The organism is Saccharomonospora sp. NB11 (assembly GCF_015910535.1).
GTDB lineage: Bacteria > Actinomycetota > Actinomycetes > Mycobacteriales > Pseudonocardiaceae > Saccharomonospora.
The window spans coordinates 112,549-155,554 of sequence record NZ_JACBJG010000011.1; the positions used below are offsets into that span (position 1 = coordinate 112,549).

At 69.2% G+C, this 43,006-nt stretch carries 39 protein-coding genes and 2 tRNA genes (1 of these 41 cut by a window edge); 22 read left to right on the top strand and 19 right to left on the bottom strand.

All coding sequences use genetic code 11. The features are described from left to right. On the bottom strand, positions 1-123 hold the 5' end (the start) of the coding sequence (locus JAV51_RS16850) for a long-chain fatty acid--CoA ligase (protein ID WP_197321694.1). It extends 1,704 nt beyond the left edge of the window; only the first 123 of its 1,827 coding nucleotides appear in the window; the start codon lies at positions 121-123; its stop codon lies off the left edge, out of view. Positions 124-233: 110 nt separating this feature from the next. Here JAV51_RS16850 and JAV51_RS16855 point away from each other — a divergent pair, with 110 nt between their 5' ends. Together JAV51_RS16855 and JAV51_RS16860 are read left to right on the top strand one after the other, a co-directional pair. After that, positions 234-881: an endonuclease gene (locus tag JAV51_RS16855; protein ID WP_197321695.1), complete on the top strand. Its 648-nt coding sequence runs from the start codon at positions 234-236 to the stop codon at positions 879-881. A gap of 193 nt (positions 882-1,074) precedes the next feature. Then, positions 1,075-2,382, top strand: a complete 1,308-nt coding sequence (locus tag JAV51_RS16860; RefSeq protein WP_197321696.1) for a serine/threonine-protein kinase — start codon at positions 1,075-1,077, stop codon at positions 2,380-2,382. Here JAV51_RS16860 and JAV51_RS16865 read toward each other — a convergent pair. Further along, on the bottom strand, positions 2,316-2,996 hold the full coding sequence (locus JAV51_RS16865) for a TetR/AcrR family transcriptional regulator (RefSeq protein ID WP_197321697.1): 681 nt from the start codon (positions 2,994-2,996) through the stop codon (positions 2,316-2,318). The two genes, JAV51_RS16860 and JAV51_RS16865, sit on opposite strands and share 67 nt — an antisense overlap. 63 nt (positions 2,997-3,059) lie before the next feature. Here JAV51_RS16865 and JAV51_RS16870 point away from each other — a divergent pair, with 63 nt between their 5' ends. Genes JAV51_RS16870 through JAV51_RS16880 form a run of 3 tightly spaced genes read left to right on the top strand, consistent with a single transcriptional unit; the run spans position 3,060 to position 6,162 of the window. After that, positions 3,060-4,424 carry an MFS transporter gene (locus JAV51_RS16870; protein WP_197321698.1) on the top strand — a complete coding sequence of 455 codons (1,365 nt, stop codon included), beginning with the start codon at positions 3,060-3,062 and terminating at the stop codon, positions 4,422-4,424. Between the two features lie 9 nt (positions 4,425-4,433). Further along, a complete protein-coding gene (locus JAV51_RS16875) occupies positions 4,434-5,609 on the top strand; it encodes a hypothetical protein (protein WP_197321699.1) in 1,176 nt (391 codons plus the stop codon). Further along, positions 5,599-6,162, top strand: coding sequence for a cyclopropane-fatty-acyl-phospholipid synthase family protein (locus JAV51_RS16880; protein ID WP_197321700.1), 564 nt, complete (start codon positions 5,599-5,601; stop codon positions 6,160-6,162). Before JAV51_RS16875 ends, JAV51_RS16880 begins: the two co-directional genes overlap by 11 nt. Here the strand turns inward: JAV51_RS16880 and JAV51_RS16885 are convergent. After that, positions 6,155-6,940 carry an SDR family oxidoreductase gene (locus JAV51_RS16885; RefSeq protein ID WP_307845911.1) on the bottom strand — a complete coding sequence of 262 codons (786 nt, stop codon included), beginning with the start codon at positions 6,938-6,940 and terminating at the stop codon, positions 6,155-6,157. The two genes, JAV51_RS16880 and JAV51_RS16885, sit on opposite strands and share 8 nt — an antisense overlap. Positions 6,941-7,065: 125 nt before the next feature. On the opposite strand from JAV51_RS16885, the gene JAV51_RS16890 reads away from it, so the two are divergent. Then, positions 7,066-7,254 carry a PspC domain-containing protein gene (locus JAV51_RS16890; RefSeq protein ID WP_197321702.1) on the top strand — a complete coding sequence of 63 codons (189 nt, stop codon included), beginning with the start codon at positions 7,066-7,068 and terminating at the stop codon, positions 7,252-7,254. Positions 7,255-7,258: 4 nt separating this feature from the next. Here the strand turns inward: JAV51_RS16890 and JAV51_RS16895 are convergent, their stop codons facing one another. Together JAV51_RS16895 and JAV51_RS16900 are read right to left on the bottom strand one after the other, a co-directional pair. Continuing rightward, a complete protein-coding gene (locus JAV51_RS16895) occupies positions 7,259-8,077 on the bottom strand; it encodes a pentapeptide repeat-containing protein (RefSeq protein ID WP_197321703.1) in 819 nt (272 codons plus the stop codon). A gap of 66 nt (positions 8,078-8,143) precedes the next feature. Next, positions 8,144-8,971, bottom strand: coding sequence for a hypothetical protein (locus JAV51_RS16900; RefSeq protein WP_197321704.1), 828 nt, complete (start codon positions 8,969-8,971; stop codon positions 8,144-8,146). Between the two features lie 199 nt (positions 8,972-9,170). Between JAV51_RS16900 and JAV51_RS16905 the strand changes: the two genes are divergently transcribed. Further along, the gene (locus JAV51_RS16905) at positions 9,171-10,145 is read left to right on the top strand and encodes a nitronate monooxygenase family protein (RefSeq protein ID WP_197321705.1); all 975 of its coding nucleotides are present in this window, start codon (positions 9,171-9,173) and stop codon (positions 10,143-10,145) included. 336 nt (positions 10,146-10,481) lie between these two features. Here the strand turns inward: JAV51_RS16905 and JAV51_RS16910 are convergent. After that, positions 10,482-10,554: transfer RNA gene (locus JAV51_RS16910), tRNA-Lys, on the bottom strand. Positions 10,555-10,761: 207 nt separating this feature from the next. Between JAV51_RS16910 and JAV51_RS16915 the strand changes: the two genes are divergently transcribed. After that, positions 10,762-11,949 (top strand): Ig-like domain-containing protein, encoded by a 1,188-nt coding sequence (locus JAV51_RS16915; RefSeq protein ID WP_197321706.1) that lies wholly within the window; start codon positions 10,762-10,764, stop codon positions 11,947-11,949. A 131-nt stretch (positions 11,950-12,080) separates the two neighbouring features. Here the strand turns inward: JAV51_RS16915 and JAV51_RS16920 are convergent, their stop codons facing one another. The 6 genes from JAV51_RS16920 to orn all read right to left on the bottom strand — a co-directional run bounded on the left by JAV51_RS16920 (position 12,081) and on the right by orn (position 16,760). Continuing rightward, positions 12,081-13,226 (bottom strand): acyl-CoA dehydrogenase family protein, encoded by a 1,146-nt coding sequence (locus JAV51_RS16920; protein WP_197321707.1) that lies wholly within the window; start codon positions 13,224-13,226, stop codon positions 12,081-12,083. A gap of 1 nt (position 13,227) precedes the next feature. Continuing rightward, positions 13,228-14,094, bottom strand: coding sequence for a 3-hydroxybutyryl-CoA dehydrogenase (locus JAV51_RS16925; protein WP_197321708.1), 867 nt, complete (start codon positions 14,092-14,094; stop codon positions 13,228-13,230). A gap of 262 nt (positions 14,095-14,356) precedes the next feature. After that, positions 14,357-15,487: a methyltransferase domain-containing protein gene (locus JAV51_RS16930; RefSeq protein ID WP_197321709.1), complete on the bottom strand. Its 1,131-nt coding sequence runs from the start codon at positions 15,485-15,487 to the stop codon at positions 14,357-14,359. Further along, positions 15,484-15,810 carry a hypothetical protein gene (locus JAV51_RS16935; RefSeq protein WP_197321710.1) on the bottom strand — a complete coding sequence of 109 codons (327 nt, stop codon included), beginning with the start codon at positions 15,808-15,810 and terminating at the stop codon, positions 15,484-15,486. The genes JAV51_RS16930 and JAV51_RS16935 overlap by 4 nt, the downstream gene beginning before the upstream one ends. A 198-nt stretch (positions 15,811-16,008) precedes the next feature. Beyond that, positions 16,009-16,084, bottom strand: a tRNA-His gene (locus tag JAV51_RS16940). Positions 16,085-16,151: 67 nt separating this feature from the next. Further along, positions 16,152-16,760: an oligoribonuclease gene (gene orn / locus JAV51_RS16945; RefSeq protein WP_197321711.1), complete on the bottom strand. Its 609-nt coding sequence runs from the start codon at positions 16,758-16,760 to the stop codon at positions 16,152-16,154. A gap of 370 nt (positions 16,761-17,130) precedes the next feature. Here orn and JAV51_RS16950 point away from each other — a divergent pair, with 370 nt between their 5' ends. From JAV51_RS16950 to JAV51_RS16960, 3 genes are all read left to right on the top strand, one after another. After that, the gene (locus JAV51_RS16950; protein ID WP_197321712.1) at positions 17,131-18,036 is read left to right on the top strand and encodes a DNA-3-methyladenine glycosylase; all 906 of its coding nucleotides are present in this window, start codon (positions 17,131-17,133) and stop codon (positions 18,034-18,036) included. Between the two features lie 70 nt (positions 18,037-18,106). Then, on the top strand, positions 18,107-18,871 hold the full coding sequence (locus tag JAV51_RS16955; RefSeq protein ID WP_307845912.1) for a M50 family metallopeptidase: 765 nt from the start codon (positions 18,107-18,109) through the stop codon (positions 18,869-18,871). 105 nt (positions 18,872-18,976) lie between these two features. Then, on the top strand, positions 18,977-20,218 hold the full coding sequence (locus tag JAV51_RS16960) for an aldehyde dehydrogenase family protein (RefSeq protein WP_197321713.1): 1,242 nt from the start codon (positions 18,977-18,979) through the stop codon (positions 20,216-20,218). Between the two features lie 57 nt (positions 20,219-20,275). Here JAV51_RS16960 and JAV51_RS16965 read toward each other — a convergent pair whose 3' ends face one another. After that, complete coding sequence (locus tag JAV51_RS16965) at positions 20,276-20,431, bottom strand: hypothetical protein (RefSeq protein WP_197321714.1); 156 nt, start codon at positions 20,429-20,431, stop codon at positions 20,276-20,278. Between JAV51_RS16965 and JAV51_RS16970 the strand changes: the two genes are divergently transcribed. Next, on the top strand, positions 20,418-22,145 hold the full coding sequence (locus JAV51_RS16970; RefSeq protein WP_197321715.1) for a DEAD/DEAH box helicase: 1,728 nt from the start codon (positions 20,418-20,420) through the stop codon (positions 22,143-22,145). The two genes, JAV51_RS16965 and JAV51_RS16970, sit on opposite strands and share 14 nt — an antisense overlap. Here the strand turns inward: JAV51_RS16970 and JAV51_RS16975 are convergent. The 4 genes from JAV51_RS16975 to mce form a co-directional block, all read right to left on the bottom strand. Beyond that, positions 22,130-23,113: an adenylate/guanylate cyclase domain-containing protein gene (locus JAV51_RS16975; RefSeq protein ID WP_197321716.1), complete on the bottom strand. Its 984-nt coding sequence runs from the start codon at positions 23,111-23,113 to the stop codon at positions 22,130-22,132. The genes JAV51_RS16970 and JAV51_RS16975 overlap by 16 nt on opposite strands. Next, on the bottom strand, positions 23,110-23,559 hold the full coding sequence (locus JAV51_RS16980; protein WP_197321717.1) for a universal stress protein: 450 nt from the start codon (positions 23,557-23,559) through the stop codon (positions 23,110-23,112). Before JAV51_RS16980 ends, JAV51_RS16975 begins: the two co-directional genes overlap by 4 nt. A gap of 77 nt (positions 23,560-23,636) precedes the next feature. Continuing rightward, a complete protein-coding gene (locus tag JAV51_RS16985; protein WP_197321718.1) occupies positions 23,637-24,797 on the bottom strand; it encodes a DivIVA domain-containing protein in 1,161 nt (386 codons plus the stop codon). 171 nt (positions 24,798-24,968) lie between these two features. After that, positions 24,969-25,451: a methylmalonyl-CoA epimerase gene (gene mce, locus JAV51_RS16990; RefSeq protein WP_197321719.1), complete on the bottom strand. Its 483-nt coding sequence runs from the start codon at positions 25,449-25,451 to the stop codon at positions 24,969-24,971. A 157-nt stretch (positions 25,452-25,608) separates the two neighbouring features. Between mce and JAV51_RS16995 the strand changes: the two genes are divergently transcribed. Further along, a complete protein-coding gene (locus tag JAV51_RS16995) occupies positions 25,609-26,787 on the top strand; it encodes an acetyl-CoA C-acetyltransferase (RefSeq protein WP_197321720.1) in 1,179 nt (392 codons plus the stop codon). Positions 26,788-26,881: 94 nt separating this feature from the next. Continuing rightward, positions 26,882-27,175, top strand: coding sequence for a YrhK family protein (locus JAV51_RS17000; protein WP_197321721.1), 294 nt, complete (start codon positions 26,882-26,884; stop codon positions 27,173-27,175). Positions 27,176-27,195: 20 nt separating this feature from the next. Here JAV51_RS17000 and JAV51_RS17005 read toward each other — a convergent pair whose 3' ends face one another. Beyond that, entirely contained in the window at positions 27,196-28,221 is a 1,026-nt protein-coding gene (locus tag JAV51_RS17005) for a class I mannose-6-phosphate isomerase (protein WP_197321722.1), read from the bottom strand. An 85-nt stretch (positions 28,222-28,306) separates the two neighbouring features. On the opposite strand from JAV51_RS17005, the gene JAV51_RS17010 reads away from it, so the two are divergent. The 3 genes from JAV51_RS17010 to JAV51_RS17020 all read left to right on the top strand — a co-directional run bounded on the left by JAV51_RS17010 (position 28,307) and on the right by JAV51_RS17020 (position 30,856). After that, the gene (locus JAV51_RS17010) at positions 28,307-29,230 is read left to right on the top strand and encodes an ABC transporter ATP-binding protein (protein ID WP_197321723.1); all 924 of its coding nucleotides are present in this window, start codon (positions 28,307-28,309) and stop codon (positions 29,228-29,230) included. Continuing rightward, positions 29,227-30,321 carry an ABC transporter permease gene (locus JAV51_RS17015; protein WP_197321724.1) on the top strand — a complete coding sequence of 365 codons (1,095 nt, stop codon included), beginning with the start codon at positions 29,227-29,229 and terminating at the stop codon, positions 30,319-30,321. The genes JAV51_RS17010 and JAV51_RS17015 overlap by 4 nt, the downstream gene beginning before the upstream one ends. A 163-nt stretch (positions 30,322-30,484) precedes the next feature. Then, the gene (locus JAV51_RS17020) at positions 30,485-30,856 is read left to right on the top strand and encodes a DUF3817 domain-containing protein (RefSeq protein WP_197321725.1); all 372 of its coding nucleotides are present in this window, start codon (positions 30,485-30,487) and stop codon (positions 30,854-30,856) included. A gap of 49 nt (positions 30,857-30,905) precedes the next feature. On the opposite strand, the gene JAV51_RS17025 is transcribed toward JAV51_RS17020, so the two are convergent. Then, positions 30,906-31,406 carry a MarR family winged helix-turn-helix transcriptional regulator gene (locus tag JAV51_RS17025; RefSeq protein ID WP_197321726.1) on the bottom strand — a complete coding sequence of 167 codons (501 nt, stop codon included), beginning with the start codon at positions 31,404-31,406 and terminating at the stop codon, positions 30,906-30,908. 119 nt (positions 31,407-31,525) lie between these two features. Here JAV51_RS17025 and JAV51_RS17030 point away from each other — a divergent pair, with 119 nt between their 5' ends. From JAV51_RS17030 to JAV51_RS17050, 5 genes are all read left to right on the top strand, one after another. Next, positions 31,526-31,828 (top strand): MTH1187 family thiamine-binding protein, encoded by a 303-nt coding sequence (locus tag JAV51_RS17030; RefSeq protein ID WP_197321727.1) that lies wholly within the window; start codon positions 31,526-31,528, stop codon positions 31,826-31,828. Positions 31,829-31,915: 87 nt separating this feature from the next. Continuing rightward, positions 31,916-32,872 carry a tetratricopeptide repeat protein gene (locus JAV51_RS17035; protein ID WP_197321728.1) on the top strand — a complete coding sequence of 319 codons (957 nt, stop codon included), beginning with the start codon at positions 31,916-31,918 and terminating at the stop codon, positions 32,870-32,872. 119 nt (positions 32,873-32,991) lie between these two features. After that, entirely contained in the window at positions 32,992-33,375 is a 384-nt protein-coding gene (locus tag JAV51_RS17040) for a hypothetical protein (protein ID WP_231642457.1), read from the top strand. Positions 33,376-34,387: 1,012 nt separating this feature from the next. Next, positions 34,388-38,572, top strand: coding sequence for a LamG-like jellyroll fold domain-containing protein (locus tag JAV51_RS17045; protein ID WP_307845913.1), 4,185 nt, complete (start codon positions 34,388-34,390; stop codon positions 38,570-38,572). A gap of 378 nt (positions 38,573-38,950) precedes the next feature. Beyond that, positions 38,951-43,006 (top strand): SpvB/TcaC N-terminal domain-containing protein (locus JAV51_RS17050; protein ID WP_307845914.1); only part of this gene is annotated, 4,056 nt, incomplete at its 3' end.

Sequence of the window (43,006 nt, forward strand, 5' to 3'; positions counted from 1 at the left end):
GGCATCGGGGTCGTCCAGGGACGTCAACGCCGGGAGGTCACCGAACTCGGTGGCGTTGCGGCGAAGGAATCTGGCGATGGTCTGGCCTTCGACCTGGGCTGCGACGGATTGCTGAGTGGTCAACGCTGTCCTCCTCATTCTCCGTGAACGAACCAGCTTATGTAATGCGCGTCACTTTTCGGGAGGGGCGTATTCGGCTGAATCGTGTCGCGGTCGACGGGTACAGCTCGACGGTGGGCACGGACGGACGGAAGGCCGACACGGTGCAGCGGTTGCTCCGGGTGGCCGGACGCACCTATGCCGACGAGGCCGGGATCGGACTGCGCGACACGCCGTCGCCGCTGTACCGGCTGCTGGTGCTGTCGGTGCTGCTGTCGGCTCGGATCAAGGCCGACATCGCCGTCGCGGCGGCGCGGGAGCTCTTCGCCGCGGGCTGTCGAACCCCGCGCGGGACGCTCGACACGTCCTGGCAGGACCGTGTCGACGCGTTGGGGCGCGGCCATTACGTGCGCTACGACGAGAGCACGGCCACCACGCTCGGCAGGGGTGCGGAACTGATCGTCGACGAGTACGGCTCCGACCTGCGCCGGATGGCCGCTCGGGCGGAGGGCGACGTGTCGACGCTGCGGAGGCTGCTGCGTGAGGTGCCCGGTATCGGAGCAGTGGGCGCCGACATCTTCTGCCGTGAGGTGCAGGCCGTGTGGCCGTGGGTCCGGCCGTATCTCGACGCGAAGGCGAGGAAGGGGGCCGAGCGGATCGGTCTGCCCGGCGACGTCGCGTCGTTGGCCGTGCTCGTCGACGATGGCGATCTCGCGCGGTTCTCCGCGGCTCTCGTGCGGGTGAGTCTGGATGCGCGGCTTGCGAAGGAGGTCACCGGCTGACCGGTGGGTCCGTCGTCGGCGGTCGATCGCCGATCACGTCGCTGTCGAAGATCTGTTGTGGACGGTCGCTGCGCTGGGGCGGAGAGTGATCCTCGTCGCCGGGTCGGGCTGTCGTCGGCGCGCTGAACAGTGTGATCCAGATTACGATGACGGGTCGAGTCGTTCGAAGTGGGAGTCGGCGGGAGGGGGCGTCGTGGGCGGCGAGGATGTCCTGGTCGCGGGGCGGTACCGCCTGCTGGAGCGCGTCGGCCGTGGGGGCATGGGCATCGTGTGGCGGGCCCACGACGAGCACCTCGATCGGGTGGTCGCGGTCAAGCGGTTGCGTTCCGACGGTGTGGGTGACGAGGACTTCGAGGCTGTTCTCGACCGCACGATGCGCGAGGCGCGGGTCGCGGCACGGATCGCCCATCCGCATGCGATCACCGTGCACGACGTGGTCGTCGACCAGGGTGCCGCTTTCCTCGTGATGGAGTTCCTCCCGTGTCGGAGCCTCTCGGCGCTGGTGGCCGAGACGGGCCCGTTGTCTCCGGTCGAGGCTGCCGCCATCGGAGCCCAGGTGGCGTCCGCTCTCGCGGCGGCGCACGCGGAGGGCATCGTCCACTGCGACGTCAAACCCGGCAACGTGCTCGTCACCGACGACGGCATCGCCAAGATCGCCGACTTCGGCATTTCCCGCGCCGAGGGGTTGGGCCCGGTGTTCGATCGAGGACTCGTCGCCGGAACGCCCGCGTACCTCGCGCCCGAAGTGGCCGAGGGCGGCCGGGGTGGTGCGGCCTCGGACGTCTTCTCGCTCGGTGCGACGTTGTTCTGGGCGGTCGAAGGCGTGCCGCCGTTCGGCGACCCCGGCAACACCGTCGCCCTGCTCGTGCGCATCACGCACTCCCGACCGGAACCGTTCCGCAGGGCCGGGGTCCTCGGGGAGCCGCTGCGGGCGATGCTGCGTCGGGACCCGGCCGAACGGCCGACCATGCGTCAGGTCCAGAACCTACTGGAGGCGATCGCCGCCGGACGGCCCGCGGACTCGCCGGGTTCGGTCGACACCCGCCCGCTCACCGTCGTCTCCGCGCGGACGGTGCGTCGGGTGGCGATCGGAGGTGTCGTGGCGGCGGTGGTCGTCTCGGCGGGCATGGCACTAAGCCGCGACGCCGACACCGATCGCAGCGGCGCGATCGCGCTGCCCGGCACGTCCGACTGCGTCGCGGAGTTGCGTGTGCTGCGGCGCTGGGACGGCGGGTACGAGGGGGAGGTCGTCGTGCGGCCGGTCGACACGGAGGTGGACGGCTGGGTGACGCGATGGTCGCCGCCGCGAGGCCACGAGGTCACCGAGGTGTGGAACGGCACCGCGTCGTGGCGGGGTGACGAGGTGCGCGTGCGCGACGTGGGGTGGAACGCGGTGCTGGGGGAAGGGCGGGTCGCCGTGTTCGGCTTCCTGGTTCAGACCTCACCCGACGCCGACCGGATGGACGACGGCCGCATCGTGCTTCCCTGTCGTGCGGACTGACCCTGCTGCCGATCGCGGGGCAACACCTGGTCGAGGTGGTAGCGCAGGACCTCCATCGCGGCCGTGGCGCTGCGTTGGCCGACGAGCACGCTCGTGCCCATGCCGTGGGTGAGCGTCACCAGGCGAGCCGCTTCGAGTACCGGGTCGGCGTCGGCGGCGAGTTCCCCGCGTCGTTCGGCCGTTCGCAGCAGCTCGGTGAGGTGTCGCTCCAGGCGGTCGGGGCCTGCGACGAACGGGAGTCGGGCGAGTTCGGGGTCGGTCATCGCGAGCACCGCGTAGGAGGTCCACACCACGTGGAAGACGCGGCTCGGTTCGTCGGTGGGAAGTGCCTCGGCGAGGAAGGTCTCGACGCGCTCGCGGGTCGACGGCGTGGCCGACAGGTCGGCGAGGCGGGCGTTCCAGCGCTCGTGGCTGCGCCGTTCGAGGTCCTCCAAGGCGGAGTGCAACAGGTGGGCCTTGGTCCGGAAGTAGTACTGCACGAGCCGGAGTGACACCCCGGCCTCGGCGGCGACCGCGCGCATGGTCACCGCCGCCAGCCCCTCGCGTCCGGCGACGCGGAGCAGGGCGGCCACGAGGTGTGCGCGGCGTTGCTCGTGGTCGACTCGTCTGGGCATGCGACTCCCTCCGGTTATGGTACAAGTGTATCTGATACTGATGTATCAGAACGGTGGTCGCCGATGCTCGTCCTGCTGTCGTGCCTCGGACAGTTCCTCGTGGTGCTCGACGTCTCGATCGTCAACGTCGCCCTGCCGTCGATCGACGCGGCGCTGCGCCTCGACCCGGTGCTCACGCAGTGGGTCGTCAACGCCTACGCGCTGCCCTTCGCCGGACTGCTCCTGGTCGGTGGCCGACTCGCAGACCTCGTCGGACTGCGCCGCGTTTTGCGCTCCGGTCTCGCGCTCGTCGCGGTGGCGAGTCTGCTCGGCGGTGCGGCGACGAGCGCCGGGGTGCTGCTCGCGGCCCGGGCCGGGCAGGGCGTGGGAGCGGCGATGGTGGCCCCCGCGACGCTGACGCTGCTGACCACCACCGTGCCCGAAGGGGCCCGGCGACACCGCGCTCTGGCGGTATGGACCGCAGTCGGTCTCGCGGGCGGCACCCTGGGCAACCTCGCGGGCGGTGTGCTCACGGAGTACCTGTCCTGGCGGTGGGTGCTGTGGGTCAACGTGCCGTTCGCCGTGGTGGCAGCCGTCATGGCTGTGCGCGCGCCCGACCGACGTGGTCGTCGTCGGCCGGTCGACGTGCCGGGTGCGCTGCTCGCCGTCCTCGGACTGGTGGCCCTCACCCTTGCTGTCGGGGACGTGGGCGACACTCGACCGGCGACCTGGGTGGTGCTGGTCGTGGCCGCGGGCGCTCTCGGCGCGTTCGTCGCCGTCGAGCGACGGTGGGCCGCGGTGCCGTTGCTTCCTCCGACGTTGCTGCGCATCCCGTCGGTCGCCCGAGGCAACGTCGTCATGCTGCTCGCGGGGGCCTGCCTGAATCCGATGTGGTACTTCCTGACCTTCGCGATGCAGGACGTGCTCGGCCTCGGTCCGTCGGCGACGGGGCTCGGCTTCCTGCCCCACACGATGCTCACCGTCGTCGTGGGCGTGTGGCTCACACCGCGACTGCTGCGCGTCGTCGCCGCGCGCACGCTGGTGGTGAGTGGGGCCCTGCTCGCCGCCGTCGGGTTCGCCTGGCAGAGCGGGCTGACCGCCGAGGCGGGATACGTGGCGGGCGTGCTCGGCCCGGCGGTGTTCCTCGCGCTGGGCAGCGGACTGCTCAACACCCCGGCCACAATCCTCGCCACGAGTGGGATCGCCGAGGAGGATGCGGGGGCTGCCTCGGGACTGCTCAACACGACCAAGCAGGTCGGCGCGGCGCTTGGCCTCGCGGCGCTCGTGGCGGTGACGCAGTTCGGCGATCCTCTGCTTGCCCACGGCCGGGCTTTCGCGGTGATGGCGGTCGTCTCGGTCGCCACGGCGCTCGCGGCGATGCTGCTTCCGGCCGAGACCTCGAACACGGGGCAGCCGAGGTCCGGCGTAGCGAGTGATCGGCCTGGGTAGCCGACGTGGGTGACTGAGACCGGAAAGGACCGACACGACACGTCCCCACCCTGCGAGACCCCCGACGCCAAGGCCGACGAGGACTTCCCCACGGTGATCGTCGGATTCCTGTGCGACCCGGGACTGCCCAGCGAGAAAGTGCGGTCCCTCGCCGACGGTCTGGCGAGCGAGCTGTCCGCCCACGTCAGCGACCGGGTGAGCTGGGAGGTGCGGGTGGAGACGGGCCCGTTGCGGCTCGACGACGACGGGCGGGTCCCGCTCGTGCACCTCGCACAGGAGCTGCGGCCACGGTACGGCTGGGACCTGATCGTGTGCGTCACCGACCTGCCTCGGCAACTGAGCACCACACCGGTGGTCGCGGACATCAGCGTGTGCCACGGGATCGCGTTGGCGTCGCTGCCCGCTCTCGGTGTCGGGGGACTGTCCCGGCGGCTTCGGGACACGGTCCTCTACCTCGTCGGGGAACTCGGACACGGTCTCCTGGGCGGCAAGGCGGGCAGGGAACGCCACCGGGCCGGGGGCAAGTGGACACCGGTCACCTGGGTCGACAATCCCGACGACGAGATCGAGGTGAGTCTCGCGCTCGTCGGCTGGCGTGGGCGACTGCGGTTGCTGGCGGGCATGGTGCGGGACAACAAGCCGTGGCGTCTGGTCCCCGAGTTGTCCACCGCGCTCGCCGCCGGGTTCGCCGCCGCCGCGTTCGGCATCTTCTACAGCAGCATCTGGAGTCTCGCCGACGCGTTGAGTACCGGTCGGCTCTTCCTCATCAGCATGCTCGCGGTCGCCGCGATGGTGGCGTGGCTGATCCTGTACAACCGCCTGTGGGAGCGTTCGGGCACGTCGAGGACCAAGGCGGTGCTGTACAACTCGGCCTCGCTGCTGTCGTTGACCATCGGGGTGACCTCGGCGTACCTCGTGCTGTTCGCCGTGACGTTCGCCGGGGCGTTCACCGTGATCGAGAGCGGGTACCTGGCACGCTCGTTGGGACACCCCGTGGACGTCGGCGACTACCTCACGTTGTCCTGGCTGGCGAGCTCCATGGGCACGTTCGCGGGAGCGCTGGGGTCCAGTCTGGAGAGCGAGGAGGCGGTGTACCGGGCCGCGTACAGCAAACGGGAACGCGAGCGTCGGCGCCGTTCACGGGAACTGCGCGAGGCGGAGGAGGCTCGGCGAGATGAGACGTGACGACAACGGCGACGCGGCACGGTGGAACGCCCGCTACGCCGCCCGTCCGCCGACCTTCGAGCCGCACCCGCTCGTGGCCGAGGCGCTCGCGGCGGGGCTGCCCGGAGGACCGGTCCTCGAACTCGCCTGCGGACGGTCGGGCAGTGCCCTGACGTTGGCCCGGCAGGGGCGTCGGGTGATCGCGGTGGACGTGGCCGACGTCGGGTTGCGGCAGCTACGGGCCGAGGCCGAACGGCGGGGACTTGCTCATCGAGTGTGCTGCGTGCAGGCCGACCTCGGCGCCGGTGTCCCCGTGCGTGGTGCATTCGCATTGGTGTTGACCACGTTGTTCTGGGACCCCGACGTCTACCGGCTCGCTCGGCGGTTCGTGGCCCCGGGCGGGCTGCTCGGGTGGGAGGCGCTCGCGTGGACGGAGGACGGCCCCACTCGTTACCGGGCGCGGCAGGAGGATCTCGTCGAGCCCCTGCGGCGGTGGGAGGAGCTGTCGCGGGAGGTCACGACCGGGCCGGGGCACCCGACCGTGCGGGTGCTCGCCCGGGCTCCCGTCACGTGAGGGTGTTGCCGCCGTTGACCGCGATCCGCTGCCCGGTGACGAACCGGGCCCGCTCCGACGCCAGGTACGCGACCGCCTCCGCCACGTCCTCCGGACGTCCGAGCCGACCGAGCGGCACGCCCCGCGCGTAGGCCGCCTTCTCCTCGTCCGTGGAGTCGACGTGGCGTTCGGTGGGAATCCAGCCGGGTGCCACGAGGTTCACGGTGATGCCGTGGGGGGCGAGTTCCCGCGCCCACGACCGGGTCAGCCCGAGCTGGGCTCCCTTGGCCGCGACGTAGGCACTGGAGAACGGCACTCCGAGCTCCACCACTTCCGAGCCGACGTGGACGATGCGTCCCCAGCCACGACGGCGCATGTCCGGAACGACCTTCTTCGCCAGCAACAGCGGGCTCTTGACGAAGAACTCCAGTTGGTCGAGCATGTCGCGCCACTGGAGGTCCTCCAACGCCAGTTCCGGTTGGGGACCCGTGGCGTTGAGCACGAGGACGTCGATCCGGCCGAACTCCGCCACCACGGCGTCGTACAGGGCGTCGACCTCCGCCTCGTCGGTCACGTCCGCCTGGAAGAGTTCGGCCCGGCCTCCCGCTGCGGTGATGTCCGCCCGCACTCGATCGGCGGCGGTCTTGTCCCGGGCGAAGTTGACGGCCACGGCGAGGCCGTCGGCGGCCAGCGCCGTACTGATCGCGGCACCCAGACCTCGCGAGGCGCCGGTCACGAGCGCCACTCGCGTGCCGTCCTCCGACCGCCGGTCGATGCCCGCTTCGTCGACAGCGTCCACGGTGCTCTCCCGTCTCTCGGCGACGATCGTCACGCTAGCGGGTCGTGGCGATCTCGGGGTCGGTCCGCCGCAAAACCAGGGTCATTCCCGATGCGGCGCATGTGGGTGAGTTCGAGACTGGAGGCATGGCTACCACGACTGCTGTGACCCGCTCCCGTGACGACCGAGTGCTGGGTGGTGTCTGCGCGGGAATCGCCCGCCGTTATGGGTGGAAGCCCCGCAACGTCCGCCTGGCTTTCATCGCCTCGTGCATCCTGCCCGGACCGCAGTTCCTGCTGTACCTCGCGCTCTGGGTGTTTCTTCCGGAGGGCTGAGCCCTCACCAGTGGTTCGGCCGCTCCAGGTGCCGGGGCAGTCGCGTGCGCGCGTCGCCCTTGGCGGCGTTCACCTGAGGCTGGGTGAGGAACAGGCACCCGGACAGGTTCGCGCCGGACAGGTCCGCGTCGCGAAGGTCGGCTCCGAGAAGGTCGGCGTGGCGCAGATCGGCTCCACGAAGATCGGCAGCGATCAGCAGTGCGCCGCGGAGCGTGGCGCCGCGCAGGTCGGCACCCCGCAGTGACCGCCCGGCGAGGTCGGCGGAGCGGTGGTCCGGTCGACGGCCCGGGACGGCGCGGGCGCGAGCCGTGTCGCTCACCGTCGCCAACAGCGGGCCGACGTCCTCGCGCTGCGCGCCGACGTCGACGGTGCGCAAGGTTTCCGGGGCCGACCCCGCCAAGGTGTCGATCCGGTCGAACAGTTCCGTGGCCCGCCGTCGCAGTTCTCCATCGGGGGCTCGTCGTGCCGCCTCGTCGAGGTACCAGAGCATCTCGTGCAGGTGCCGGGTCACGGCGAAGGCGGCGAACATCGCCGAGGCCAGTGCGGGATCTCGCCACGTGCGTCCGCCGAACGTCTCGCGGGTGACCCGTTGTCCGGCCCCGAAGCACTCGAACACGGTGCAGCCCGTGAACCCTCGCGGGCGGAGTTCGGCGTGGATGCGGCAGCGGAACGCGGTGTCGAGGTGACGACAGGGGTCACCCGCGTCCTTGTCGTCGGGGAAACCCGCCGCCGACGAGAACGGCAGGGCCACACAGCACAGTCCCGCGCAGCGAGAGCAGTCCGCCCGCAACTCTCGTGAGCGCGTCGATGCCGTCGGTGCCACTGTCGACCACTTCCTCCGTCGTGCCTGCCGCCATTGTCCTCGGTCACGGAGGGGACCCGGCACCGGTCAGTCCGGCCCGCGACGGCGAAGCCGATCGACGGGGTCGTCGGCGAGCCAACCCCGCTCGGGCGGTGGTGTGGCCTCGATGAGTCGGACGAACAGCTCGACCACGGCGTCGTCCAGTGCGTCGGCAGTGGGGGCGACGACAGCGGCCACCTTCGCCCCGAAGTCGTCGGCGTCCGTAGCCGCCCCGATGGTTCGTGTCGCGATGAGCACGGCCTGTTCCGCCGCCAGCCGCATCCGCCCGCACACGGGGAGGAAGGCCGCCGCGACGTCCACCGTGGCGGCCACGGCGGCCTCGGAGGCGAGGTCCGACAGCGCGAGCGACACGGTGGCGGCCTCCCGGTCGGGGGTGTCGCCGACCGGGCCGCCGAGGAATCCCGGCACCGCGACCCGTGCCGACCAGGCCGCGCGCCGGACGGCCGCCAGCGGCGCCTCCAGGGCGTCGGCGGCCTCGACGACGCTGGTGATCGGTGCGTGCTCGGCCAAGCTCTCCGCGGCCATATCGAGCGACGGCACGATCCGCAGCCAGGCCGGTGTGTAGACGCGGACGAGCCAGTCCACCGCGAGCAGCGAGCGGGTGCCGTCGAGCCCGTCCTGAGCCGTTCCCACGAGGGAGGGCACGAGCCACTTCAGACGTTGCAGCGTCGGGTGGGCCAGCCGGTCGCTGAGCACCGTGACGGCGGCGTGCAGCACCGGTGAGAGGCAGCGGGGCCGGTCGGAGTGGTCCTCACCGGCGAACCAGGCCACGGCTTCGGGCAGGCTCATCGACGAGGTCCGCTCTCCGGTCGCTCGTCGGGTGAGGGTGATCATGCCGAGGTCGCACGCCTCCATGTCGGCTCCAGTCCGTGTCCCACCACGCTTGTCGGATTAATCGCAGAGCCACGATCGTGGAAGTGGGCGTCGCGGGCAAGCAAGTCACCCGGACAGCCGTGTGTGATGCCGGTCGCCATGACGTCGGTCACCGAGTCGTATCGGACAGCTCCCCGGGGCCCCTACTCTCCGGTAACACGGCTGAGGAAGGGGCGCGGCAATGGTGCACACCAGGTTCTGTGACGTCTTCGGCGTCGAACATCCGATCGTGCAGGGCGGCATGCAGTGGGTCGGCAGGGCGGAACTCGTCTCCGCCGTCGCCGAGGCCGGTGGTCTGGGCTTCCTCACGGCGCTCACCCAGCCGACACCCGAGGCGCTCGCCGACGAGATCCGCCGGTGCCGGGACATGACCGACAAGCCGTTCGGCGTGAACCTGACGATCCTGCCCGCGATCACGCCGCCGCCCTACGCCGAGTACCGCGACGTCATCATCGACTCGGGTGTCCGGATCGTGGAGACGGCCGGAGCGAACCCCGTCGAGCACCTGCCCGCCTTCCGGGCCGCGGGCGTGAAGGTGATCCACAAGTGCACGAGCGTCCGGCACGCCGTGAAAGCGCAGCAACTCGGGGTGGACGCGGTGTCCATCGACGGTTTCGAGTGCGCGGGACACCCCGGTGAGGACGACATCGGCGGGCTGGTCCTCATTCCGGCGACGGCGCGGCGTCTCGACATCCCGATCATCGCCTCGGGCGGGATCGCCGACGCGCGAGGACTCGTCGCCGCCCTCGCCCTGGGCGCCGACGGTGTCAACATGGGAACGCGTTTCCTGGCGACCAAGGAAGCTCCCGTGCACGACAACGTGAAGCGCCGACTCGTGGAAGCGTCCGAACTGGACACCGAACTCATCTTCCGGCCGTTGCGCAACACCGCCAGGGTCGCCAGCAACGAGGTCAGCCGCACGGTCGTGGGAATTCTCGACGACGGAGGCCGGTTCGAGGACGTCCGCCCGTTGGTCGCGGGCGCTCGCGGGCGTGAGGTGTTCGAGAAGGGTGATCTGGACGCGGGAATCTGGACGGCCGGAACCGTGCAGGGGCTCATCGACGACGTCCCGACGGTGGCCGAGCTGATCGAGCGCATCGTCACCGAGGCACGCGAGCTGATCGAGGGAAGGCTGACCGCGTCGCTGCGGCGCTGACGTCCGTCGTCGCAGTCGCGAAGTGCGGTGGACACCGCTCCTGGTGACACCCGAGCGCACCCGTGTGCCGGGGGCGGCGAGCTGGGGCGGGGAGGTCGACAGTCGGCAGAGGTCGGTTCCGGTGTGGTGGTGACTCGGCGCTGTCGGTGGGCGTCGAGCACCGCCGCGCTCGCGACGTGCTGGACCGTTCGTTCTCTCGCCGCCCGGTCGCGAGAGCGAACGGTGTGTGCGATCGAGACGACGACTGTCGACGTGTCGGGCCGAGGATTGCGGTCCGACCGTGCGGTCCGGTCGTGGAAACAAAAAATCCCCAGGCCTGACGACCTGGGGTTTCTGTGCGCCATCAGGGACTCGAACCCCGAACCCGCTGATTAAGAGTCAGCTGCTCTGCCAGTTGAGCTAATGGCGCTTGTCGTTTCGTGTTCCCGGTGTTTTCCGGTCTCTCTCGGCGACGGGAGAAACATTAGCACGCCCGCAAGAGGCCTTTCACGGGGGGTCCCTTTCTTGGTGTGAGCGGCGCAGTTGGACACAAGTTGGTCAACTATCGGCACGCTGCGCGACGGATGCGCCACACTCGCGACACGATCGGGGTACGTCGTGGCGGAAACGGGTGGTGATGGTGTCGCGTACGCGTGGTCTCTCGGCACGAGTGGGTGGTCTCTGCGGTGCGCTTGTGCTGGCGGCCACGGTCGTGGCCGGCTGTTCCTCGGCGGCGGAGCCCAGCTCGGGTGGGCCTGCCCCGACCACCACGGAGGCGCCGAAGCCCGCGCTGCTCGCGTTGTCGGTGTCGGACGGGGACGCCGACGTCGAACCGCGCCGTCCCATCACGGTCAACGTCGAACACGGGAAGATCACCAAGGCGTCCCTGATCGGTAAGCACGGCACGCACGTCGAGGACGAGTTGGCGTCGGACGGCTCCTCGTGGACGAGCGCGGAACCACTCGGGTACGGCAAGACCTACACGCTCTCGGTCGAGGCGACGGGCGAGGACGGTCGCACGGTCATCGAGGAGTCGACCTTCACCACCGCGACCCCGGCACGCACGGTCGCCGTGTCCATCAACGTGTGGGACGACGAGACGGTCGGTGTCGGCATGCCGTTGATCTTCGACTTCACCGGGACCGTGCCGGATCGGGACGCCGCCGAGGATGCCATCGACATCGTGGCCGAACCGGCCACCGAGGGCGACTTCCACTGGTTCGGCGACACCCGCGTGATCTGGCGACCGAAGGAGTACTGGGAGCCCGGCACGACGGTCTCGGTCGAGGCGAACATCTACGGCGAGAACCTCGGAGAAGGCACCTACGGTGCGGAGGACAAGGCGGTCGACTTCGAGGTCGGCGACGCGCTCGTGGCGGTGGCCGACGGCAAGAGCCACACGATGACCGTGTCGATCAACGACAAGAAGGTGAAGACGCTGCCCATCTCGATGGGCAAGCCCAGCAGTCCCACCCCGGCGGGCACCTACACCGTCATGAGCGAGCACCACGGCTACACGATGGACTCCAGCACCTACGGCGTGCCGGTGGACAGCGCGGCCGGGTACCGGCTTCACGTCGACTACGCCGCCCGCCTGTCGAACAGCGGCATCTTCTACCACTCGGCGCCGTGGTCGCTGGCCGACCAGGGCAACGCCAACGTCAGTCACGGCTGCATCAACCTGTCGACGGAGAACGCCGCGTGGTTGATGGGCAAGACCAAGCGCGGTGACGTCTTCACGGTCAAGCGCAGCGGCGGACCCGAGTTGGAGCCCACCGACGGATGGAGCGTGTGGCAGATGTCCTGGGAGGAATGGCAGAGCTAGCGAGCGCGCCGGTGGGCCCGGGCGCGTAGGGCCCACCGAGTCGCATCGCCGCATGTGCCCGCGCCGGCCGAGTACGCGAAAGCCGGCCGCCGCACGTGCGACGACCGGCTTTCGCGGGTCCGGCTGGGACGTCAGCCCTTCAGCAGGTGACGCGCCATCACCATGCGCTGGATCTGGTTGGTGCCCTCGTAGATCTGCGTGATCTTGGCGTCGCGCATCATGCGCTCCACGGGGAAGTCACGGGTGTAGCCCGCACCGCCGAAGAGCTGCACCGCGTCGGTGGTGACCTCCATGGCCACATCCGAGGCGTAGGTCTTGGCGGCGCTGGCGAGGAAGCTCGCCCGCTTGTCGCCCCGCTCGGTGGCGGCGGCCGACGCGTACACCATGTGCCGGGCGGCCTCGATCTTCATCGCCATGTCGGCGAGCATGAACTGCACGCCCTGGAACTGGCTGATGGACTGCCCGAACTGCTTGCGGTCCTTGACGTACTCGACGGCGGCGTCGAGCGCGCCCTGCGCGATGCCGAGCGCCTGCGCACCGATGGTGGGACGCGTGTGGTCGAGCGTCGCGAGCGCGGTCTTCAGACCCGTGCCGGGCTCACCGATGATCCGATTCTCCGGGATCGTGCAGTTCTCGAAGTAGATCTCCCGGGTCGGCGAGCCCTTGATGCCGAGCTTCTTCTCCTTCGGGCCGACCGAGAAACCGGGGTCGTCCTTGTGCACGACGAATGCCGAGATGCCGCGCGCCTTCTTCTCCGCGTTCGGGTCGGTCACGGCCATCACCGTGTACCAGCTCGACTCACCGGCGTTGGTGATCCAGCACTTGGTGCCGTTGAGCACCCAGTGGTCGCCGTCGAGCTGCGCGCGGGTGCGCATCGAGGCGGTGTCGGAACCGGCCTCCCGCTCCGACAGCGCGTACGACGCCGACGCCTCACCGGTGGCGATGGACGGCAGGACGAGCTTCTTCAGCTCCTCCGACGCCGACAGCAGGATGGGCTGCGTGCCGAGCTTGTTGACCGCGGGGATCAGCGACGCCGAGGCGTCCACGCGGGCGACCTCTTCGATCACGATGCACGCCGCCACGGCGTCCGCGCCCTGACCCGAGTACGCCTCGGGGATGTGGATGGCGTTGAAGCCGGCCGCGGTCAGCGCGGCAGCGGCCTCGGAGGGGTAGCGCTCCTGCTCGTCGACCTCGGCCGCGTGCGGGGCGATCTCCTTCTCGGCCAGCGCCCGTACGGCGGCGCGGAGTTCCTCGTGCTCCTCCGGCAACTGGTACATGTCATTCTCCCCGGGTGTAGTCGTAGAAGCCGCGGCCCGACTTCCTGCCGTAGAGCCCAGCCTCCACCATGCGCTGCAGCAGCGGCGGCGGGGCGTACAGCGGCTCCTTGTACTCCTCGTACATCGACTCGGCGACCGCCATGGTGGTGTCGAGCCCCACGAGGTCGGCCAGGCGCAGCGGGCCCATCGGGTGGGCGCAGCCGAGCACCATGCCGTTGTCGATGTCCTCCGCCGTCGCGTGCCCGGCTTCGACCATGCGGATGGCCGACAGCAGGTAGGGGATGAGGAGCGCGTTGACGACGAAACCCGCGCGGTCCGGCGCCTTGACGACGGTCTTGCCCAGCACGTCGGAGGCGAACGCGCTCGCCGCGGCGGCGGTCTCGTCGCTGGTGAGCAGGCTCGGGATCAGCTCGACGAGCTTCTGCACGGGGACGGGGTTGAAGAAGTGCAGACCGATGACGCGCTCCGGTCGCGTCGTCGCCATGGCCAGCCGGGTGATCGGCAGCGACGACGTGTTGGACGCGAGGATGGTGTCGGCCGAGGTGATCGCGTCGAGCTTGCCGAACACGTCGAGCTTCACGGCCTCGTTCTCGGCCACGGCCTCGATCACCAGTTGCCGGTCGGCGCAGGCGTCCAGGTCCGTGGAGAACGTCAGTCGGGAGAGCGCGGCGTCCCGGTCGTCGGCGGAGAGCTTGCCCTTGTCGACGCCCCGGCCGAGCGACTTCTCGATGCGTCCGCGGCCCGCGTCGGCTGCGGCGGCGTCGGCCTCGACGACGACCACGTCGAGGCCGACTCGCGCGGTCACCTCCGCGATGCCCGACCCCATCAGGCCCGCGCCGATCACGCCGACCCGCGTGATGTCACCCATGAGGATCCTTCCTGGCTGGTCTCGTTACTCGCGAGTTTAGTAGGGCGTCCTACTGATTCCTACGTGCCTGAATGCGATCCTGCTCTCACGACGGTGGCGCCTGCGACCCCGGCGACGAAACCGCCCGGCAGGGTGAGAGTCGGTGGCTCCGGAGGACTGCACTGGGAGCGTGACCACGTGCAGAAACGCCCTCACATGTTCCGAATCGGGAACCAGCGACCCTCGGTCATCACGTGACGTTCGTGGGTTGCTTTCTCCTCGGTCAGGTCGGCAGGAGCATCACCGTCGCGTCCGCGTGATCGAGCCACAACACGTGTTGCCCGTCCGGGGAGACGGTGAGTCCGAACCGGGTCGGTTCCGGGTGGCCTGCGTTGTCCCACCAGTCGGCGAGTTCGACGAGTCCGGCCCACAGATTCTGGGGACCTCCGTGTACCACGACGGCGTTCCCGCTGTCGTCGAGACGAGCTCGCGCCCACGAACTGCTCAGAGGGTCGACGAGCGCGTACATGTCGCCGTCGTCGCCGTGCACCACGACCCTGTGGACGTGCGGGTGAACGATGGCGTGGAGGCACTGCACGGGGCGCTCCTCCAGAACGGCCGGCCACAGGGACCGCGAGGCGACGCCGTCCTGGTTGGCGATCTTGATGATGTCCCGCACCGTCGGCGCCGTGTCGTTGATGTCGGAGCGCAGCCGCATGAACGCGGCGTAGTCGGTGAACTTGCCGCTCGCGGTGCCGTCTTCGGAGACCGTGAGCCTGGCCAGGGCGAACCCGAGGTTCACCACGATGATCCCGCCCGGCCGGACTTGCTCCAGCCAGTGCGCGGGAACGCGCGGCAGACCGCAGGTGGCGATGATCCGGTCGTACGGGGCGGCGGACGGTTCACCGAGAGCACCGTCTCCCGCGACGAGACGGGGGCCGTAACCGATTCCGGCCAGCCTGGTTCGGGCCTGGTCGACCAGGCTGGGATCGATGTCGATGCTGGTGACCGAATGGTCGCCGATCTCGTGACACAGCAACGCGGCGTTGTACCCGGTCCCGGTGCCGATCTCCAACACACGGTGGCCGGGGTGGACATCGAGCCGTTCCAACATCACGGCCATCAACGATGGCGTGGTGGAACTCGACGTCGCGGTACCGCATTCGTCGAGTTGGGTGAGGAGCGAAACGTTGTCGTAGACAGCAGCGAGCGCAGTGGCCGCGTCCACGTTCATGTCGTAGTGCGTGTGCCGGCCGGTGGCCGGGTCATGCACAGTGAACGTGTCGACGAACGCCTCTCGAGGGACGTCCAGGAACGCCTGCCGCCAGCGGGATTCGTGAAGGAATCCCTCGGCGACGAGCCGATCGACGAGCTGCGAACGTAGCGCGGCGCTATCGGTGGTTGTGGTGGTCACTGCTGTTTGTCCCCATTCAGCTCGTCGGCCAGGGCTGAGGCGATCTCGTCGGCGACGCACGACAGCCACGCCCACTGTCCGTTGGCGTTCGTTTCGAGGTAGATCCGGCGGCCGGTGTCGGCGTCGATCACGAAGTCATGCGCGGCGAACACCAGCCCGAACGACGCGGTCAGGGAGCGCAGGCTGTTCGCGGTCTCGGTGGGCGTGTCGATGGCGGTGTGGGTGAGGTCGTCGTAGTCGGCGCGGAAGTCGTTCGCGGCTGCTGCGGACGTCGAGTCGATCCTCACCGCGAACAGTCTGGCCCCGACCTGGGTGACGCGCACGTCGGCACATCCGATGGTCCGTGACGCCACCGCTGTGCTGGTGAGTCTGCACCGTCGATCGAACCCTGAGCTGTCGAGTTACGCCGGTTGGGTCGGTATCACGCACTAGGCGGAGACGTCTCGCAGTGTTTAGGGGGACAGAATCCGGGTCAAATGGGAACGGCCCCGGTTTCCCGGGGCCGTGACCTGCGGTTTTCTTGGGGTGAGTGACGGGACTTGAACCCGCGGCCCCCTGGACCACAACCAGGTGCTCTACCAGCTGAGCTACACCCACCGCGAGAGGCGCCGTAGCACCTCGGCCCGATCATCATAGCGTGCCCGCGCGAGCACGCCGCACGGGGTCACCTCTTGTCGTTACGCAGCACGTCGTTCGCGGCGGCGCGGGCTTCCTCGCTGCTCGGGCCGGGCAGTGGGACGAACGCCGTGCGCCGGTAGTACTCCAGCTCGCCGATCGACTCCTTGATGTCGGCGAGGGCCCGGTGCGCGAGTCCCTTCTCGGGCTTGGCGTAGTAGATCCGCGGGTACCAGCGGCGCACGAGTTCCTTCACGGACGACACGTCCACCATGCGGTAGTGCAGGTGGGCGTCCAGCTCGGGCATGTCGCGCGCGATAAAGCCTCGGTCGGTGGCGATCGAGTTGCCGGCCAGCGGCGCGGAGTGCGGTTCGGGCACGTACTCGCGGATGTACGCGAGCGCGCGCTGCTCGGCCTCCTCGATGGTCATGGTCGAGCGACGGACCTCCTCGGTGAGGCCCGATCGGGCGTGCATGTCGCGGACGACGTCCGGCATGTTGGCCAGTGCGTCGTCGTCGGCGTGGATCACGAGGTCGACACCCTCGCCGAGCACGTTCAGCTCTGCGTCCGTCACGAGCACGGCAATCTCGATCAGGGCGTCCTTGGCGAGGTCGAGCCCCGTCATCTCACAGTCGATCCAGACAAGGCGGTCGGTCACCGGAAAACCCTAACGCGTGGGATGTCCGTGGGTGTGTCGGGCATTGCCGGGGTGGAAGACGAGGCGAATGCGGAGAGTGTCGCCGTGCTGTCTCCGCGACGCGGGTTTCGATGCGCGAATCGAGGGGAGGGCTCGACGATCTCGGGTGACTGATTCGACCACAGTGGACTATTCGGTGGGTGGGGTGAGGTGGTGTCGTCACTCGGGTGGAGCAACTTCGTGTGCGAGTGGAACCGTTCGGTTTCCCGTGCGCTTCTCGGTTTCGGTGGTGCGCCGTAACGTCGGCGTCGGGCGGGGTTCTTCGGGGATCGAGCGTCCACAGTGGTCCCGGAAGCCTCGGCGGGCGAGTGGTTCGACGGCAGGGGGAGACATGGCGAGAACGATCGAGACGACACGGCGTGCTGCTCTGGGCGTCACCGTGCCCGCGCGGGGTGAGGTCGACATCGCGGACTACGTCGCTCACCTGGAGCGCGTACCGAGGCCGTGCGGTGTCTCGCGTGGTGGGCCCGGCACGGTGCTGCTCGCGTTCGCGGTGGAGCGGACGTGGCGTTACGCCACCGCGTCGGTGAGTCGAGCGGGGCCGGAGTCGGTGCGGGTCGAGGTGGAGTCCGCGCCGGACGACGGCCCGGCCGCCGTGGCGCAGGTCCGCCGCATCCTCTCCCTCGACGTGGACGCCCGGGGTTTTCCCGACGTCGTGTCGGCGGATCCGGTTCTCGCGCGTCGGGTTCGTGTGGCCCCAGGATTACGACCGATCCTGTTCGGTTCGCCCTGGGAGGCGGCGTGCTGGGCGGTGGTGTGTCATCGACTGCGGGTGGCGCAGGCCGACGCGCTGGTCCGTCGCATCGCCGAACGGCGAGGTCCACGGCTGCGATGTGGAGGCCGGGAGGTCGTGTGCTTTCCGTCACCGCGCGATCTCGGCCGGCTCGACGAGTCTTTCGGGTTGTCGGAGATCAAGCGACGTCGGCTGACGGTGCTCGCCGACGCGGCCCTCGCAGGAGAGCTCGACGCGGACGTCCTGCGCGCGCTCTCGGCGACGGAGGCGCTGGAGCGGGTACGGACGCTGTCGGGCATCGGGCCGTTCTCCGCCGAACTCGTGGTGGGGCGGGGTGCGGGGCATCCCGACCTGTTCCCGGCGGCGGAGGCACATCTGGTGTCGACTCTGCGGCGGCTCCACGGCACCGACGAGGTCGGGGTCGCGGCGGTCGTCGACCGGTGGCGGCCCTATCGAGGGTGGGGCGCGTTCTTCGTCAGGGAGATGCCGAGTGACGAACAGTAGCGCGTCGGCCCGTCGCCGTGATCGTGACCGGGCTGCAAGTCGGGGAGGGTGCCTGTGATGAGCTGAGATCGTGAACGGGGTGGACGTCTACGCAGAGTCCGGCAGCAGCCTCATGTCCTACGCCGCCGAGCTCGGCGCCGAGACCGCCGGCACGGTCGCGATCGTCACGGGGGTGCTCGCACTGGCGACGGTCCTCGTCGATCGGCCGTGGCGATACGCGCGCAACGTGGTGACGATCGTGCACGAGGCAGGGCACGCACTGTTCGCCGTGCTGGCGGGACGTCGGCTGCAGGGCATCACCCTGCACTCCGACACGTCGGGCGTCACGGTGTCGAAGGGCAAGCCCACCGGCCCCGGCATGGTGCTGACGGCGTTGGCCGGTTATCCCGCTCCCGCGGTGCTCGGCCTGGTGTTCGCGTGGTTCGTCTCCGCGGAACGGCTCAGCGTCGTGCTGGGAATCTCCGCCGTGCTGTTGCTCGGAGTGCTCGTGATGGTGCGCAACGCCTACGGCGTGTTCTCCGTGGTGCTGTCCGCGCTCGTGCTCGGTGGCATCGCGATGTTCGCACCACCCGGTGTGCAGGCGGCGTTCGTCTACCTGATCTCGTGGTTCCTGCTCTTCGGGGGCGTTCGGCCGCTGTTCGAACTCCAGCTCAAGCGACGCCGGGGCGCGGCGCGCGACTCGGACATCGACCAGCTCGCGAGGCTCACGGCGCTGCCCGCGGTCCTGTGGCTGTTGGTGATGGGAGTGCTGGCGGCGACGTGCGTCGTGGTGGGCAGCATGTTGCTGGTCGACCCGGCCGTGGGGCCCGAGCTGGTCTTCGAGGCGGGGAGCTGACCGGGCACCGAACGCCTCACCTCGGTGGGGCACACTGAAACACGGACAAACAGCAGTCGATGCGGGTACCCGGCACACGGGTGCGGTCGTCGGGAGGACGGTGCGGTGACGGACGAGGTGGCGAAGGCGGTCAAGGAGTGCGCTCGGGCGGCGAAGGCTGCGGCTCCGTCGCTGGCCGGCGCCACGGACGACGCGGTCGACGCGGCGTTGCGGGGCATGGCGCAGCGGCTGCTGGAACACCGTGACGACGTCCTGGACGCGAACCGACGGGACGTGGCCTCGGCGCGGGACGCGGGCATGAGCGCGGGATTGCTCGACCGGCTGACCATCACCGACGACCGGTTGACGGGGATGGCCGACCAACTCCGGCTGCTGGCCGACGCTCCGCACCCGGACCGCACCCTGCCGGTCTCGGACCTCGACGGGGGACTGCGGCTCGTCGAGCGGCGTCGTCCGGTCGGAGTCATCGGAGCCAACTACGAGGCTCGGCCGAACGTGACCGTGGACGTCGCGTCGCAGTTGGTGAAGTCGCGTAACGCCGGGGTGCTGCGGACGGGCTCCGCCGCTCTGGGGTCGGCGACCCGCCTGCTCGACGTGGTCATCCGTCCGGCGCTGGCCGAGGCGGGCATCGACGAGCGCGTCGTGCAGCTGGTGCCGCGCCCCGAGCGGGAGGCCGCCGCCGAGCTGGTCTCGCTGCCGAACCTCGTTCCCCTGGTGATTCTTCGCGGTAGCGGGGAGAGCACCCGGTCCCTGGCGCTGACGGCCGCCCGGCACGGGGTGCGGACGCTCGCCCACGCCGACGGTGGGGGCGTGCTCTACGTCGACGAGCAGGCCGATCTCGGCACCGTTCGGTCGCTCGTCGTCGGCAGCCTCGACCGACTGGGCGTGTGCAACCGACTGAACCTGCTGCTCATCCACGACGCCGTGCACGACGAGGTGTGGCCCGTGGTGTCCGAGGCGCTCGCCGAACGCGGCGTGACGCCGTCGTCGCCGCCTCACGACCACGCCCTCGGCTACGAGTGGGCGCTCGACTCCGACCGCGAGGCCACGGTCACCGTGGCTCGGGTCGACGGGGTGGCCGAGGCGGTGCGGATCGCCAACGAGGAGACCTCCGGGCTCGCGGCGGGAATCGCCACCGAGAACGCGGCCACCGCGGAGGCGTTCTTCGACGGCTACCAGGGCACCGGCGTGTTCTGGAACGCGCCCACCCGCCTGCTGGACGGCTTCAAGCTGCTCGGCGTGCCGGAGACGGGCATCAACCTCGACAAGGTGCCCGGGCCTCGTGGTCCGGTCACCTACACCGACCTGTACGTCCGCCAGTACGCGGTACTTCCGGCCGGGCGGTGAGCGATCCCTCGTCGTTGAGCGCGCCAGGAGGGAATGCCTGCCCTCCCGCGAACGTCGTCACTTGACGGTGCCGAGCGCGTTCTCACCGAGGTGATCGATCACCTGTTCGACGAGTACCGTAGGTTGCCGCCCCTGCCTGGGTGGTGCCACGGCCGTGGCGTCACCGCAAAGATCAACCCCCAGAAGCAGGAGCTTTTTCATGGTCGCCATCACGGCGGAATCGCACAACGACCTCGACGTACCCGACACCGGATCGGCTTCCGCCTTCGCCGAGCTCGGGCTACGTCCGGAACTGCTGGCGGCGCTGACGGAACTCGGGTACGAGGAACCGACGCCCATCCAGCGCGCCGCGATCCCGCCCCTGCTCGAAGGCGCCGACGTCGTCGGCCAGGCGGCCACCGGAACCGGCAAGACCGCCGCGTTCTCGCTCCCGGTGCTGCACCGCATCGCCGACGTCGCTCAGCGCGGCACCCGGCCGAGCGCGCTCGTGTTGGTCCCCACCCGCGAACTGGCTGCGCAGGTGTGCGAGGCCATGTACCGCTACGGCCAGCGACTCGGCATCAAGGTCCTTCCCGTCTACGGCGGGCAGCCCATGGGCAGGCAGCTCCGCGGTCTGGAGAACGGGGTCGACGTCGTCGTCGCCACCCCGGGGCGCGCGCTGGACCACCTGTCCCGCGGTTCGCTCGACCTGTCGGCGCTGCGCATGGTGGTGCTCGACGAGGCCGACGAGATGCTCGACATGGGCTTCGCCGAGGACATCGACGCGATCTTCGAACGCACTCCGGACGACCGGCAGACCATGCTGTTCTCGGCGACGATGCCGCCGCGGATCGCCGGGCTGGTCCGCCGCTATCTGCGCGAACCGCGTCGGATCGAGTTGTCCCGGGCCGAGTCCATGAGCGGTGACGCCGCCGCGGTCACCCAGACCGCCTACCTCGTGCCGCGAGGTCACAAGCCGGCCGCCCTCGGCCGGGTGCTCGACATCGAGGCGCCCGAGGCGACGGTCGTCTTCTGCCGCACGCGGGAAGAAGTCGATCGGCTCACCGAGACGATGAACGCTCGCGGCTACCGGGCCGAGGCCCTGCACGGTGGCATGGACCAGAACCAGCGCCAGCGCGTGGTCGGTCGTCTGCGTGCCGGGACCGCCGATCTCGTCGTCGCCACGGACGTCGCCGCGCGCGGACTGGACATCGACCAGCTCACGCACGTCGTGAACTACGACGTGCCGAGCGCACCCGAGGTGTACGTGCACCGCATCGGCCGGGTCGGTCGAGCAGGACGCGAAGGCAGCGCGATCACCCTCGTCGAGCCCCGCGAACACCGCATGGTCAAGACGATCGAGCGGGTCACCGGACACACCCTCCCGGTGCGCAAACTCCCGACCGTCGCCGATCTTCGCGCCCGTCGACTCGAACTCACCCGTGCCGCGCTGCGGGAGACGTTGGTCGAGGCGGACGACCTGGAGCCTTACCGCGCGGTCGTGGAGTCGCTGGCGGAGGAGTTCGACGTCGTCGAGATCGCTCTCGCCGCGGTCAAGCTCGCGCACAAGGCCGAGGGCATCGTGGACGACGACAACGAGATCCCCGACGTGGAACTCCGGCCCCGGGACGAGGGCAGGGGACGCCGCGAGCCGAAGGGCCGGGGGCCCCGGGACAAGCGAGGCGGACGTCGCCCGAGCGGCGGCATGACCAGGCTGTTCGTCGGCCTGGGACGTCGTGCGGGAGTCCGGCCTCAGGACCTCGTCGGCGCCATCGCGGGCGAGTCGCAGCTTCGGGGCAAGGACGTCGGCGCCATCGAGATCGCCGACAAGTTCTCGCTGGTCGACGTGCCTGACACGGCTGCCGACCACGTCATCACGGCCCTGCGCGACACCAGCATCAAGGGCCGCAAGGTCGTCGTTCGTCGCGAGCGCTACGCGGGTCGCTGAGCGGCCCGCCGCAGGACCGCGGGTCGCACCCGGGGAAAGCCAGACACCGACACCGCCCGCAGCGACCGCAGCCGGAAGCCGGGCTCGTCGTCCAGCGTCTCCGCCAGTGAGGCGTTGACCAGCACGGTTCCGGGTCGGGCGATCGACGTGAGACGGCTCGCGAGGTTCACCACCGACCCGTAGACGTCGCCGAAGCGGCTGAGCACGCGCCCGGAGGCGAGCCCGCCTCGCACGGAAGGCAGCAGATCGTCCGCGTCCGCGGCCTCGGCCAACGACAGAGCGATTTCGGCGGCGTCCCTCGGTTCCGGACACACGAACAGCACCTCGTCGCCGATGAGCTTGACGACGTGTCCGTGATGGTCGGCGACGAGCCCGGTGGCCAGTGACTCGAACCGTTCGAGGATCTCGGTGAGTTCCCGCTCGTCGACGCGCCGGACCATGCGGGTGTAGCCGACCAGGTCGACGAAACCGACGACCTGCGTCGCTGCCTCGAGCTGCTCGCCCGCCGCGAGTGCCCGACCGGCGTTGGCGGCGAGGTGTCTGCGCCAGACGAAGTCGTGGATGTGACGCAGCCGCGGCAGCAGCCGTTCGATGAGGGCGGAGACCTCGTCCGGGGTTCGCGCCAGCTCCGGGTGGTCGGCGAGCAGTGCCCGCAACAGCTCCGCCTGCCATTCGGCGAGCCGCGACATGTGCAGACCGATGGCACGGGCCACGGTCGTCTCCAGGTCCTTGTCCAGGACACCGTCGTCGATCAGCCGGTTGGTGGTGCGCATGGCCTCGACGTCGAGCTCGGTGAAGACCACCTCGTCGTCGCCGACCGTCGCAAAGCCGAGCGCACGCCACAGTGCCCGCGAACGGTCGGGCGAGACCCCGGCCTGCTCGGCGACCTCAAGCCGGGTGAACCGGCGCGGCCCGCCGAGCAGGACCCGTTCCAGTTCCGGCGGCAGACCGCCGCTCGGCGCGCTCACGTGGTGTGGACGATGAGCACGTCCACCCCCGACTTGCGGGCGACCTCGGACGGAACCGAGCCGAGGATGCGCCCGGCCAACGTGTTGAGCCCCCGGTTGCCGACCACGAGCAGGTCGGCGGAGCGTTGCTTCACGATCTTGCGCAGGCTGGCCACCGGCTCACCGACGACCGCCACCGTCTCCACGGACGTCGCGCCTGCCGTTGCCGCGCGTTCCGCTGCGGCTCGCAGGGTCTCCTCGGCGGGCGCCGAACCAACGACCTGGTAGGCCTCGTCTCCGAGCACGTCCTGGGCCTTGTCGACGCGGTCCTGGTCGGCGGGATGGTAGGCGCAGGCGATGACGAGGGTCGCGCCCGAGTCGGCGGCGACCTTCGCGGCACGCTCGACGGCGGCAAGTGAGGAGTCCGAACCGTCGGTGCCGACGACAACGGTGGAATAGGCGGCCATCCGGTCCTCCAGTGGGGTGGTCGTACCGGTTCTGGAGGGTGACAGTAGCGGGTCCCGGATGGCCGCGCAGCAGTTACCTACTCGTGAGTCGGTTTCGGTGTGGTGACAGCGCGGACCCGGACGGTCGGCGCGGAGGCTCCGTCGTCGTTGAGCTTCGGCGTCTCCGCCCCGGCGGTACCGGACTTGCCGTCCGTCGAGCCGGACCCGTTGCCCGAGGCAGTCCCGTTGCCCGAGGCGTCTGCCGAGTCGGCCTTGCCCAACGCGGCCTCGGCGTCGGCCAGCATCGACCTCGCGGCCTTGACCTGCTCGGCGATCTTGGCGCGCAGGGTACGCAGTTCCTCGACCCGAGCCGTCGCCTCGGAGACCCGGCGGTTGCACTCCTCCGTGGCCTCACGGATGCGCCGCTTGGCCTCGTCGGTGGCCTCGGCGACCCGGGCGTTCGCCTCGCTGATCGAGTCCTGCTTGCGGCGGTTGGCGTCCTCGATGGACTCACGGCGCCTGCGCTCGATCTCGGCCTCGGCCTTCGCGCGCTCGTCGGCGACCTGGGCGCGGATGGAGGCGGCCTCGTCGGTGGCCTCCCGCACGCGACGTTCCGCCTCGGCCTTGCTCGCGGCCTCCTGCTCCGCGAGCACGCGCATTGCCTCGGTGCGGCGCTGCGACATCGCGATCTCGAAGTCTTCCTCGACCTGAGTGCGCCGCTGCTCGGCCTCCTTGTCGAGGCGCTCCCGCTCCTTCTCGGCCTCGGCGGTGATGCGGGCGGCCTCGGCACGGGCGTCCTCGAGCACCTTGGCGTGCTCGGCTTCCATCTGCTTGCGACGCTCGGCCAGCTCGGTCAGCAGTTGTTCGTACCGGGCGCGCATGGCGCTGGCGTCGGACTCCGCCTTGGCGCGGATGTGACCTGCTTCGGCCTCGGCGCGGGCCTTGGTGTCGCTCGCCTCTTCCTGGGCGAGCCGCAGCATCCGCTGGAGCCGTTCCGACAGACCTTCGATGGTCGTGGGCGGCTGGGCGAGACGTTCGACCTGCCCGCGCAGGTCGTCGATCTCGATGCGTGCGGACTCCAGTTGCCTCGCCAGGTCGTCGGCCTGTGAGATCGCGGCATCGCGATCGGACATGAGCATCTTGATGTCGGCGTCGAGCCGTTCCAAGTGCTCGTCGACCTGCGCACGGCTGTAGCCGCGCTTCTCGAAGTCAAAACCGGCTCCCAGCGGCACGAGCTCCCGTTCCTCGCCAAGGCTCATGGGCTCCACCCTAGCGGGCGGGTTCGGCGTGCACGTCTCGGAGAGTCCGATGGGGCGAGGGGACGGCTCCGACCGCTGGTCAGTGCCGGTCAACGCGCGGCTGTCGCCGCGCTGTTCGAGACCTTTGCCGACATGTGGGACCGGCCTGGAGCGCGCCGGGCGCGAGGGCCGTCAGTGATCGTCGGCGGAGTCGGCGGCGGGCTCGACGAGCTCCACCAGGACGCCGCCCGCATCCTTCGGGTGAACGAAGTTGACCTTGCTGTTCGCCGTGCCTCGGCGCGCTGTCGGATACAGCACCCGCAGTCCCGCCGACCGCAGCGCCGCTGCTGCGGCCTCGACGTCGGTGACGCGGTAGGCGAGCTGCTGAAGACCCGGACCGTTGCGGTCGAGGAACTTGGCGATCGTGGACTCGGGGGTGGCCGGGGCGAGCAACTGCACCGCCGCGCCCGCCGTGTCACCGGGTGCGCGCAACATCGCCTCGCGGACGCCCTGCTCTTCGTTCTCCTCGACGTGCGTGACCTCGAGCCCGAAGGTCTTCGTGTGGAACGCGATGGCGGCGTCGAGGTCGGCCACGGCGATACCGACGTGATCGATGGCCGTGACGAACGGCGACAGGGTTTCGAGCGGCTGCGACGGCTCCGGTGCCTCGTGCATGCCCCGGAGAATAGACGGCGGTACGTAGGGAGGCAGTGCGGCAGTGATGTCCGTCGCGATCGGCCGACGGCCGCTATAGAGGCGGTATCGTCGATCCATCGCTGACGCGCTCCAGCGTCCGGCAGCGTCGACGTCGATGACTTGCAGGAGGCCTGTTGTGTCCGGTTCCGTGATCCTGGGCGCCGCCCGCACCCCGATCGGTCGGCTCCTCGGTTCGTTGAAGGACTTCTCCGGCGCGCAGCTGGGTGGGATCGCCATCAAGGCCGCGCTCGAACGGTCGGGCGTTCCGGCCGACGCCGTCCAGTACACGATCATGGGCCAGGTGTTGACGGCCGGTGCCGGGCAGATCCCGGCGCGCCAGGCCGCCGTCGCGGCGGGCATTCCCATGAACGTGCCCGCGCTGACCATCAACAAGGTGTGCCTGTCCGGTCTCGACGCCATCGCGCTCGCCGACCAGCTCATCCGCGCCGGTGAATTCGACCTCGTGGTCGCCGGTGGTCAGGAGTCCATGTCGCAGGCCCCGCACCTGCTGCCGAAGTCGCGCACGGGCGTGAAGTTCGGCGACATCACGGTGCTCGACCACATGTCGTACGACGGCCTGTTCTGCGCGTTCGATCAGGTCGCGATGGGGGAGTCCACCGACAGGTACAACACCCGGTACGGCGTGACCCGCGAGGAGCAGGACGAGTTCTCGGCGCGCTCGCACCAGCGGGCGGCGAAGGCCGCCGCGAACGGCGTGTTCGACGACGAGCTGGTGCCCGTCGAGATCCCGCAGCGCAAGGGAGACCCGGTGGTCTTCTCCCACGACGAGGGCGTGCGGCCCGACACCACCGCCGAGGGCTTGGCGCGACTGCGTCCCGCGTTCACCGCCGACGGCACGGTCACCGCGGGGTCGGCGTCCCAGATCTCCGACGGCGCCGCGGCGGTGGTCGTGGCGAGCCGGGAGAAGGCCGAGGAGCTGGGCATCACGCCGCTCGCCGAGATCGGTGCGCACGGTGTGGTGGCAGGCCCGGACGCGAGCCTGCACGAGCAGCCTTCCAACGCCATCAAGGCCGCGCTCGCCAAGGCGAAGCTGGAGGCCGACGCCCTCGACCTGGTGGAGATCAACGAGGCGTTCGCGGCGGTCGGCCTGGTGTCGGCCCGCGAACTCGGCCTCGACGACGAGAAGGTCAACGTCAACGGCGGCGCCATCGCGCTCGGTCACCCCATCGGCGCGTCCGGTGCTCGCCTCGTGGTGCACCTGGTCCACGAACTCCGCCGGCGTGGTGGCGGCCTGGGTGCCGCTGCGCTGTGCGGTGGCGGTGGCCAGGGCGACGCGCTGCTGCTCAAGGTCTGACCTGCGGCTTCGTGGGCACGCCGTCGGCGCGTGCCCACGAGAGTCCACCCGACGACGCGCTGCGATGTCGGGGCCTCGCTGCGACCGTGGGGGCATGCGGAACAGGAACGAGTCCACCGACGGCACGGTGACGGTGACGTTCGGGCACGAGGAGCTGATCCTCCGCCGCCGCTACGAACTCCTCAGCATCACCAACGACCTGCTCGTCGCTCTGTGGTTCGTGGTCGGCAGCGTGTTGTTCTTCTGGACGTCGACCGCCACCGCAGGAACGTGGTGCTTCCTGCTCGGCAGTATCCAGCTCACCGCGCGGCCGGTGATCCGGTTGACCCGGCGAGTCCACCTGCGCCGCGTGGGCGGTCCCGCGACAGAGACCGCCCGCGACTTCTGACGCTTCGCGTGGCTACCCGCTCAGGACTTCGGAGCCGGTGGCCGACAGCGCAGCACCGTGAGGTCCCCGGCGAGTTCGAGTTCCCCTGCCGCGTACGGCACTACCCAGGTGTCTCCTGTGGACAGTTCATGGACGGTGCCGCTCGTGTCGGTCAGGCGGCCGGTGCCGTCGTTCACGACCAGCACCGCGAACGACGGGTCGAGCGCCAGCGGCGTCGAGGGCCGGAGTCGGTCAGCCCGGAAGAACGGCCGCGCCGCCGGGGCGAGCAGCTCGACGGTGGATGCGTCGTCGTCGGCGGTGTGCCGAACGATCTCGGCCAGGCGTCGTTCGTCCCACGCCGAGGTGTCGAGCGCCAGCAACGCGGTGTCGAAGCCCAGACCGAGATGTCCCTTCTTCTCGTCGTCCAGGAAGTCGCGCCACTCCAGCGTGAGCGAGAAGTCGGTGGGTTGCTGGAGTTCCACGACGAAGACACCCTCGCCGATGGCGTGGGGCAATCCCGCGGGGATGTGCACGGTGTCGCCCACCTCGACCGGCAGGGCGTTCAATGCGCCCAGCATGCTCGGCGCGTCCTGGTCAGCGACCCAGTCCCGGATCGTGAGGGGGTGCAGTTCCTCCCGGAACCCCGCGTACACGGTGGGTGCCTCGCCCCGAGTGCCCACGACGATCCACGCCTCGGCCTTGCCGAAGTGCGAGTCGAAGTGACGGCGAGCGAACGCGTCGTCCGGGTGGAAGTGGACCGGCAATCGTTGTCCGGCGTCGAGCAGCTTCACCAGCAAGGCAGTGGAGGAGCCGAAGACGTCGACGTGCTCGCGGCCGAGCCACCCCACGGGGTCGGACTCCACGGCGTCGCGCAACCAGCGGCCGTCGGGGAGCCGCGTCAGACCGTCGGTGTCACGCCCGAACAACGTGGTCGTGGACGCCACCCAGTCCTCCGGGCCGAACTCCCTGGCGTCGCCGCCTCGCAGTGCGGCGATGGCCGCTCCGCCCCGGTAGAACTGGGCAGGCTGGTTCGCGGGGAGCCGGATCGGCGCGGACGGTGCACTCATGGCGCGAGAACTTACCGCGCCCGGTGATCTCCCGGGATACGGCAGAGGGGCCTGCTCGACCGCGGAGATCAACTAGTGTGACGCCATGGTGGACACATCGTCCGGGCTCGCTGCCGCACTCGCGGTGTCCGACGTCCGCAAACACTACGGAGACGTCCGCGCTGTCGACGGCGTGAGCTTCGAGGTCCGCGAGGGAGAGTTCTTCGGCATCCTCGGCCCGAACGGGGCGGGCAAGACCACGACCCTGGAGATCGCGGAAGGGCTGCTGAAGCCGGACTCCGGAACGGTCCGACTGCTCGGCCAGTCGCCGTGGCCCCGCAACGAGTCCCTGCTGCCGCGCATCGGGGTGCAACTACAGGCGTCGTCGTTCTTCGAGCGGTTGACGGCCCGGGAGCAGTTGACGACATTCGCGGCCCTCTACGGGGTCGGTCGGGCCCGAGCCGACGAGATGCTCGAACTCGTCGGACTCGCCGACAAGGCCGACACCCCGGAGAAGAAGCTCTCCGGCGGGCAACGCCAGCGGCTGTCCATCGCGTGTGCGCTCGTGCACGATCCCGAACTCGTGTTCCTCGACGAGCCCACGGCGGCGCTGGACCCGCAGTCGCGGCGCAACCTGTGGGACGTGCTCCGGGAGATCAAGGCGCGGGGGAGCACGATCGTCTACACGACGCACTACCTCGACGAGGCCGAGGTGCTGTGCGACCGCGTGGCGATCATGGACCACGGGAAGATCCTCGCGATGGACGCGCCCGCACGGCTCGTGCGCGATCTCGACGCACCCACCCACCTCACCCTCGACACCGCGGTGCTCGCACCCGCGGACGCGCGCACGTTGCCCGGCGCCGAGGACGTCAGCACCGACGACGTCACGGTGACGATCACGACGCGCACCCCGGCTCCGGTGCTGACGGCCCTGGCCGAGCGCGGCACCGTCGACGGGCTGACCGTGCGCACAGCGACGTTGGAGGACGTGTTCCTCCACCTGACAGGCAGGGAGTACCGGGCGTGACCACCACCGAGCCCACCGAGCCCACCAGGGCCGCCGAGCGCGGAGCCCCGACGCCGTTCCGGGCGCTGTCCGTCGCGATGTTCAAGGGCATCGTGCGGGAGAAGGCGACACTGTTCTTCACCTTCCTGTTCCCGCTGATGTTCTTGGTGATCTTCGGCTTGCTGCTGGGCGGGCAGGACGACACCCGCCTGAAGGTCGCCGTGGTCGGCGAAGGGCCGGTGATCACGGCCCTGGAGGAGTCGGGGGCTCTGGAACTGGAGACCGTCGACACCGCCGCGGAGGCGGAGCAACAGGTCCGCGAGGGCGATCTTCCCGCGTACGTGACACAGGACGGCGACACCGTGCGGGTGCGCTTCGCCGCGAGCGAGCAGAACACCGCGCAGCTCGTGGTCGGCATCGTGGACGGGGTCGTGAACCACGCGAACGTGGCGGCGACCGGGCAACCGCCCGCGTTCTCCCTCGACGCCCAGCAGGTGGAGGACTCGTCCCTCGAACCCATCCAGTACATGACACCCGGCATCCTCTCGTGGGCCGTGGCGATGGGGGCGGTGTTCGGCGCGGCCATCACGCTCGTGAACTGGCGTCGCAACCAGGTGTTGCGCCGGATCCGGCTCGCCCCGGTGCGGCCGAGCACGGTGCTGACGTCCCGGCTGCTCGTGACGCTCGGGGTGTCGGTCGCCCAGTTCGTGCTGTTCGTGTGCGTCGGTCTGCTGCCGGTGTTCGGGCTGAAGCTGACGGGTCAGTGGTGGTTGGCGTTGCCGCTGTTGCTGCTCGGCACGCTCAGCTTCTTCGCCGTCGGCATGCTCGCCGGCGCCTGGTGCCGGACGGAGGAGACCGCGAGCACCGTCGGCAACCTGATCACACTGCCCATGGCGTTCCTGTCGGGTGCGTTCTTCCCGCTCGACGCGGCCCCGACCTGGTTGCAGCAGGTGTCGTTGGCGCTGCCGATGCGGCATCTCAACGACGGCATGCTCGCCGTGATGGTGCGGGGACAGGGCGTGGAGGCGTTGCTGGTGCCCGCTCTGGTGCTGATCGGGTTCACCGTCGTCGTGGGGGCGATCGCGGCCAAGCTCTTCCGCTGGGAACCGTGATCCGACCCTGCTGATCGCCTCGGGTGAAGGGGCCGGTAGGTCGGTGACCGACGTCACGGCTCACACTGGATGTCACACCGTCCGACAGTGTGGTTGACGCGTGCTGGAGAGTGCCGTGCGGCCGCCCGCGTTCTCGTGGTGGTCGGCTATCCGAGGAGGAACCGTGTCGAACAAGGCTGCCGTCTTGTTCCGTGTCGTCGCGATCGCCGAAGCCTTTTCGTGGACGGGATTGCTGGTCGGCATGTTCCTGAAGTACGTCGTCGAGCTCGGCGAGGGCGGTGTTCCCGTGCTCGGCGCGGTGCACGGCGTGCTGTTCGTTCTCTACCTCGTCACGACGCTGGCCGTGGCGCGCCCGCTCGGCTGGAAGTTCGGCACCGTCGTCCTGGCGGTGGTCGCCGCGATCCCGCCGCTGTTCACGTGGCTGTTCGAGAAGTGGGCGCTGCGGCGCGGCAAGCTCGACGGCCCCCAGCGACTGCAGCACGGCGGCACCGGCCTCTACGTGCGTCGCGACAACGACGCGGTCGCCAGCGCCTGATCCGACTCGCGTGCGGGCGCCCCTGCCCCCGGGGCGCCCCGCTCGACGCTTAGTCGACGAAGTCCCCCGACGCCTTCCGCACCCGGGTGAGCAGCTCGGTGAGTTGCTCGGTCTGCCGTTCGGTGAGGCCGGTGAGGCCGAAATCGATGTCCGTCACCGCCTTGGTGGCCTGCTCGCGCCGTGCGTTGCCCTCCTCGGTGATCTCGACGAGGGTGGTCCGCCGATCCGTGGGGTGCGGCAGACGCCTGACCAGACCGTCCTTCTCCAGCCGGTCGACGATGTTGGTGACGCTCGTGGGGTGGAGCTGGAGCCGTTCGCCCATGACTCGCATGGGCAACCGCGCGTGCCGCGAGAAGCTCAACAGCGTCAACGCCTCGAACCGCGCGAAGGTCAGCCCGTGCGGCTTCAACGCGGCGTCCACGGCCGACTGGAGAATCTGCTGGACCCGCATCAGTCCGGTGACGGCGGACATCGTCGTGGAGGGCCCGATGCGGTCCTCCCAGAGCTGCGCCGCGCGCGCGATCGGGTCGAACGGCAACGGACCTTTCATGGGGCTCGAAGTTAGCAGTGATCCCGGGCAGGCTGGGGACGGGTATGAGCCCACGGTGGGCGAGGTCGCACCCGCGACCGACCTGCCGCCCGCGGTGGGACACGGACGAGGAGGCAGCGATGATCGTGGCGTTCAGCGTGAGTCCCGCGGGCGGGGACGACGACGGCGGTGTGAGCGAGGCCGTGGCGCGCGCCGTGCGGGTGGTGCGCGAGTCGGGGTTGCCCAACGAGACGAACGCGATGTTCACCAACATCGAGGGCGAGTGGGACGAGGTCATGGCCGTCGTCAAACGCGCCGTCGAGGCCGCGGGGGAGGGCTCGCCCAGGGTGAGTCTCGTGCTCAAGGCCGACATCCGACCTGGTCACGAAGGTCAACTGACGGCGAAGGTGCAGCGAGTCGAGGAGCAGCTGCGCGACGGATGACTTCGCGTCGATCCTGGGCTGCGGGTGCGGCGTGACAGGCCGTGGACCAGCCCTGACGGCGCTACGCGTCCATGCCAGGATGGAACCGTGACACAGCCACGCGGACAAGGAAACAACTCACCCGCCGTGTCGGCCGCGCTCTCGGGAGCCGTCGACCTGGCGGCAGTGAAGGCGCGTGCCGAGGCGGCGGCACGGCAGACGACGACGCCGAACACGGGTGGCCAGGGCAGCGCTCCGGCCAACGCCTCGGTCATCGACGTGACCGAGGTGACCTTCCAGGCCGAGGTCGTGGAGCGGTCGCTGCAGCAGTTGGTCGTGGTGGATCTGTGGGCCGACTGGTGCGGGCCGTGCAAGCAGCTGAGCCCGGTGCTGGAGCGCCTCGCGGCCGAGAGCGGCGGAGCCTGGGTGCTCGCCAAGGTCGACGTGGACGCCAACCCGCGCATCTCGCAGCTGTTCGGTGTCCAGTCGATCCCGACGGTGGTCGCCATCGCGGCGGGGCAGCCTGTGGACGCGTTCTCGGGCGCGTTGCCCGAGCCGCAGATCAAGCAGTGGTTGACGCAGCTTCTCGACGCACTGCGCGACAAGCTCCCCGGCATCAAGGCCGCGCAGCAGGGTGCCGCGGCGGAGGAGCCGCAGGACCCGCGGTTCGTCGAGGCCGAGGAGGCGTTCGAGCGCGGTGACTACGCCGCCGCCGAAGCCGCCTACACGCGCATCCTCGACAGCGAGCCGGGCAACGAGCAGGCCAAGGCGGCGCTGGTGCAGGTGCGGTTCGCCGCGCGCGCGGAGGGCACCGACCCGTCGTCGATCGCCAAGGCCGACGCCGACCCGAACGACATCGACGCCCAACTCGCGGCGGCCGACGCGGAGGTGGCGCAGGGCGCCGTGGAGAACGCCTTCGCGCGCCTGATCGGCGCGGTGCGGCGCACGGCCGGCGACGAGCGCAACCGGGTACGGGAGCACCTCGTGGGCCTGTTCGAGCTGTTCGACCCGGCCGACGACCGCGTCGCCAAGGCCCGCCGCGACCTGGCCAGCGCGCTGTTCTAGAGTCCCCCGTTCCCGGGGAGGGGCGTGTGCTCGTCCCCGGGAACACCCGGAGCGAGATCAGGAACGTCTCCGGGGCGTGCCCGATGTGCTCGCCGGGCCGTCGGCGACATGCTCGCCGTATGCCGCTGACACGCACACTCGCCCTGTCGCTCGCTGGTCTGCTGGCCGCACTCGGCACGGCCGTGACGCTGGGCCTTGGCGACGAGCGCAAGGGTGAGATCGGCCTCGTGGCGGCACTGGACGGCCCGCTCCTGCCACGCGACTGCGCCATCGGCACGCAGGACGCCCCGATCGACGGACCCGTCGTACTGCGGTTCCAGTCGATCGACGACCGACTCGCCATGCCCGCGGTGAGCGGGCGCGGGCCGTCGACCGGGCCGCTCGACCACCGACTGTCGACGAGCGGTGACAACGTCCTGCAGCAGGAGACCTACGCGGGCATCCGCTACTACGGCCGACGACGGCCGAGCGCATATTCGTCCTGTGTGGACGCTCGGTCGTGATCACGGAACGGTAGCAGGCGGAACCAATCTGTGATCATGTCTTCCCCGAATGGGGGCTGCATGCCTTGGCGACATGGGTGAATATCCCGTTCGTACGTTTGATCACGGCCGCTACCGTGCGGGGACGGTGTGGCAGGGGGAGGACATACCGTCATGTCGCGCCGAGCTGAATCGGCGGGCTTCGTGCTGCCAGCCTGTGTGGTTGTGGCACTGAGCGCCTTGTTCATCGCGTCGTTTCCGTTGGTGAGCCATGCTGCACGCGCCCACCCGGGCCAAGCCACTACGGCTGAACCCGATCCCTTGGGTGAGGCTTCGGAGGCCGCCCGCGCTCAGGGCGAGCCGGTGGAGGTCGCCGAGTTGACGACCGAAACGACCCAGGTTGTGGCGAATCCCGAGGGGACGTTCACCCTCAAGGAGTCGGTGGTGCCCGAACGCGCGCGGCGTGACGGACGTTGGGTGGACACCGACTACGGACTCGTCGTAGGCGAGGACGGTGCGGTTCGGCCCCGAGCGGCGGCCGTCGACGTCGCGTTCTCCGGCGGCAGTGATCGCATTCTCGCCACCATCGAGCGGGACGGCGCCCGGTTGGCACTCGAGTGGTCGGAGGCACTGCCTGTGCCGGCGATCGAAGGTGATACGGCGACGTACGAAGAGATCCACCCCCGGGGTCGATCTTCGGGTCCGTGCGACGCCGCGTGGCTTCGGCCACGAATTCGTCGTGAAGACACCGGAGGCTGCTGGGTCACCGGCTCTGGAACGAATCGATCTCGCGTTGCGCACCGAGAATGTCGATGTCAACTCGGACAGTGTTGGGAACATCCAGGCAGTCGACGACGACGGGAACACCGTGTTCCATGCACCGGCGCCGAGTATGTGGGACTCAGCAGGGACACCCGAGGGGACGGGTGCAGCAACGACCTCATCGGAACGCAAGGAGGCGCCGGTCAAGGCCACTGTCGACGATGGAGTCTTATCCCTCGAACCTGACCAGAGCCTTCTCACCGATCCAGCGGTGACCTATCCCCTCGTCATCGATCCCACCTTCAGCTCGGTGACCTCCAGGCAGTCGGCCTGGACATTGGTGCGGCGCTCCCACCCGACGACGTCGTACTGGAACCTCGCGCCACGCGATGATGACGAGCGGTACAAGGGTGTGGCGCGAATCGGGCACGCGCCTGAGTGGTCGAGCGCGTACCTGGATCGCTCGTTCTTCCGGTTCTCCACCAGCATGCTCGACGGCGCACAGATCGAGGAAGCTCACTTTCGGATCTACCAGGTCTGGAAGAACTCGAACACGTGCGACGAAGCGGTTGTCAAGCCGATGTACCTGTACCTCACCGGTGACATCAGCACGACCACGACCTGGGATCGCCAACCTGCGTGGCTGCGGAACATCGCCGAGGCGAAGTCCGCGGCGAAGGCAGGCCAGTCCTGTGGTCCCAACTGGGTGGGGATGGACGCGGAGAGCGCGGTCCAGCAAGCCGCCGACGAGGGCTGGAATTCGGTGACGTTCGGGCTCAAGGCCGGGAACAAGGAGGAGAACAGCAACGACCCCGACGGCTGGAAGAGGTTCCACGTCAAGAAGGAGAACGGTGTCAACTTCTACCCACAGCTGACGGTGGAGTTCAATCGCGCCCCCAACGCCCCCTCCTCGGTGACCACGGACCCGACGCTCACGGAGCCGTGCCGGTGGTGCGACGGAAAGCGCTACTTCGGCTCCGACCGGATCACGCTCCAAGCCAAGCTGAGCGACCCGGACGGCGGGCAGTTGACGGCGAAATGGAACATCAAGGCCGAGCCCACCGGCGAGACCATGTCCCGGCAGCAGACACTGGCGTCCGGGTCGACGTTCGGCACTCCGCTCGACCTGACGAACCGACACGGGCAGACCATCAGCTGGTCCGTCCACGGCAGCGACGGAGCTCTGTCGGGTCCAAGTCGATCGGGGCCCACATTCGTGGTCGACCGACAGGCACCGGCCCAGGCACCGACCGTGTCGAGTGTTCTGTACCGGGAGGACAACGCCTGGCATGGCGGGGTGGATGTCCCGGGTGAGTTCACCTTCCAAGCAGACGGTGTCGAGGACGTGGACCACTACGTCTACGGCTTCTCCGATCCGCCCACGACGAAGGTGGACGCTGACAGTCTGGGTGGAGACGCGACCGTTGTGATCACGCCCCCGCGCGACGGGCCGGTCGATCTCTACGTGCAGAGCGTGGACCGTGCGGGGCTGCGCAGCCCGATGACGACCTACCACTTCTACGTCCGGGCGGGCACCGGACCGGCGTCGCACTGGCCGCTGGACGGCAATGCCGAGGATGGCGCGTTCCTCGGTGAGCGGGACGGATCGGTGCACGGTGATCCCGTGTGGGGGCCCGGAGCCGTGGGCGCCGCCGCACTGTTGGACGGCGTCGACGACGACATCAGTGCGGCCAACGCCGTCCGCACCGATGCGAGTTTCTCGGTGGCCACCTGGGTGCGTTTGGACGGTGATCCGGTGGTTCCCGGTGGTTCGACCGCGTTGTCCCAGGACGGTGAGCACCGGAGTGGCTTCCTGCTCCAGGCATGGGAGGACGGCCGGTGGCAGTTCGCGTTACCGGGAACGGACGCCTTGGACGACGAAGGCGACGGCGGTTTCGCCAACTCGGATACTCGGGTCCGTCAAGGAGAGTGGACGCACCTCGTCGGTGTTTACGACGCCATCGAGGGGCAGGTGCTGCTGTACGTGAACGGCCAGCTCTCGGGGTCGGATTCGTACGGCGACCACTGGAACGCCGGTGGTGAGTTCCGGATCGGCCGGGCGTACTGGGACGGTGGTCCACTCGGCAACTGGAAGGGCGCGATCGACGAGGTCGGTGTCTACGACCGGGCGTTGACAGCGGGCGAAGCGCAAACCTTGGCCAGTCGGGGCGACGTGCAGGTCGGACACTGGAAATTCGACCAGGCGTTCGGAACGACGGTCGTCAACGAGGTCGAAGGTGGTGGTGGTGCCATTCTGAGCGGTGGCGCCTCGCTCGTGTCGGACGGAGCCGTGAACGGTGCGGTGACGCTCGACGGGGTCGACGACTACGTCGCCACGGACGGTCCGGCTGTGCGGACCGACCACGGTTTCTCCGTCGCCGCGTGGGTGCGACTCGATCGCCTCGCGCCTGAGGGCGGGGCGTTCACAGCCGTGAGTCAGGACGATGCGGAGAACAGCGGGTTCCTGCTGCAGCATCGTGAAACGGGCTGGAGCTTCTCGATCCTCCATCCCGACCAGAGTGGCGAGCTGGCGGGGCGCGCGTACTCCGCACCCGGGACAGCGCAGGCCGGTGTCTGGACACACCTCGTCGGTGTGTTCGACGCCAAGAACAACGAGGTCTCTCTCTACGTCGACGGTGTCCTCGCGGCTACTGGTGCAGTTACTGCGACGTGGGACGCCACAGGCTCGTTCGTGATGGGCCGCGCCAGGTGGCAGGGCCAGGACGTGGACTATTGGGACGGCAGCCTCGACGAGGTCCGGGTGTACAGCCGTGTCGTTTCCGCCGCAGAGATCGAAGGCGTCATCGGCCGTGACGACGTGGTCGAATCGGACTGGCGTTTGGACGGCAACGCGCGGGACGAGTCGGGTGCAGGACACCACGGTTCACTCGGCGAGTATCCGTCGTGGATTCCCGGCAGGTCCAGCGAGCACAATCCGGGCGATCTCGCGGTCGAGCTCGACGGCAGCACCGAGTACGTCAGTGCGCCCGTCGCCGTGAGCACCTCCCACAGCTTCTCCGTGTCCACGTGGGTGAAGGTCGACGAACTACCGTCGCAGTGGTCGACCATCGTCAGCCAGAACGGCGAACAGTCGGCCAGGTTCGACCTGGCGTACGGAGGGGACGGCCGCTTCGCCATCGCGATGTACGACTCCGACACCGCCAACGCCGAAGGCGTGACGGTGTACTCGCAGCAGGCGGCACAGGCGGGGGTGTGGACGCATCTCGCCGCCGTGTACAACGCGGTCGACGGCCGAGTCCTGCTGTACGTCAACGGGACACTCAACGGCACGGGAGACGTCACCGGAGCTTGGAATGCGACGAACGATGTCAGCATCGGTCGCTCGCTACGCGGTGGGACGTGGGCGAACTTCCTCGCCGGGGCGGTCGACGACGTGAAGTTGTACAGCCGTCCCCTGCGCGAGGACGAGATTCGCCTTCACGCGGATCGCGACCTCACGCTCGTCCACGAGATGCGGCTCGACGAAAACGGCGGGACCACGACCGCCGACTCGATGGGTGGCCGTACCGGCACACTGCACAACGGTGCCCAGTTCGGGGAAGGACGGATCGGCAACGCGATCCATCTCGACGGTGTGGACGACCATGTGTCCACCGCGAGAGCCGACCTCCGTTTCGACCGTAGTTTCACTGTGACTGCGTGGGTACGGCTCGACGAGAAGAGTGGTACCACGACCGCGGTGAGCCTGGACGGGGATCACACGAGCAAGTTCCGGCTGGGACATGTCCGGGACAGTCAACACCGGCTGGGTTCGTGGATCTTCGAGATGGCGGAGTCCGACAGCGAGAGCGCGACCATCACCAAGGCGGCGTTGTCGACGCTGGAGACCGAGGTGAACACATGGGTTCATCTCGCGGGCGTCTACGACGCGGACTCCGGGAAGTTGTGGTTGTACGTCAACGGCCTACGCCTCGGCGACGGAACGCTCCAGAACGCGTGGGACGCGGACGGCGGGCTCCAGATCGGTCGGGGAAAGTCGGAGGGAATCCCCACGGAATTCTGGCCGGGTGCTGTCGACGACGTTCGCCTGTACACCGGCGGGCTGACCGCGGACCGCATCGAGACGCTGGTCCGTTCCTACCTGGACACCGAGAACCCGTCCGTACCGCAGTTCCCCGAGGGCAGCGCGGTACGGGCACCGGACTCCGAGCACCCGGATGAGGTGTTCCTCGTCGTCGGCGGCGCGCGGATCACCGTCCTCGATGAAAACGAGTACCTCGGTACCGGGCGTACCTGGGAGCAGGTCATGCGCGTTCCCCACGCGGCGTTGATGCTGCTGCCCGACACGATGCGCGACGGCACGCTTGTCACCACGCCGAACTCGAACCAGGTCTGGGTGATCGAGAACGGTCAGCGCAAGCCGAGCGACGAGTCCGAGAACGTGCAGGTCATACCCACGCGCACTCTCGAGGAATACCCGATCGCGACCGCATAACCGTTGCCGACGTCTCGCGTTCGCCGCGCTTCACACAGGAATCTGGGAGGAACCGTGCGATCACGGTGGAAGAGAATGCGCATGCCGAAAACCCGGCACGGTAGAAAACGGGCGGTAGCCCTTGCCGTGATCATGGTTGCCGGCCTCCTGGCCGTGGTGCAGTCGCCTCCCGGTGCACGTGCCGCGGGAGGGCCTTCGGTTCCGTTGCCGTCGACCCCGTCGGTACCTGTCTCCCCGCTGTCGATGCAGCAGCGGGGAGAGGACGAAGTCCGCAGAGACGCTCTCCACGGTGACCAGCCGGACGGCGGTTCCGGAGGCGATCCCGCGGGCGGCGGCACCTTTACCGAGACCTCACTGACGCCGTCAGCGACCTGGTCGGTGTCCGCCCAGACCGGCACGTTCACGTGGAGTTATCCGATGCGCGTGCCGCCCGCACCCGGTGGGTTGGCGCCGGAGGTGTCGCTGTCGTACTCGTCGGCGGCGGTCGACGGGTTGACGAGTGCCACGAACACCCAGGCCGGTTGGGCAGGTGACGGCTGGGCGATGTGGCCGGGATTCGTCGAACGCTCCTACACCAGTTGCGCCACCGACCACCCGGGAGAACCCGAGGACAATCCGGCGGATCTCTGCTGGGACAGCGACAACGCGACAGTCTCCATCAACGGTGCGGCCACCCGGTTGGTCAAGGACAGCGACACCGGCACGTGGCGGCCGGAACACGACGACGGCTCCCGGGTCCAGCGGCTGACCGGTGCGGACAGCCCCGACAACAACGGCGAGTACTGGAAGATCACCACGGTCGACGGCACCCAGTACTTCTACGGGTCCCGCTCCGGCGCCGACTCCACCTGGACGGTGCCCGTGTTCGGCGACGACTCGGGCGAACCCTGCCACGCCGCGGAGTTCAAAGACTCCTTTTGCGACCAGGCTTACCGGTGGAACCTCGACAAGGTCGTGGACACGAACGGCAACGTGATCCACTACGAGTACGAGACCGCCACCAACAAGTACGGACGCAACAAGAACGAAGAACCCACCGAGTACGTCCGGGAAGGCTGGCTGAAACGCATCGACTACGGCCTGCGCGAGGGCGAGAACATCGCCCCGACGGGGCGGGTCGACTTCACCGTGGCTGATCGGTGTGTGCCCGGCTCGACGTGTACGCGGGAGAAGGAGGAGAACTGGCCGGACGTGCCGTGGCACCTCGAGTGTGACGGCACCACGTGTGAGGACTACCAGCAGGCTCCGACGTTCTGGTCGACGAAACGGCTCGCCAAGATCACCACGCAGGTACGTGACGGCGACGGCTACCGTGCGGTGGACTCGTGGACACTGCGGCACGAGTTCCCCGATCCGGGCGACGGTGAGAAACCCACGCTCTGGTTGGCGGCGGTCCGCCACACCGGGCACGTCGGTGACGACGACATCCAACTCCCCGAGGTGACGTTCGAGGGCGTCGCCAAGCCGAACCGGGTTCACGGGATCGACGGCCACGCCGCGTTGATCCGGTACCGGATGAACGCGATCGTCTCGGAGGCCGGTGGTGTCATCTCGATCGACTATGCGGAGCCGGACTGCACCGCGGAGTCGAAGCCGGCCAAACCGGAGACGAATACCCGGCGCTGCTTCCCGGTGACCTGGTCGGCGCCCTATTCGGCGGAACGAACCGACTACTTCCACAAGTACGTCGTCGCATCGGTGAGCAGCCACGACCGTATCGCCAGTTCGGTGCCACAGGTGGTCCGCTATGAGTATCTCGCCGGCGCGGCCTGGCACTACACCACGTCCGAGCTGGTGGATGAGGAGGACAAGACCTGGAACGAGTTTCGCGGGTTCGAACGGGTTCGTATCCGCCAGGGCAGTGGCGACGACGGACCGGTGACACTGACCGAGGAACGGTACTTCCGCGGCATGGACGGTGACGAGATCCCCGGCGGGTCCCGGTCCGTGACGGTCGAGGACTCGGAAGGCGGGAAGCACACCGACCACGACTGGCTCGCGGGATCGCTGCTCGAATCGACCACTTACTCCCGAGACGGTGGCGAGCCGATCACCAAGGTGATCACCGAACCGACGTGGCAGGGGCCGACGGCCACCCGAGGCATGCTGAAGGCCTACCTCGTCGACATCGGAACCGAACGCACCTACACGAAGCTCGAGTCAGGCGAGTTCCGTGTCACGCGCAAGCACACCACCTACGACGACAAGGGCATGCCCACCGAGGTCAACGACCTCGGAGACGTCTCCGATCCGGCCGACGACCTGTGTACCCGCACCAGCTACGTGCGCAACACGCAGAAGTGGCTGTTCTCCCTGCCCTCGCAGGAGGAGACGGTGTCCGTCGCCTGCTCGGAGGAGGCCGGTTTCCCCGGTGACGCGGTGAGCGGTGTTCGCTACTCCTACGACAACCAGTCGTTCGGTGCCGCGCCGGCTCAGGGCAACGTGACCACGGTCGCCGAGCTCACCGATGACGGAGGCAAGTCCTACGTCACCGCAACCACCCGCGCCTACGACGCGCACGGCCGGGTGACCGAGGAGCGTGACGCTCTCGACCGGGCGACCACCACGAGCTACACCCCCGCCGCCGACGGCCCTCTCACGAAGACCGTGGTGACCAACGCCAAGGGGCACGAGACCACCACCACATACGAACCGGCGTGGGGCAAGCCGACGAAGGTGGTCGACGCGAACTACAACACGACCGAGGTCGCCTACGACGCGCTGGGGCGCACCGTGGAGGTGTGGAAGCCCAACCGGGTCCGTCCCGAGGGCGGCAACGCCCGTTACTCGTACAAGATCTCACGAGACGAACCTTCGGTCATCACCACGGACACGCTGGGCCCGAACGGCATATACGTCACCAGCAAACAGCTTTACGACGGCTTGCTGCGCGTGCGGCAGGTGCAGCAGCCCGCGTTCGGCGGTGGGCGCCTGCTCACCGACACCCGTTACGACTCCGCCGGCCGTGCCTACTACCAGACGAAGCCGTACTTCAACGACGCGCCCGTGGACGACACGCTGTGGTCCGCCTCGGACGCGGAGGTTCCCGGCCTGACCACCGTCGAGTACGACGGCGCGGGCAGACCGGTGGCTGAGATCTTCAAGGGCGGCGGGATCGAGAAGTGGCGCACCATCACGTCGTACGGCGGTGACCGCGTCCACGTCACCCCACCCGACGGTGGGACGCCGACGACAGCGATCAGCGACGCGCGTGGCCGCATGACCGAGCTGCGGCAGTACCACGGCGACACGCCGGAAGGTGAGTTCGACAGCACCATCTACCGCTACGACCCGGCCGGGAACCTCACCGGGATCACGGACCCGGGCGGCAACGCGTGGGAGTTCGACTACGACCTGCGTGGGCGTCAGGTCCGGATGGACGACCCCGACAAGGGGGTCACCACGAAGACCTTCGACGCCGCGGGGCAGCTGGTCGAGACGACCGACGCGCGGGGCGAGACCCTCGCCATCGACTACGACGTCCTCGGCCGTAAGACGGCGGTGCACGAAGGCTCGCTCGACGGTCCGAAGCGTGCCGAGTGGGCCTACGACACCGCGGAGTGGGGCATCGGCCGCCTCGCGTCGTCGACGCGGTACGTCGACGGCGAGGCGTACGTGCGCAAAACCTCGATCTACGACCCCCTGTATCAGCCGCTCAAGACCCAGATCGTGATCCCGGAATCCGAGGAAGGTCTCGGCGGCACGTACACCACCACGGCGGCTTACAACCCGGACGGCAGTCTGGGTGGTATCGGTTATGCCGAGGCCGGCGATCTGTCGGCGGAGCCGTACAGCCTGGTCCATGACGATCTCGGCTTCCTGAGAACGAGCCACGGCGGTCTCAGTGGGCAGGGAACCACGGAATACGTCACGGACACGCAGTACACCCGCTATGGCGAGCTTCAGCGGACGCAGTTGGGTGAGCAGGGGCAGCGGGTGTGGTTGTCGCGGTACTACCACGAGCACACGCGACGGCTGGCGCGCACGATCGTGGATGCCGAGTTGCCGAAGCCGATGCAGTCGGACACGCGTTACTCGTACGACCCGGCGGGCAATGTCACCTCGATCGCGGACGTGCCGCTGGACGGGCTCGCCGATGTGCAGTGTTTCCGGTACGACCACCTGCGCCGACTGACGGAGGCGTGGACGCCGGCAAGTGACTGTGCCGGGAACCCGACGGTGGAGGCGCTGGGTGGGCCCGCGCCGTACTGGCACTCCTTCACCTACGACGAGGTGGGCAACCGGATGTCGCAGGTGGAGCACACTTCCGACGGCGACACGGTGCACGAGTACGCCTACCCCGACGGCGGGCATGCCTTGGAGTCGGTGACCAGCCAGTTCCCGAGCGGCAGCACCACGCTGGAGCAGTTCGACTATGACGAGGCCGGTAACACGGTGCGGCGGATGTCGGTCGACGGCGAGCAGACGTTGGAG

Excerpts from the sequence above, each read along its gene's own strand:
- JAV51_RS16890 (WP_197321702.1), top strand. The coding sequence starts at position 7,066 with ATGGCTACCACGACTGCTGTGACCCGCTCCCGTGACGACCGAGTGCTG.
- JAV51_RS16925 (WP_197321708.1), bottom strand. The coding sequence starts at position 14,094 with ATGGGTGACATCACGCGGGTCGGCGTGATCGGCGCGGGCCTGATGGGG.
- JAV51_RS16900 (WP_197321704.1), bottom strand. The coding sequence starts at position 8,971 with ATGGAGGCGTGCGACCTCGGCATGATCACCCTCACCCGACGAGCGACC.
- JAV51_RS17030 (WP_197321727.1), top strand. The coding sequence starts at position 31,526 with ATGATCGTGGCGTTCAGCGTGAGTCCCGCGGGCGGGGACGACGACGGC.
- JAV51_RS17000 (WP_197321721.1), top strand. The coding sequence starts at position 26,882 with ATGCGGAACAGGAACGAGTCCACCGACGGCACGGTGACGGTGACGTTC.
- JAV51_RS16970 (WP_197321715.1), top strand. The coding sequence starts at position 20,418 with ATGGTCGCCATCACGGCGGAATCGCACAACGACCTCGACGTACCCGAC.
- JAV51_RS16865 (WP_197321697.1), bottom strand. The coding sequence starts at position 2,996 with ATGCCCAGACGAGTCGACCACGAGCAACGCCGCGCACACCTCGTGGCC.
- JAV51_RS16950 (WP_197321712.1), top strand. The coding sequence starts at position 17,131 with ATGGCGAGAACGATCGAGACGACACGGCGTGCTGCTCTGGGCGTCACC.
- JAV51_RS16870 (WP_197321698.1), top strand. The coding sequence starts at position 3,060 with ATGCTCGTCCTGCTGTCGTGCCTCGGACAGTTCCTCGTGGTGCTCGAC.
- JAV51_RS16985 (WP_197321718.1), bottom strand. The coding sequence starts at position 24,797 with ATGAGCCTTGGCGAGGAACGGGAGCTCGTGCCGCTGGGAGCCGGTTTT.
- mce (WP_197321719.1), bottom strand. The coding sequence starts at position 25,451 with ATGCACGAGGCACCGGAGCCGTCGCAGCCGCTCGAAACCCTGTCGCCG.
- JAV51_RS16905 (WP_197321705.1), top strand. The coding sequence starts at position 9,171 with ATGGTGCACACCAGGTTCTGTGACGTCTTCGGCGTCGAACATCCGATC.
- JAV51_RS16915 (WP_197321706.1), top strand. The coding sequence starts at position 10,762 with ATGGTGTCGCGTACGCGTGGTCTCTCGGCACGAGTGGGTGGTCTCTGC.
- JAV51_RS17005 (WP_197321722.1), bottom strand. The coding sequence starts at position 28,221 with ATGAGTGCACCGTCCGCGCCGATCCGGCTCCCCGCGAACCAGCCTGCC.
- JAV51_RS17010 (WP_197321723.1), top strand. The coding sequence starts at position 28,307 with ATGGTGGACACATCGTCCGGGCTCGCTGCCGCACTCGCGGTGTCCGAC.
- JAV51_RS16880 (WP_197321700.1), top strand. The coding sequence starts at position 5,599 with ATGAGACGTGACGACAACGGCGACGCGGCACGGTGGAACGCCCGCTAC.
- JAV51_RS17040 (WP_231642457.1), top strand. The coding sequence starts at position 32,992 with ATGCCGCTGACACGCACACTCGCCCTGTCGCTCGCTGGTCTGCTGGCC.
- JAV51_RS16920 (WP_197321707.1), bottom strand. The coding sequence starts at position 13,226 with ATGTACCAGTTGCCGGAGGAGCACGAGGAACTCCGCGCCGCCGTACGG.
- JAV51_RS16980 (WP_197321717.1), bottom strand. The coding sequence starts at position 23,559 with ATGGCCGCCTATTCCACCGTTGTCGTCGGCACCGACGGTTCGGACTCC.
- JAV51_RS17025 (WP_197321726.1), bottom strand. The coding sequence starts at position 31,406 with ATGAAAGGTCCGTTGCCGTTCGACCCGATCGCGCGCGCGGCGCAGCTC.